45 protein-coding genes are annotated in these 41,004 nt (G+C 40.0%); 25 read left to right on the plus strand and 20 right to left on the minus strand.

Annotated elements, in window-relative coordinates:
- Nucleotides 1-277 precede the first annotated feature (277 nt).
- A complete protein-coding gene (locus DYY65_RS03855) occupies nucleotides 278-454 on the minus strand; it encodes a hypothetical protein (RefSeq protein ID WP_162476668.1) in 177 nt (58 codons plus the stop codon).
- 91 nt (nucleotides 455-545) lie between these two features.
- Between DYY65_RS03855 and DYY65_RS03860 the strand changes: the two genes are divergently transcribed.
- Nucleotides 546-1,853, plus strand: a complete 1,308-nt coding sequence (locus DYY65_RS03860; protein WP_162476669.1) for a YcaO-like family protein — start codon at nucleotides 546-548, stop codon at nucleotides 1,851-1,853.
- Nucleotides 1,846-2,526 carry a TfuA-like protein gene (locus DYY65_RS03865; RefSeq protein WP_162476670.1) on the plus strand — a complete coding sequence of 227 codons (681 nt, stop codon included), beginning with the start codon at nucleotides 1,846-1,848 and terminating at the stop codon, nucleotides 2,524-2,526. The genes DYY65_RS03860 and DYY65_RS03865 overlap by 8 nt, the downstream gene beginning before the upstream one ends.
- A 1,197-nt stretch (nucleotides 2,527-3,723) precedes the next feature.
- Here the strand turns inward: DYY65_RS03865 and rpl12p are convergent.
- Nucleotides 3,724-4,026 (minus strand): 50S ribosomal protein P1, encoded by a 303-nt coding sequence (rpl12p, locus tag DYY65_RS03870; RefSeq protein ID WP_162476671.1) that lies wholly within the window; start codon nucleotides 4,024-4,026, stop codon nucleotides 3,724-3,726.
- A 35-nt stretch (nucleotides 4,027-4,061) separates the two neighbouring features.
- Entirely contained in the window at nucleotides 4,062-4,565 is a 504-nt protein-coding gene (locus DYY65_RS03875) for a hypothetical protein (protein WP_162476672.1), read from the minus strand.
- A gap of 177 nt (nucleotides 4,566-4,742) precedes the next feature.
- Here DYY65_RS03875 and DYY65_RS03880 point away from each other — a divergent pair, with 177 nt between their 5' ends.
- From DYY65_RS03880 to DYY65_RS03890, 3 genes are all read left to right on the plus strand, one after another.
- On the plus strand, nucleotides 4,743-5,189 hold the full coding sequence (locus DYY65_RS03880; protein ID WP_201449318.1) for an Lrp/AsnC family transcriptional regulator: 447 nt from the start codon (nucleotides 4,743-4,745) through the stop codon (nucleotides 5,187-5,189).
- A 125-nt stretch (nucleotides 5,190-5,314) separates the two neighbouring features.
- Nucleotides 5,315-5,467, plus strand: a complete 153-nt coding sequence (locus DYY65_RS03885; RefSeq protein WP_201449315.1) for a SecE/sec61-gamma family protein translocase subunit — start codon at nucleotides 5,315-5,317, stop codon at nucleotides 5,465-5,467.
- 223 nt (nucleotides 5,468-5,690) lie between these two features.
- Entirely contained in the window at nucleotides 5,691-6,734 is a 1,044-nt protein-coding gene (locus tag DYY65_RS03890; protein ID WP_162476674.1) for a formate--phosphoribosylaminoimidazolecarboxamide ligase, read from the plus strand.
- 70 nt (nucleotides 6,735-6,804) lie between these two features.
- Here the strand turns inward: DYY65_RS03890 and DYY65_RS03895 are convergent, their stop codons facing one another.
- Both DYY65_RS03895 and DYY65_RS03900 read right to left on the minus strand, forming a co-directional pair.
- Nucleotides 6,805-7,269, minus strand: coding sequence for a HEAT repeat domain-containing protein (locus DYY65_RS03895; RefSeq protein ID WP_236561647.1), 465 nt, complete (start codon nucleotides 7,267-7,269; stop codon nucleotides 6,805-6,807).
- Nucleotides 7,270-8,066: 797 nt separating this feature from the next.
- Nucleotides 8,067-8,612: a GNAT family N-acetyltransferase gene (locus DYY65_RS03900; RefSeq protein WP_162476675.1), complete on the minus strand. Its 546-nt coding sequence runs from the start codon at nucleotides 8,610-8,612 to the stop codon at nucleotides 8,067-8,069.
- A 464-nt stretch (nucleotides 8,613-9,076) separates the two neighbouring features.
- Between DYY65_RS03900 and DYY65_RS03905 the strand changes: the two genes are divergently transcribed.
- Complete coding sequence (locus tag DYY65_RS03905; RefSeq protein WP_162476676.1) at nucleotides 9,077-10,498, plus strand: amino acid kinase family protein; 1,422 nt, start codon at nucleotides 9,077-9,079, stop codon at nucleotides 10,496-10,498.
- 4 nt (nucleotides 10,499-10,502) lie between these two features.
- Nucleotides 10,503-11,429: a branched-chain amino acid transaminase gene (locus DYY65_RS03910; protein WP_162476677.1), complete on the plus strand. Its 927-nt coding sequence runs from the start codon at nucleotides 10,503-10,505 to the stop codon at nucleotides 11,427-11,429.
- 87 nt (nucleotides 11,430-11,516) lie between these two features.
- Here the strand turns inward: DYY65_RS03910 and DYY65_RS03915 are convergent, their stop codons facing one another.
- Nucleotides 11,517-12,416, minus strand: a complete 900-nt coding sequence (locus DYY65_RS03915) for a 50S ribosomal protein L10 (protein ID WP_162476678.1) — start codon at nucleotides 12,414-12,416, stop codon at nucleotides 11,517-11,519.
- Between the two features lie 4 nt (nucleotides 12,417-12,420).
- Nucleotides 12,421-13,098, minus strand: a complete 678-nt coding sequence (locus DYY65_RS03920; RefSeq protein ID WP_162476679.1) for a 50S ribosomal protein L1 — start codon at nucleotides 13,096-13,098, stop codon at nucleotides 12,421-12,423.
- 55 nt (nucleotides 13,099-13,153) lie between these two features.
- Here DYY65_RS03920 and DYY65_RS03925 point away from each other — a divergent pair, with 55 nt between their 5' ends.
- The 3 genes from DYY65_RS03925 (at nucleotide 13,154) to phaC (ending at nucleotide 15,281) form a co-directional block, all read left to right on the plus strand.
- Nucleotides 13,154-13,339 carry a hypothetical protein gene (locus tag DYY65_RS03925; RefSeq protein WP_162476680.1) on the plus strand — a complete coding sequence of 62 codons (186 nt, stop codon included), beginning with the start codon at nucleotides 13,154-13,156 and terminating at the stop codon, nucleotides 13,337-13,339.
- 183 nt (nucleotides 13,340-13,522) lie between these two features.
- Nucleotides 13,523-14,182: a poly(R)-hydroxyalkanoic acid synthase subunit PhaE gene (locus DYY65_RS03930; RefSeq protein WP_162476681.1), complete on the plus strand. Its 660-nt coding sequence runs from the start codon at nucleotides 13,523-13,525 to the stop codon at nucleotides 14,180-14,182.
- Nucleotides 14,157-15,281 carry a class III poly(R)-hydroxyalkanoic acid synthase subunit PhaC gene (phaC, locus tag DYY65_RS03935; RefSeq protein WP_162476682.1) on the plus strand — a complete coding sequence of 375 codons (1,125 nt, stop codon included), beginning with the start codon at nucleotides 14,157-14,159 and terminating at the stop codon, nucleotides 15,279-15,281. Before DYY65_RS03930 ends, phaC begins: the two co-directional genes overlap by 26 nt.
- A gap of 383 nt (nucleotides 15,282-15,664) precedes the next feature.
- Here the strand turns inward: phaC and DYY65_RS03940 are convergent, their stop codons facing one another.
- From DYY65_RS03940 to DYY65_RS03970, 7 genes are all read right to left on the minus strand, one after another.
- Entirely contained in the window at nucleotides 15,665-15,964 is a 300-nt protein-coding gene (locus DYY65_RS03940) for an AbrB/MazE/SpoVT family DNA-binding domain-containing protein (RefSeq protein ID WP_162476683.1), read from the minus strand.
- Between the two features lie 26 nt (nucleotides 15,965-15,990).
- Nucleotides 15,991-16,998 (minus strand): alpha/beta fold hydrolase, encoded by a 1,008-nt coding sequence (locus tag DYY65_RS03945; RefSeq protein WP_236561648.1) that lies wholly within the window; start codon nucleotides 16,996-16,998, stop codon nucleotides 15,991-15,993.
- 43 nt (nucleotides 16,999-17,041) lie between these two features.
- Nucleotides 17,042-18,268, minus strand: coding sequence for a molecular chaperone DnaJ (gene dnaJ / locus DYY65_RS03950; protein WP_201449316.1), 1,227 nt, complete (start codon nucleotides 18,266-18,268; stop codon nucleotides 17,042-17,044).
- Nucleotides 18,237-20,102 (minus strand): molecular chaperone DnaK, encoded by a 1,866-nt coding sequence (dnaK, locus tag DYY65_RS03955; RefSeq protein WP_162476684.1) that lies wholly within the window; start codon nucleotides 20,100-20,102, stop codon nucleotides 18,237-18,239. Before dnaK ends, dnaJ begins: the two co-directional genes overlap by 32 nt.
- A gap of 2 nt (nucleotides 20,103-20,104) precedes the next feature.
- Nucleotides 20,105-20,788 (minus strand): nucleotide exchange factor GrpE, encoded by a 684-nt coding sequence (locus DYY65_RS03960; RefSeq protein WP_162476685.1) that lies wholly within the window; start codon nucleotides 20,786-20,788, stop codon nucleotides 20,105-20,107.
- 366 nt (nucleotides 20,789-21,154) lie between these two features.
- On the minus strand, nucleotides 21,155-21,370 hold the full coding sequence (locus tag DYY65_RS03965) for a hypothetical protein (RefSeq protein ID WP_162476686.1): 216 nt from the start codon (nucleotides 21,368-21,370) through the stop codon (nucleotides 21,155-21,157).
- 690 nt (nucleotides 21,371-22,060) lie between these two features.
- On the minus strand, nucleotides 22,061-22,492 hold the full coding sequence (locus DYY65_RS03970; protein ID WP_370519288.1) for a translation initiation factor IF-2 subunit beta: 432 nt from the start codon (nucleotides 22,490-22,492) through the stop codon (nucleotides 22,061-22,063).
- A gap of 157 nt (nucleotides 22,493-22,649) precedes the next feature.
- On the opposite strand from DYY65_RS03970, the gene pyrB reads away from it, so the two are divergent.
- The 5 genes from pyrB to DYY65_RS03995 all read left to right on the plus strand — a co-directional run bounded on the left by pyrB (nucleotide 22,650) and on the right by DYY65_RS03995 (nucleotide 27,962).
- Nucleotides 22,650-23,582 carry an aspartate carbamoyltransferase gene (gene pyrB, locus DYY65_RS03975; RefSeq protein WP_370519289.1) on the plus strand — a complete coding sequence of 311 codons (933 nt, stop codon included), beginning with the start codon at nucleotides 22,650-22,652 and terminating at the stop codon, nucleotides 23,580-23,582.
- A 382-nt stretch (nucleotides 23,583-23,964) separates the two neighbouring features.
- Nucleotides 23,965-24,630 (plus strand): translation initiation factor IF-6, encoded by a 666-nt coding sequence (locus DYY65_RS03980; RefSeq protein WP_162476688.1) that lies wholly within the window; start codon nucleotides 23,965-23,967, stop codon nucleotides 24,628-24,630.
- Nucleotides 24,631-25,093: 463 nt separating this feature from the next.
- A complete protein-coding gene (locus DYY65_RS03985; RefSeq protein WP_162476710.1) occupies nucleotides 25,094-25,708 on the plus strand; it encodes a twin-arginine translocation signal domain-containing protein in 615 nt (204 codons plus the stop codon).
- A gap of 6 nt (nucleotides 25,709-25,714) precedes the next feature.
- Nucleotides 25,715-27,385 (plus strand): cytochrome b, encoded by a 1,671-nt coding sequence (locus tag DYY65_RS03990; RefSeq protein WP_236561649.1) that lies wholly within the window; start codon nucleotides 25,715-25,717, stop codon nucleotides 27,383-27,385.
- Nucleotides 27,386-27,407: 22 nt separating this feature from the next.
- Nucleotides 27,408-27,962, plus strand: a complete 555-nt coding sequence (locus DYY65_RS03995; RefSeq protein WP_236561650.1) for a cupredoxin domain-containing protein — start codon at nucleotides 27,408-27,410, stop codon at nucleotides 27,960-27,962.
- Nucleotides 27,963-27,989: 27 nt separating this feature from the next.
- Here DYY65_RS03995 and DYY65_RS04000 read toward each other — a convergent pair whose 3' ends face one another.
- Nucleotides 27,990-28,355 (minus strand): hypothetical protein, encoded by a 366-nt coding sequence (locus DYY65_RS04000; RefSeq protein WP_162476690.1) that lies wholly within the window; start codon nucleotides 28,353-28,355, stop codon nucleotides 27,990-27,992.
- 86 nt (nucleotides 28,356-28,441) lie between these two features.
- The gene (locus DYY65_RS04005; protein ID WP_162476691.1) at nucleotides 28,442-28,828 is read right to left on the minus strand and encodes a hypothetical protein; all 387 of its coding nucleotides are present in this window, start codon (nucleotides 28,826-28,828) and stop codon (nucleotides 28,442-28,444) included.
- Nucleotides 28,829-29,418: 590 nt separating this feature from the next.
- Between DYY65_RS04005 and DYY65_RS04010 the strand changes: the two genes are divergently transcribed.
- From DYY65_RS04010 to DYY65_RS04030, 5 genes are all read left to right on the plus strand, one after another.
- A complete protein-coding gene (locus DYY65_RS04010) occupies nucleotides 29,419-29,766 on the plus strand; it encodes a phosphomannose isomerase type II C-terminal cupin domain (protein WP_236561651.1) in 348 nt (115 codons plus the stop codon).
- Between the two features lie 175 nt (nucleotides 29,767-29,941).
- Complete coding sequence (gene tuf, locus DYY65_RS04015) at nucleotides 29,942-31,255, plus strand: translation elongation factor EF-1 subunit alpha (RefSeq protein ID WP_162476692.1); 1,314 nt, start codon at nucleotides 29,942-29,944, stop codon at nucleotides 31,253-31,255.
- A gap of 13 nt (nucleotides 31,256-31,268) precedes the next feature.
- Nucleotides 31,269-31,580 carry a 30S ribosomal protein S10 gene (gene rpsJ / locus DYY65_RS04020; RefSeq protein ID WP_162476693.1) on the plus strand — a complete coding sequence of 104 codons (312 nt, stop codon included), beginning with the start codon at nucleotides 31,269-31,271 and terminating at the stop codon, nucleotides 31,578-31,580.
- Between the two features lie 86 nt (nucleotides 31,581-31,666).
- Nucleotides 31,667-32,041 (plus strand): hypothetical protein, encoded by a 375-nt coding sequence (locus DYY65_RS04025; protein ID WP_162476694.1) that lies wholly within the window; start codon nucleotides 31,667-31,669, stop codon nucleotides 32,039-32,041.
- Between the two features lie 63 nt (nucleotides 32,042-32,104).
- Complete coding sequence (locus tag DYY65_RS04030; RefSeq protein WP_162476695.1) at nucleotides 32,105-32,764, plus strand: O-methyltransferase; 660 nt, start codon at nucleotides 32,105-32,107, stop codon at nucleotides 32,762-32,764.
- Between the two features lie 32 nt (nucleotides 32,765-32,796).
- Here DYY65_RS04030 and DYY65_RS04035 read toward each other — a convergent pair whose 3' ends face one another.
- Nucleotides 32,797-33,783, minus strand: a complete 987-nt coding sequence (locus DYY65_RS04035) for a glycoside hydrolase family 130 protein (protein ID WP_162476696.1) — start codon at nucleotides 33,781-33,783, stop codon at nucleotides 32,797-32,799.
- 452 nt (nucleotides 33,784-34,235) lie between these two features.
- On the opposite strand from DYY65_RS04035, the gene hsp14 reads away from it, so the two are divergent.
- The 4 genes from hsp14 to DYY65_RS04055 all read left to right on the plus strand — a co-directional run bounded on the left by hsp14 (nucleotide 34,236) and on the right by DYY65_RS04055 (nucleotide 36,598).
- Nucleotides 34,236-34,622, plus strand: a complete 387-nt coding sequence (hsp14, locus tag DYY65_RS04040) for an archaeal heat shock protein Hsp14 (protein WP_162476697.1) — start codon at nucleotides 34,236-34,238, stop codon at nucleotides 34,620-34,622.
- A 496-nt stretch (nucleotides 34,623-35,118) separates the two neighbouring features.
- Nucleotides 35,119-36,033 carry an ABC transporter ATP-binding protein gene (locus DYY65_RS04045; RefSeq protein WP_162476698.1) on the plus strand — a complete coding sequence of 305 codons (915 nt, stop codon included), beginning with the start codon at nucleotides 35,119-35,121 and terminating at the stop codon, nucleotides 36,031-36,033.
- Nucleotides 36,034-36,126: 93 nt separating this feature from the next.
- Nucleotides 36,127-36,387, plus strand: a complete 261-nt coding sequence (locus DYY65_RS04050; RefSeq protein WP_162476699.1) for an AAA-associated domain-containing protein — start codon at nucleotides 36,127-36,129, stop codon at nucleotides 36,385-36,387.
- Nucleotides 36,362-36,598 (plus strand): hypothetical protein, encoded by a 237-nt coding sequence (locus tag DYY65_RS04055; RefSeq protein ID WP_162476700.1) that lies wholly within the window; start codon nucleotides 36,362-36,364, stop codon nucleotides 36,596-36,598. The genes DYY65_RS04050 and DYY65_RS04055 overlap by 26 nt, the downstream gene beginning before the upstream one ends.
- A 28-nt stretch (nucleotides 36,599-36,626) precedes the next feature.
- On the opposite strand, the gene DYY65_RS04060 is transcribed toward DYY65_RS04055, so the two are convergent.
- On the minus strand, nucleotides 36,627-38,264 hold the full coding sequence (locus DYY65_RS04060; RefSeq protein WP_162476701.1) for an ABC1 kinase family protein: 1,638 nt from the start codon (nucleotides 38,262-38,264) through the stop codon (nucleotides 36,627-36,629).
- A 5-nt stretch (nucleotides 38,265-38,269) separates the two neighbouring features.
- Nucleotides 38,270-38,692, minus strand: coding sequence for a hypothetical protein (locus DYY65_RS04065; protein WP_162476702.1), 423 nt, complete (start codon nucleotides 38,690-38,692; stop codon nucleotides 38,270-38,272).
- A gap of 146 nt (nucleotides 38,693-38,838) precedes the next feature.
- Here DYY65_RS04065 and DYY65_RS04070 point away from each other — a divergent pair, with 146 nt between their 5' ends.
- The gene (locus DYY65_RS04070) at nucleotides 38,839-39,429 is read left to right on the plus strand and encodes an NUDIX hydrolase (RefSeq protein WP_162476703.1); all 591 of its coding nucleotides are present in this window, start codon (nucleotides 38,839-38,841) and stop codon (nucleotides 39,427-39,429) included.
- A gap of 320 nt (nucleotides 39,430-39,749) precedes the next feature.
- Here the strand turns inward: DYY65_RS04070 and DYY65_RS04075 are convergent.
- Nucleotides 39,750-41,004 (minus strand): Ig-like domain-containing protein (locus DYY65_RS04075; RefSeq protein ID WP_162476704.1); only part of this gene is annotated, 1,255 nt, incomplete at its 5' end.

Genomic DNA, 41,004 nt, shown 5'->3' on the forward strand with positions numbered 1-41,004 from the left:
ACAAAGGGAACATGCTGGTATAAAGAGGCTAACACCAATGATTGGAATTTTTCTACAAACATTCAAAGATGCCATATCGGAAAGAAAACCAAGCAGAAAACTGTAACCTATGTCTGTATCTAGAATTATTACCCATCTCTGCAAGTACTACAATTAATAATGTTGAAATTAATATTTCACGACTTAAATCTATAAAATTCTCGATTTAGATATACTACTCAAATTGGAAAATATACCGCTCTTGTACTTTTCAAATGCAGGTGAATTAAGCTCTGGGCTATTGTGTGAGATCTACTATACTTTTCCTGATAATTGATTTAGCTTTGGGTGAAATATTGTATTGTTCCAGGACCTTCGAAGGCTCCTTAACCAACTGGTTTCTAAATTCTGGCTCGCTAGCTGCTCTGAGCAAAATGTCACTAATCATCTCAGCGTCCTTTTGTCTTGGGTCCAATTACTCCACGGTTGCAAAATTCTTGTATATATTCCTAATGCATCATTCGTAAGCTTGATATGAACTTGTTGACCGCTTTCGAACATGAAATATGAACCTGCAAAGTAGAAAGAAATTGGGTACGGATGGAAGTCCTAGGGCAGTAAGTGCTCAGCAAACATTAAGAGTCGCTAACTTGACTTGCAAACAAATTGGAGTAACTCGCCTTGCGGACATTACACACATGGACAAATTAAATATTCCTAACTATTCTGCTGTTTTACCCGGAACAGAAGATTACATCTGGGTCTATAGTGGCAAGGGTCAAACAAAAGTACATGCTCAAGTAAGTGCACTAATGGAAAGTATTGAAAGGTACTCTTCTCTTCCTAGCAGTTCCCAGAGGAGATTCATCCAAGGAAGTTACGATCAGCTCTCCAAAGAACACACTGTCCTTCATCCAGAAGAGGTTGTAGAACCGTTCAATTTTCAATACAAAGATTACATGTCTATGGATTTTCTTTCCGGTTTTGAGATGTTAAGCGAAGGTATCATTTTAGTACCTGCTGCATTAGCTCTTTTTAGATACTCTCCAAAGCCTCCCGCGTTAAATCCCTTTGCATTTTATCATACAAATGGCCTTGCCTCTGGCAACGTCTTAGAGGAGGCCATATGTCACTCATTGTGTGAGGTCATAGAGCGCGATGCTGTGAGTTTGGCGCAACTCCGAGCTAGCGCCTTACCTTTTCACTCTATTCAGCACATATCGAACGCACTTAGATCTCAGGGTTATCCCGTGACTTCCATACCTCCAGATCTGTTTAGGGATGATGCAAGTATATTTTCTGACATCGATATTTACGACTTAGATTTTCAGCCCCTAAAAGTAATGATTAGGAAATTTGAAGAAGCTGGAATTCCCTTGATAATAAAGAATATAACTTCAGATATTGGCATTCCAACTTTCAACGCCTCAAGTGTTGAGTGGTTATCCCATGACTACGGCTACTTGGTTGAAGGCCATGGTACTCATCCTGACTCGAGAATTGCCTTATTACGAGCTATCACTGAAGTTTCTCAAACTAGAGCCGCCAATATTCAAGGTGCCAGGGACGACTTGCGTAAGATAAAATACGGACAAGAAAATTCCGATGACAAAAGAGCATGGCAATTTACACCCTCTAAGAGAAAGAGCAGATTCTCAGACATCAGATCGTATTTAAATGAAGACATCCTAGATGACATAAAGCTTCTTTTGAATTGTCTAAAAAAAGTAGGATTAACTAAAGTTATTATTGTAGACTTGACAATCGCGGAAATAGGAATACCTGTCGTCCGAGCTATTGTACCAGGGCTTGAGACTTTTAAATTCACAAAATCAGTCATTGGTTTGAGAGCAAAGAGGTACTTAAATGAATAAGCCAATTATTTTTGTGGGTCCCAGCCTCGACGTACAAAAGGCTAGGAAGATATTTGATGCAGATTATCGCCCCCCTGCCAAGAAAGGGGATCTGATAGGGCTGCTATCCGAATCAAAAGATGCTGATTCAATGATTGTGGGTCTAATCGATGGCTTATTTCTGCAAGATTATCCCCCTACCCCCATAGAAGTTTATCAATTAGTGAGAAAAAGAAATACCCTTGTTTTAGGGGCAGCAAGCATCGGAGCTCTGAGAGCTGTAGAACTGGAAAGATTTGGTATGATTGGCATCGGGAAGATTTTTGAATTGTTTAAACTGAGAAAATTCACAGCAGATGACGAAGTTGCAGTTACATTCAACGAAGAAACTCAACATCTTCAGTCCGAAGCAATGATTGACATTAGATACAATCTTCTTATCGCGTTTAAGAAAGGGGTAATCGATGAAAATGCTCGAAGAACCACAGCCAAAGTAGCAAAAAGTATGTACTTCCCTGATCGGAACTATGCGGATATTATAAATGAAACACAAAGGCGATTCCCTCATCTTTCAGCATCCATGAATTTTTTGCAATCTTTTATAGCTAAGAACAGGAGAAGTTTAAAGGAAAAGGACGCAGTAAGGCTAATCACACACGCAAAAATGAAATACGAAAGCAAATCCACCGTTTAATAGCAAGACAAGTTGAAGAGTTTAGATAAGCACACCTTTGCCCTCATTTACTAGAGTCTAAAAGATTATCTTTCATCGTGACAAGTTGACGTACCCATTGATGCCTACTATTAACCAACAGAGTGAAGTCATTGCGATTGTCTCTTCCAAGATAATCGCGCGAGGTTGAAAACTATGAAAACACGACAAGAACACCCATCAAAATCAATCTACCTGCTGCTTAATGGAAATCTGTAGGAACTCTGACATTCACGTCACCAACAGAAGAAAAGAATTGAAGATTATTAAAAGCTTGAGTTGATAAACATATCCAGGCTCTTCAATTGCAGTTATGTATACAAACCCAGCTTCATAACAAAAGACTGTAGAGATAATGGCAAGTCTTCTCACTGGTGAAATAATCCTGAATGGCTAGAGACTTCAATGTTAAACTCGAACCATTGGATTTCCGTCAAAATTTGAACAAAGATTGCTTTTCACAATAATGTGAACGTATAGCCTCTCACCAAGAACTTGCACAATTTTCATATAAGATAGCGTTGTTCTTGTTTTATGTCTTACGATTCTTACCAATGGTATCTTATGCCACATGCCTAACCATAACTAAGAAGACAATCAAAGAAAGAAGATTATAGAACAGAAATGGATTGAAAAAGGGAGTTATCAAGCCTCACATTAGTATAGATACTAAATTCAATATCATTCAGTATTACTAAAGGTGATGCTTGTTCATGATTTAAGATATTTGTCTTATTACAAGAGAGATATCTAAAGTAATATGTTATTGACAAGGTGTCCGCTGATAAGGCTGTTTTTTCATCGTTAAAAAGAGTGATAACCTCAAAACATAAAAGTTAGAGTGGGATTGAAAGTTATGCTTTATAATAAATTCGTATTTTTGTAAACCACACTAGATAGTAATGATAGCGTACATAAGGATTGAATTAATCTATGAACTAGTTCTCGGTATCAAACTTGCAATTTGAATAGCCATCAGTCCTTATCCGATCCAGTAACAGAAAGCTGAGTCCATAGTATCAATGGTGATTGACTTAATATTTTATGTCATCTTAAGGATTTGATATTTTGAGTAGCCAACGATTCCATAAAGGTTAGTATCGCTAGTAAGACTATGAATAAAAAATTCTCTGAGCGATTTAAATTCCTAGAAATTCCAAGAATTCAATAATTAATGAGCTAGCCAAATAGGGCAGATAGCCCCTCCAATGCCTCTTCCTCTTTCTTTTCCTCTTTCTTTTCCTCTTCAACCTTAGTTTCAGTTGAAGGTGTAGCCGAGGCTGGACTCGCGATACTAGGGGCAGCCACTGGTGCGCTCTTCAGAGCTTCCTCGATATTCACCTCGCTCAGTGCAGCAACAAGGGCTTTGACCTTCACTTCATTCGGAGTGGCACCTGCAGACTTAATTATATTCGTGATATTATCCTCCGTAATGTCCTGTTTTAACTTGTGTAATAGCAAGGCGGCATATACGTACTCCATTGGAGTAATTTCTGTTTATTACCATAATATAAAACTTACAATATGTTGGTGCTACGAACGACAGTATAAAGGTGATCCTTTAGATCTTTTTCATATAGAGAATTCATTTTTTCTAGTAAAATCGTTCTAGCATCGTGTCGCTCTTGCTCCGTACCAGCCCTTAAGACATCCGCAAACATATCTGGCAAGTGTTCCCTGATCCACCCATCTAACACATAGTAGCGCTTTTCATTTATCCACGTTGCCTTGCTTATGTCTTGATCAAGTTCCCCATTAAAATATCCGGCTTCGACCCTGTCGATCAGCATGAAAATACAATTATTCGGATTAGGATTTTGAAGGACTTCTTTTGGTCTACCTAATGCGTATCCAGACTCGACCCGCTGGATTAGACCCGTAGGGCGTATGTAGGTACCCTGTACTTGAAGCTTTTTCCCATTGACAGCCTGAACCCTCCCTATTACCAATCTAGTATATTTATCGTCTTTGTCCACAACGAAAACATAGTCACCAGGCTTTATTCTGCCTCTGCCGAACATCTACCAGATCAGCTGTAGTAAATTATATAATTTTTCCGATCTTTTTTAAACATCCAATTATCATCATGACAATATATCTACAATTAAACTTAATGGGCTCTTTAGAAATTACATTTATTAATGTATGCTCGTCAGTTATAGAAAGAATAAGACTTGCAGAGATTTGATGAGTTAGATATGAGGATATTATCAGAGCTTACCAAAGACGCAAGTATTTCAGTTCCTCAGCTTAGCAAAAAACTCAGCGTCAATGCTTCTGTATTATATAGTAGAATAAAACGCCTGTCTAAGCGCAATCTTATTCAGAAATTCACCGTAATAGTTAATGAGGGGATGCTTGGCTTTAACGTGAAAGCGACGGTCGGGATCAATAGGGATCCTAAGCTCAAGGATCCAATACACTCTGAACTTTTGAAGATTCCTGAAGTACGATCTTTGTCAGAGGTCACCGGTCGCTTCGATATGATTGTTACTGTCAACGCACGTACTTTGGAGGAATTGCATAACGTAGTGATAGGTCTCATTGGGAAGGTTGAAGGGATTCAAAATACTGAGACATTCGTGGAAATGCAGACAACCGAAAAAGAGCCCGTTTATGCAGTTCAGCGATCCCTCTCTAGATAAATTGAAGTCATTACATCGAAAAAATGTGTAAAAGGCTTACAGTAGGTTCAAATATGACGTTAAACCAGATTACATGACTATTTTTGGCAATGGTGCAGCGGAAGGTTGTTGAGATGATTCAGACAATGAAATTGGCGAAGAAGACAAGCAAGGACGACTACTTCACTCACTTACGTCTGGTCTTACTTGGCATGGCCGCTGTGGGAGGTATTGCCTTTGTAATAAAACTAATAGCAGAATTTATTACATTCGGAGGAGGCACAAATACCGGACACTAATATGTGCCCATCGGCTACTTAACACTGGCTTGTCTGGTGGGTCCTACTCGTCTAGGTGCGATACCCTAGACCCGCCATATTTGGAGCTTTGTATCGTAGCATCAATATCATTAGTCAGGCATCAATGATTAAAATTGACTTCTGGAATGCCGTGATAGATGGTATTTAAAGTATATTTGTTCGTGAGAATATTTAATATGGGTTCTTTAACATCGATAGTCGAATGGCTGGAATAGGACGTGATTTATCAATAGCTACACTAGGATCCCATTGTTCTCTTCAAGTACTGAAGGGGGCTAAGGATGAAGGATTCAAAACATTACTCCTGTGTGAAAAAAAAAGAGTCGAGTTATATAAGAGATTTAAATTTATTGATGAAATTTTTGTAGTAAATAGCTTTAGCGAACTATTGGATAACTCTTGTCAAGAGAGGCTTGTGCAGTCCAATACAATAATCATTCCCCACGGTACCTTCATCGCTTATTTGAGCAGCGAGCAGATCGAGCAGCTATCTATTCCAGTGTTCGGCAACAAATGGATTTTCAGGTGGGAGGCAGACAGAGAGTTAAAACAGAAGCTAATGGAAGCAGCTGGCTTGGTCGTACCAAGGTCAATAGGCTCTAAAAACGAGATACATGGATTATCCATAGTAAAATTACACGGTGCAGCAGGAGGGAGAGGATATTTTTTGGCGTGGGACAAAAAGAGCTTCGACGATGGAGTCGAAAAATTGATCAAACATAAGGCAATAAAAAGCGAAAATGAATTATATATACAGGAGTATGCCAGCGGTGTGCCGGTTTACCTTCAGTTCTTTTTTTCCGCAATTTCCAAAGAAATTGAATTACTAGGCATAGATAGAAGATACGAATCAGATGTTGATGGAATCGGGAGGATACCTGCAAGGGAGCAGTTAGCATTACAACAAGAACCTTCGTATAATGTCGTAGGAAACATCCCCTTAGTCTTAAGGGAGTCTTTACTACCTGAGGTATTCTCGATGGGGGAAAAATTCACTAAAGCTGCCGCAAGTCTGGTGCCACCTGGAATGACAGGTCCATTTTGTATAGAAGGTGTTTACGATAGTCAAGGAAGCTTTATTACATTTGAATTTTCGGCAAGGATTGTAGCAGGAACGAATCTGTATCCTGAAGGATCTCCATATTCTTGTTTGATATTTGATGAGCCGATGAGTATGGGAAGGAGAATTGCCCGGGAGATAAAAATTGCCTGTGAGCAAAACGCATTGGACAAGGTATTAACTTAGTATGGTGTGACGTCATCCAATCTGTTCTTTAAATTCATGTTTAATCAAGGAGGATCAGATAGGATTCTACTCATCCGCCAGTCATTTTGCTAAATTTATTAGTTCGATTAGTTATCGAAACATAGTCGATATTCGCTAGAGCAATTTTAGCTGATTCACGTACTTCTTCACTTTTGTCCTCTAATGCTTCATTCAGCGCTTCCCTCCCTTCTTCAGAACCTATTACGCCTAAAGCAATAGCAGCTTCATGTCTAACGAAGAAACTTTGATCAGACTTTACTGCACTCGAAAGAGCGCTGATCGCACCGCTAAAACCAAGCTGTCCCAATGAAAAAGCTGCCTCATGTCTAACTAATGGATCGAGGTCATTTTTCAGGACCTTGGTAATATGTTCAATGGAATTTTCGCCAGCTATTTCGGCGAGAATACAAATTGCCCTTGTTCTGACCACTTTGTCATCATTAGTAAGTAAATTCAAAAAATAATTCGAATCACGAAGATTGAATTGTCTTTCCATTTCTTGTAATATATGCATCCTTCCCGATTCTCCTTGGTTGCGTTGATTATGAAACACTTCGCCCATGACCCCTGATTGTCTCAGGATCGGCTTAAATGTTTCCGATACTGCAACTTAATAGAAAGTTCTTGTTTGGCAAATCACGACCATGTACAATCCATGCTGGACTAAGTTAGAATATTAGTAATTTCTATGTAATATCAATTTGGCTGTATAGAATTACAATTCATTCGCAGGCACTGCGTAGAAGCTAACTATTCTAATAACCAGATTCCTGGATGCAAATTTAATTTAGGACTTGTTTCTTGCAATGCTTCTGCAAATGGTAGTAACTGACTATTCGATGGAAAAGAGCTTAAAATAAACTACACAGAAGCTACGGATGCCATCTACAGACTTAATTAAATGGAACGTCGAGCAGCAAATAAATGTCATCTTTAACCAATATCTAAATCAACGATGATTTCTGTGAAATTCACCACTCATCATTCGAGCCTTGCAAACAAATCTTCATATTTGACTGTAGTAGCGGCAATGATCAACCAGTACGCAAGAACGCATATAATAAATATAGTATAAAATGGCTGCTGAGGTAACATAACCGTTTATCGATAAAACGATATCAAAAAATGGATAACGTCCTTGATATACAATAAAAGGCAAGTCGACATGGCTGGTATCCCAACCAATTTGATACTTATGGAAGTAGCAGCTTAGAACAACATGACAATTATTCCCATAATCGATGACTGGTCCTTTTTAAATATGTAGCCAGTATCTATTTTCCATAATATAGCGTGCCTTGTGATATTATTTTATTTGTAATTAAGTCTATAATACAATAATATATTATGATACCTATTCTGTTTAAACACTGAATCTATCAGTTCTCCCTCTTTTCTCAAATGGTTTTTCTCAAGAACTCTTACCGAAGCCTTATTGGAATCAAAAACATTAGCATATATTTTGTGTAATCTAAGAACATTAAATGCATATTGAATGACAAGGCGGATGGATTCAGTTGCTATGCCCATATTCCAGTAGTTTTGTCCTAGCCAGTACGAAATTTGACCGCTATTGCTAATCTGATCAATTTTGTGCAAACTAATTATTCCAACCAAAGTCCAAGTGCTTACAAACTCTATAGCAAAATTTAGTTCCTTTTTTGTTTTAAAATTCCGCCTGCTTTTGTCGATGAATCTCTTTGCGTCAAGCATTTCATAAGGGTAGGGTACGTTCATTAGGTAGCGAACTACTCCTCCTGTAACAAGTCGCGTTATTACGGGAATGTCCTTGTATCCCAATTGTCTCAGCCTAACCAGGCTGCTAGCCAAAGTGGGAAATTCACTCAATCCACTCATCACACTTTTTAGTCATAGTTGGGATTTATTGTTGTGGAAACTAGTTTGACAAAAATGGACTTATTATATTTTGTCAATTGAAACTAGTGCTGGCAGGAGTTCTGCTTGATTATCGAAATATCGACTGTTGAGATAGAACCAGAGGTACTATCATACTAGCTCGCCAAGCCATATGAATAAAAGGTACAAGTCTATATACATAAGTTAGACGCTCCACCAATTTCTATTCTCTAAATTAGTAGTTGCTTAGACCTATTACCGTCTACATTCGGTTAACGTTACGTTCGTCTAATTACATCGCATAATAGAAAAGCAGGCCTGTGGCATTGATTAGTTGAAACCGTTTATTCAGGTCAAGTAGTTCGCAATCATAGACCCACATAACTTATCTTACACACTTGTCTACATTGGTCTGTCAATATTTAATATAGGGCTAAAATGCCAGCACAAAGTGAAGAATGTAGATGACACCTGTTACTGTCGCTAAATTCGGAGGTAGCGCTCTGGGGATAGATGGTGTCTTGATTGGAAAAATAGTTGATAGAATATGCCAACTTCAAGCAAATGCTAAAGTAATTGCAGTTTTCTCTGCCCCCGTTATTAAATATGAGGGAAAAGCGCATTCAATGACTGATATCGCCATAAAAGTGGGCAGAAACTACGCATCTTCCAATCCCGTGGAAATTGACATTTTAAAAGAAGTCTATGACAAAATAGCCACTCAATATCTCACCGATCCTTATTATAATGAATTCCTAGATCATCTTGATAAATTCTATCAACAAGTAATAATTGCATTAAAGCAAGCTGCAGAATATCGACGGTTCGTGGATATTATCAGATCAAGAACACTCGCTTATAGCGGCGAAATCACTATGTCATATCTCATGGACTACGTCATTAGAAGTAGAGGATTAAGGTCTGCTCATGTAAATATCGAAAAATGGCCAATCATTACTGATGATAACTTTGAGGCTGCCAACTTTATGATTGAAGAATCAAGGCAGAATTGCGGTCATTTATTGGATTTAGTGGAACGCAAGGATATCGTTTGTATGGGCGGTTTTATCGGTAAAACCGTGGATGGCCTTGAAACAACTTATGAACGAGGGGGTTCAGATAGAACCGCCGTTGATGTGGCAATTCTACTAAACGGGCCATATGAATCAAAGGTCCACTTCGAAAAGGACAGTGCTGTACTCAGTGCAGATCCAAAAATAGTAACAAGCAATTTAGAGAATATACGACATCTATCGTACAACGAGGCAAAACTGGCGGGAATGTTTGGTATGAAGATTCTCGATCCCATTGCAATTAAGGAAATACTTGACAATAACTTAGATATAGCCTTAGTCATTACCAACATGTCTAATCAGTCGCACACTACATCGATCCATTTAGACCCACCTCAAGATAAGCCTAGTAACAGTTTAGTAAAAATAGTCACTGGCAAGAAAAATTGCGCTATAGTAAGAGTTGAAAGTATAGCAGCTTCACATTTGATTGCCGCGCTTGAAAAAGGCAAACAATATTATGATTTTGTCAAATTATCCCCATTTAAACGAGAAGGCGTAGAAATTTGTCGGTTACTTTTTCTCGATGCAGACTTCGTAAAGAAACAAGAGCGACATTTTAAGGCATACTATCCGAAGACTGAGATTGTTTATGGAAGAGGGGTTGTAACCCTTATTGGTGATATGATGTGGCAAATGCCCAATATCGCATCTGCAGCCAGTAGTACGGTAGGAGAGCAAGGAATAAACATTCTAAACCTAGATGCACAAGAGGAAACCTCAAGGATCCTGATTATTGTAGATGATAAAGATACCAATGTTGCTGATGCTATCAGGGCAATTCATTCTAAGCTATGTATGATTAGTAAGTGATAAAATGACTGACGCAAAAATTTGGATGGACGGATCATTTGTGAGTTGGAATGATGCAAAAATCCATGTTTTAACTCATGGCTTGCACTATGGAACTGCAGTGTTTGAAGGTATCCGTTGTTACAAAACCCATCGAGGCCTTGCAATATTTCGCCTCAGCGATCACATACTTCGATTAAGTCTTAGCGCCAAAATATATTTTATGAACATCAAGTATTCTAAGAGACAAATTGAAAATGCGGTCATAGAGACAATTAATGTTAACGAGCCTGAAGAAAACTATGTTAGAGTTATTGCGTATTATGGGTACGGTAAGCTCGGTGTCAATCCTCTCCCAAATAAGGTTTCCGTAGCAATAGCAATATGGAAATGGGATGAATCCATCACAAATAGAGAACCAGAAAAAGGAGCACGGCTAGCTGTTTCGTCGTGGACTAGAATAGATAGCCGGTCGATGCCAACACAGGCCAAAGCTACTGCCAATTATGCAAATTCTGCTCTGGCAAGGATGGAAGCCCTGAAAATGGGATTCGATGAGGCGGTGATGTTAAACCCAGCAGGAAAGGTCATTGAGGCCAGTGCGGAGAATATATTTGTGGTGAGAGATGACGTGTTCATCACCCCTCCAGTTAGCTCAGGAGCCCTAAATGGAATTACTAGAGATAGCATATTGGCAATTTTACACCATTCTGGAAGCCCTTTCGAAATTCGAGATATATCTAGGGAAGAACTGTACATGGCTGATGAAGTATTTCTCACTGGGACTGCAGCCGGTATTAGAGAAGTAGGAGAGATAGATAATCGGATGATTGGCGATGGGTGCATTGGAAAACATACTATGCGGGTCAAAGAGAAATTTCATACGATAACCCAAGGGAGAGACGATATCTTTAGCAAAAGATGGCTTACATACGCGAATCAGGGCCAGTAGCTACTTTGATTAGTTTCAAAATTTTCTAATTCGGCATTAAACCTTTGCTGCTACAATCCTTTTTAATACGTCCCCGCAGATAGAATGCTAACTTGTAGTGTACCCTGCCTTCTTTACCAATTCAGCTAAAATTTGTCCGTCATTGCTAGCTCTAGATAAGAGGGAGATTATAGTGTCAGATGAGACATAGCCTGACTGAATGGCTAATGACAATACATTTTGATGCGTCTTCAAGACTAGGCCTCGGATAGTTTCGGGAGTAGGATAGGCAGCTTCCATTGCCAATGAGATTGCTTGTTGGAAAGAAATGGCCAACTCCTTTCCATATTCATCGAGGTTGATCTTTAGATCGTTTTCCCTTAGGAATAATCCATTAGCTATTGCTATACTGACCGAAATTCCTGCTTCGACGGGCTTGATATTGAGTTTGCTCATTAACGAAGCCAACTTTTGTGAAATGATGCCCCCCCCCCCCGAACGCACAACCGCAGTATCTTTACTTACCCATATACTACCCTGATCAATTTTTGTAGGCACGTTTGCCTCTTTGAACTCTGAAAGGACTGGACCAGGTGGGATTCCAGTATTCCCTGCAGGTATCATAATATCTTTAGTAGCAATATCCCCTCCTTTCGCAGGCATGAAAACTTTATTCTTGTCAAATAACAAGTTAAGCTTAAACGGGCTAATGTTCGTGAATAAGAGGGCACACTGCCCTTCCAGTTCTTTACTTAAATCGCTTAATCCCTTCCTGTTATTTGTTTTTTCGAATGAACGCTGAGCTACTCTGTTTTTGATCACCTTAATCTTCATCGTAGTCCTAAATTTCTTCCGAATTGTCATAAGTTGGGTGGCGCGCACCTTGGACATTTTGGAAATTGCAATTACATCAAAGCGATTAGGTAGCTCTCGCAACTCATCATACAACAACAGCTTTTTCTTGGGATAACTCGTCCTTTGCTTGTCAGCTATAGTTTGAGACGACATTTGATCATTCGGTCCTCCTTTTGTCCTTTTCTCTGACCGCTGGTGGCAGCTTTGCGGCTTTACCCATAGTAAATTTGACTAGGACATCGCGTATGTTCTTGTCGCCTTGTGGAAGCTTTTTTTCTACAGCCGCAAGGACAGCACTAGCATTAGCTGTCAATTGACTGTCATCCATTTTCTCGTCACCAATTTTTGCAGATGCGTTGAGTTGATTTTTTGCTCTTATTCTAACTGACTTGCGCATGCGGTCTGCGATAGCTTCTATAGGAGCCCCATATGGCATAGGGGTAGGCATCTTGCCTTTCGGCCCCAGAAATTGTCCAAAGGCGCGTCCAACAGTTGCCATTAGGGCTGCATCTGCAAGAAAGAAGTCATGCTCTTTTACAACCTTTCTTGCCTCCCTTTTGTTGGTCCCCAGCCTATCTAACTCTTCAGGTTGCAAAATTCGATCTACATTGGCTTTCTGTGCTCGCGTGCCAGTGTCACCAGTTCCAACTACGCAAATACTCGCTTGCCTAGTAGGGGTGTAAGGCAAAACAACCACTTCATTAAGGTTAAAGCCACGTTTAACGTCAATATCCTTTAGTAGGAGCGTTATTTCTGCAGATTGGCTAAATTTGCGTGGCACTGCTCCATCTCTCGCTTGTTTTACAATGCGGCGCAAATCGTTATCATTTAACATATTTTAGATATTAGCATGTGCATAAATAGCCACTTAAAATCGTTTAGCACGTAACATGACATATTTGATAGCAAATATTGTTTACAAAAACGGGCCCGGTGGGCTTCGATCCCACGACTTCCGGCTGTCTCCCAGTTTAGAAGGCAGGCGCTCTGTCCATGCTGAGCTACGAGCCCCAGATTTTCACCCGTCTGTAAAAGAGACACTGGTCATACTCAGATCAGGCGGCATGGTAGATTAAAAAGATGAGTGCACCTTTATAAAACGTAACTGTATGCGCGCCAGATAAAGATTTTCGCTATTTTCCCAGATCATACGTAGCATCAATATTCCGTACTCAAGATCTTCTTACGAAAAGGTATAATAATTAGATGAGAATAGAGTTTGAATATTGTCACAACAGAAATAGTGACAACTAGTAAAAATGAATCATATGGTCATGCATGGCGATGTTGATAGTAATAGGGAGGACAATACAAATGACAAAACCGGTGAAAAGCGGGGCCAAGCCAATCCCGAATTTGCCACCGAACAGTTGACACAAATGCTAAACATTTGGTCAGATATTAGTCGTTTGCCAACTGTAGGACCATTCTTTGCTTATTCACAGTGTTCCAGATCTGATCTTCAGGATATTCTTGATCTTTGGAAAACCTTTCTCGAGTTTCAGATACACGTAAAGGAATTTTGGGCACAGATTAATAATACATATACACATGCATTGGCAAAGGCTTCCGAGAAGGCACCAAAAGAGTATAGCTCAAAAAAAGACTTCGAGAACTTTAGAAAAATTGTGATAGACATTTTTGAGGAAGAGTTTACAGGCCTGTTTGATTCTAAGGATTACGCAATTTTGAATGGTACATTATTAAGGGATCAATATGACTCTGTGATGCATTTACAGAAGCTTACGGAGAAACAATTTAAGGTACTTAATCTCCCTACCCGAAGTGAATTAGATTATCTATCTAAGGATATTCATGATTTGAAAAAAACTGTTCATGACTTGAACAAAAATTTTCGTGACTTTGCCCTAAAGATAGGAGCTTTGAAACAAAATGAATCCGGAGATATATCTAAGTAGCACTTCAGAAAAGAAATTAGGGAAAGACCACGAGATAAGCGGCGAAACAGATACCAACTCAATATTAAAGGAAATTGGAGAATTAACTCGCAAGCTCGAAAAAACCAGAGTGGTGCTCCATAATGCAGGAGCTGTAGAGGTTGGAAGTACCCCTCATGAAATAGTAGATGAGACAAGTTTGTACAGACTTCTGCACTATCGGCCGATGGTGAGCAAGACTGCCAAGACACCGATTTTGTTTGTATACGCATTGATAAACAGGTCTTATATCCTCGATTTGCAACGGAACAAGAGTTGGATTCGTAGCTTGCTAAGCCAAGGCTTCGATATTTATTTGATAGATTGGAAGACACCGACTCAAGCAGACAAGTATGTTTCATTTGATGATTACATAAACAATTACATCGATGATTGCGTGGAATTTGTTAGAAGAAAGAACTCCGTAGACAAGGTAACGCTACACGGATATTGTATGGGTGCAACGATGTCTGCGATTTATTGTTCACTTCATGAGGACAAAGTTAGAAATTTGGCCACCATAGCACCGGTTATTGACTCAAATCAAGATACCACGGTACTTGGGAATTTTTCTAGACATTTCGAGGCAGATAGAATGCTCAGTTCGATAGGCAATTTACCTCCAGAACAACTTTACGCATTATTCTCCACTTTGAAACCATTTAAGCAGGGAGTAAACAAGTATTTCAATTTAGTTGAAAATATTGATAATGATGAATTTGTTCAGAACTTTCTCCGTGTAGAAAAGTGGCTGTACGATACCCCACCAATCGCCGGCGAGACGTTTAGACAGTGGATCGTTGACATTTACCAAAAGAATCTCTTGGTGGCAAACGAAATGAAGATAGGAAGCGATGTCATAGATCTTTCTAGGATTAAACTTCCTGTATTAAATATAATCGCAGAAGAGGATCATCTCGTGTCTCCGCAGTGCAGTGCACCATTGAATGATGTCGTATCCAGTCGTGACAAGAGACTAATGCGATTTCATACTGGGCATGTCGGGCTTATCGCTAGCAGTTATTCCCAGAATAATGTCCTTCCTAAAGTAGGGCAGTGGATTAAAGCTCGATCACAGTGAGCCTTCTTAGTCATTAAACTTTCTAGATTACGATGGAAGGATCTCACCTCCAATCAAACGAGTTAGCATTTAGTATTTGAGGTATGTATACAAGTTGAAAGTCCATATCTACTTGTATACATGTCCTAATTCACATCCTAATTTTGTACAGTGATCTTAGTAATCATAATCAATCGAAATCCTCAATTCTCCTATTCTGTACTGTATTATTCTCCATTAATGCACTTTCTTTTAGTACTATGAATTCAAATGATGCGCTACAATCAGTAAAATACCCGCTTCAGGATACCATGTGCTGTAGTCAGAATAGACAACAACAGACTTTCCATTCATTAAAGCGATCTAGGTAGGCAGATTATATTTGGACTGCCTATTCCAATTATTTAATGACTGTCTTTCCTTCTCCTAATAGGTATAATGATCACTTGAACTAGGTCACCGTCTTCAATATTCAATGCTTGTCTTTCAGCTTCAGGGATAGAAATCCTGCCCCCACTTTGAACGGTAGTCTTAAACATTGCATTATAATATGTCAGGCCTTGAAGCGTGGTGAGAAAATTATGAATTGCATCCTGCTGAACTGCTGTATAATTTCTTATGAGATCTTTCTGAGCTGCAACTCCTTTTTCGATAGCATCCCTAAAAATTCCCGCCGGTTCATCTCCACCGCCAGTGTTAGTCATTGTCTACTTAGGGTTATATCCAGGATTTATTTAATATGATCCTCCCGAGTACGATTGGCTAAGAATTTTAGAACGGCTTGGTTAAACTCTGTAGGCTTTTCCACGAATGGACTGTGTCCGCAATCATTGATCACTACAAGTTCTCCCCGGGGAACTAGTCTATAATCTTTCAAACATTGGATAGGTATCATGTTGTCATCTTTTCCCCAAACAAACATTGTCGGCATTAATATTTTTGAAAGTCGCTCATTAAGGGTCGGAGAGTCCCTCATTCCTAACAAAGTCGACATGAATGCGTACTTGGCATTTGGAAGTCTCATCCGATTCACGAAATCTGTGACTGTGTCCTCAGTGACAATACTAGGATTAAATGCCATATCCATGAACGCTTTAAGCGTGTTTTCTGGAGTAGGATAAAGTGCTGCCATAATATACTGATCAAGGACGTGAGTTGAAAATTGCATCAGCCCTGCTGGCGCGGCCAGAACCAGCTTGTCTACTCTTCTGCTAAATCGCATAGCAAATTCCATTGCCACCCATCCACCAAAAGATGAACCTACAATGTTCAAGCTCTCGATGCTCAAATTGTCCAAGAAACCCTGTAGGAATGATATAAAGAAATCCAAAGTATATTCTACTGTTGGTTTGTCACTGTAACCGAAACCGATTATGTCTGGGATTATTACCTTAAAATATTTGGATAGTTCCGGTACTACTGGCAACCATCTTTCGGCAGATGCTCCTATGCCGTGCAACAAAAGTAATACTTGGGAGGTATCAGATATCTTTGGAACTTTATCACATTCTAAATATCTAATTCTGAAATCATTAATATTAGTCATCTTCATCGAAATGTCATCTTCTAACAACCAATCTACATTCGAATTTGACCATACATGGCTATTTAATTTCTTTTGAAGTAAAACTGAAATTTTTGGAAGGTTTATTGTTTCATTGGAACTTAAATGTGGAGTTAATAGTAAACCTCTTGAGAATAGAGTCGTCGTTGGCTTTAAATTAGTAGGTTGCTGCAAACATCGACGTTCAAAGATTTATCCCAGCATAGTAAGTGGCTTTTCACTCGGTTCGAAGCTGCCTATCAAGTTCCTTAAGTAATGACTTTTGCGTATCGTTCAACTTAACGGGAACTTTCATATTAATTCTAATTAGTTCGTCCCCTTTGCCATAACTACCATATTGAGGTAAACCTTTACCTTTGATCTTCAAAATTGCATTTGGCTGTGTTCCCGGTGGGATTTTCAATTTTTCACTATCATCCAGGGTAGGAATACGGACTTCGGTCCCTAACGCAAGATCTGTAAAGTTAAGATTGAGTACGTAAAGAAGGTGACCATTTTCAAGCCTCTCAAAAAGCGGGTGTGGCTGAACATGAACTCTAACAAGTAGATCGCCTGGTGAGCCATTCGCAGATGGCTCGCCCTCACCTCTTACTTGTAGAGTGACTCCATCCTCCACACCAGCAGGAATCTCCAACTTTAATTTTTTATTCTTTCTAATTTTACCTGAGCCATCACAGACCCTGCACGGTTTGTCTATTATCTCCCCTTGTCCTTGACAAGTTTGACATGGTTCAAGAGAAACGAACGTTGAAAACCTATTCTGGCTATAAATGCGCCTTGTTTGTCCCTGTCCATTGCATACGTTGCACTTCCTAGGCTTGGTTCCAGGAGACGCCCCAGATCCTCCACAAGAGCTACATCGTTCTAGCTTTGGTAGCTCGATTTCATCTTTTTTACCCTTTAGTACTTCTTCTAAACTAAGCTCCACATCATAGAGTATATCACGTCCCTTTCTTCGTCCTCCGCCGAACCCAAAGCCAAATCCGAATGGATCACCAGCTTCGTTACCAAATCCTCCGGCGCCAGCACCTCTACCTCCAAAAATTTGTTCGAAGATGTCCCTGAAGCCCCCAAATCCCATGTCTTTAAACACTTCATTGAAATTGGCTTCTGAACCACGGAAAACTTCCTCAGCTCCGACGTGACCATACATGTCATATCTCTTTCTTTTCTCGTCGTCTGACAAAACAGCATAAGCCTCTGAAATCTCTTTGAATTTTTCTTCAGCGCCATGTGTCTTATTTCTATCAGGATGATATTGTAACGCTAATTTTCTGTATGCGTTTTTGATTTCATCCTTACTTGCATTTCTTGATAACCCAAGTGTCTCATAATAATCGCGCTTGGTGCTCATGATGTAAAAATCCTGATGTATTTCGTCAAGGTTAAGGTTATGGCAGTAATAGCCATCACTATTGTGGTGGTGGACCACCACCGCTAGCATTAGACGTTTGATCTGTGCTGGCCGTGGATGCTTCTTGAGTAGCGGATTCAGAAGGTTGACCGGGTGAACCTGGGGTAGCTCCTGCTGTCCGATAGACTTCCGTGCTAACCTCGCCTATCACATTTTTAAGTTCTTGGGTTTTTGCCTTCATATTGTCTATATCATTGCTGGAGATTGCATCCTTAAGCTGCTGTGCACTGTTGTTAATCTTTTCAGCCTGCTCTGGTTTTATTTTATCTTTTAGATCCTGTTTTACTAATTTGTCAGCAGCATAAACCAGATTGTCTGCCTCATTTTTAACAGCTTCTACTCTCTTCTTCTGGTCAGCCTCGGCGAATTGTTCAGACTCTTTCTTTAACTTTTCAATTTCCTCTTTAGATAGCTTGGTATTTGCAGTGATTGTTATCTTTGCCTCCTTGCTCGTAGCCATATCTTTGGCACTGACATTAAGGATACCGTTAGCATCTATGTCGAATGTGACTTCAATTTGAGGCACACCCCGCGGCGCCGGCGGTATGCCTGAAAGATTAAACATCCCTAGAGAAACACAATCAGCGGCCATGGCCCTTTCGCCTTGAACCACATGTATAGTAACCGCGGTCTGATAGTCAGCAGCAGTAGTGAACACCTTGCTCTTTTTAGTTGGGATGGTTGTATTGCGATCTATTAATGACTCTTTAAGTCCACCCAGAACTTCTACTCCTAATGTCAATGGGGTAACGTCAACCAGAAGTATGTCTGTGGATACATCGCCTGAGATGATAGCCCCTTGTATTGCTGCTCCTAGTGCAACTGCTTCCATCGGATCGACTCCCCTTTCTGGTTCTTTACCCATGACCGCTGCCACAAATTGCCTAACTATCGGCATTCTCGTTGGACCACCGATAAGTATTATCTTGTCAACATCGTTCGGACTCAATTTTGCGTCTTGAAGCGCCTGCATCATTGGTGCTTTGCACCGTTCTACTATAGGCCTCAATAATTCCTCTAACTTTGAACGAGTCAAGTTATGAACTAGATTCTTTGGTCCTGTGGCCGAATCGTATGCTAGAAACGGCAAATTGATTTCGGTGGTGATTACGTTTGATAACTCAATTTTAGCTTTCTCGGCAGCTTCTCGTATTCTCATCATGGCAGCCTTGTCGTTTCTCACATCTAACCCAGATTGTGTCCTGAACTCCTGAAGTACATACTCAACTAGGGCATTATCCATATCTGTTCCACCAAGTTGGGTATCGCCGGAGGTGCTCTTGACCTGGAACACCCCACCGCCCATCTCCATAAGCGTAACATCGAGGGTTCCGCCTCCAAAATCGAACACCAAGATCTTCAGGTCCTTCTGTACCTTATCTAGACCATATGCTAAGGAAGCCGCTGTAGGCTCGTTAATTATCCTAACTACCTGTAACCCCGCTATCTCGCCAGCATCCTTGGTAGCTTGCCTCTGATTATCGTTAAAGTATGCTGGTGCAGTAATAACGGCTCTATCAACCGTGTCGCCGAGAAATGCTTCGGCATCCCTCTTTATTTTTTGCAGTATGAAAGATGAAATTTGCTGGGGAGTATACTCCTTGCCAAATATTCTGTATTTAAAATCTGTTCCCATTTTTCGCTTCGCACCAATTACGGTGCCTTCTGGATTTGAAATCATTTGCCTCTTGGCAGGTTCTCCAACTAGAAGTTGACCATCCTTAGTGAATGCTACAACCGAAGGAAAGGCTTTTCCTCCTACAGAAGTCCCTTCTGCTGCCTGTATAATTGAAGGTTTTCCTCCTATCATTGCAGCAGCTGCAGAATTACTAGTTCCAAGATCGATTCCTATAATTTTTCCCAACTTTAATTTTCAGTCCCCTTTTCTGATTTTTCAGTATCATTAACGGTATTTTTAACTATCTTTTTAGAAATTTCGACGAGGCTCGGTCTTAGAACTTTGTTGTCTAGCATAAACCCCTTCCTGACTTCTTTCGTGACAGTGTTTTCTGGCAAATCGTCTCGATAGGCAAAACTTATCGCATCATGAACGTTTGGATCGAAAGGAGTTTCTATTGTCTCTATTTCCATAACTCCCTCAGACTTTAACAAACGGTCGAAATTCTTCAAAATGCCTTCTAATCCTTCAAGCACCACTTCGACCTTACTTTGCTTTGCTATCTCCAGCGCACGTACGTAATCATCTCGAATACCTAAGAATTTAAGCAACAGTTCGGCTTTGTTTTCTATAGTCTTCGTAACAACTTGCCTTTCCATTTGCTTGCGATAATTGTCAAAATCTGCCATCATGTACTTGAGCTTATTCAGATGATTGTCTGAATTTTCCTTAGCCTTACGCAATTCCTCCCTGACCTGAAATAGCTCTTCTTTCACTTGGAATATATCATCACTCGATGCTGAGACTTTCTCTGCTGCAACCTGTGGGCCATTCTCATCCGTGTGCATTGTCTCGATATCCTCCTCTGCTGCAACCTGTGGGCCATTCTCATCCGTGTGCATTGTCTCGATATCATCTTCTTCCAATAACAATCTAAAATTAAAATCTGCTTAAGCTAGATAATTAGATATCGACAGTAAAATACAAGACCAAATAATTTGATGAAAATCGCACATAAGCTGAAGTATGCGATATAGATTAAATTATAACGTCAAGTTTTGAACCATAAAAGACTGACACAATATAAAAAGGACCGATCTACTGCAAGTTTGAACTAAAGGAAAGTGGTCTATAGAGAATATGGTAAACCTGCCAATATCTAAGAGGATGCTTTATTGAAGACTCCAAAATGTGGATAAGTGCTATCTAGCTCTTGATGGTCCTAGGACCATCTACTACCTATATAGGATAGCCGTATATGAGCTAAAAAGTAAAGACGTGGTAGATATGCCAAAGAACTATGCGATGTCTAGATTCGGGAAAGAAGCTACACTAATGCCTAGTTCACCTTGGATTTTTCTGATTTTAGTAGCATATTCCGTCATCTTAACATTGTCACTTTGAACTTTAGCAATTCTATAACCTTTCCACGCCTTTCTAAGTGCTCCCCAACTTTGGCCCGCTGAAAAAGTGCTTTCGAGCTGAGTTGAATGAATATCTGGCTGAAGTGACATTATTGCTGTCATGCCTTGTTAGATAAGAATATCATACTTAGAACCAATAGTCAGCTTTATCCACGTTTCTTGTGAAAAGTCATGGCACTATCTTCAAATAGTCTTATTGAACTTGGCAATACATTTTATGTCTACTCAATAAAATTAATGAGAATGTCGCAGCGAGCTGCTTATATTTCTCAAGGACTCAAGGCTCCAAACTAACCCATCTGCAGCTGATACCCCACTTACATAGTCAAATTGACGTTGGGGGTTAAACCATTTAGACGATTTGATCCATCTCGCAGATTTGAGCCGTTTATCCGTAGCACAGATACTAATATCCACGGCGATAGCAACGCCAATTTTATATTACTATTACCAATCTCCCAAATGTTCTCAGTTTTCTTAGTGAACCAATTGAGAGGTCTCATATTATATGATTACAGAAGTTGTAGGATGCACTAGTATGATCAAAGTTTACTCTTCTAAACCACCTGATTCTCTAAGAATCGTTTTCTAAATGTACAAATTAACTCAAGTTGGAAAGTTCTAGGCCAAAAAAGATAGCCTACAGATCAGATTACTTTACAGCCCAATGGATAGAAGATTATTTTTATTTTTTTAGGTCGGGTGAGATTTACTGGTATCATATGGATGTTACCATATAACAGCCGCTGATTAGCAGGATTAAATGGATTGAAATATCACTCATGCATAATTTGCTTTGATCGAAGATCGTGCGCCGCATGCTTCGCATCTAAGAAAGCCTAGCTTCTTGTTCTTTTCAGTTCTTGTATCAGGGCTTCCACAAACGGGACATATTACATAGTCCTTTACATACCTATCAATAAGTGCGCCGAAGGAAGAGGGCTCTTTTCGACCCAAAAATATAACTCTTTCTCCAGCAATATATCCAGCTGAGGCAAGCTCTTTGTTCAGATATAATAGTAGTTTAGCTGGCTCTCTTCGAAGGGCTTTTGGGAATTCCATAAAATTCCTGAAAATTGTACGCTGACCCACCCATATAATCTGGGGAGTCGGGATTTCTAATCGTGAAACTGCTTTTCTGGACTCTGTTCCCAGTTTATCTTGTAATCTTTTCAGCATATTTTCATAGTCTGACTTAGCTTGAGTGTTCACAAGGAACGATAAGGTGGCGCTGGTTTATGTAGGTTATTAATTATTGGTATGATCTATCAAGAGGCATCTACACTTGAACAAATAAGTCCGTAAAGTGTAATCTTAATTATATGAATTCCGTACTTATGAAGGGGAAATGGGGCCAGAAGACATCCAAGTGGGGAACTTTTTTAATCGTGACGTAGTCTCAATAAAAGATTTCAGTAGGAAGGATCTTGAATTCATTTTTAGTTGTACCGATAGAGTAGCCTCCTTGAAGCCACATGAGAAAGCGGAATTGGGAAAGGGAAGAACTCTGGGTTACATCTTTTATGAGCCTAGCACTAGGACTAGGATGAGCTTTGAGGCCGCGATGGCTTCGCTAGGAGGAAGTTCCATCGGGATTTTTGATTCCAAAACCGCCTCAGTCGAGAAAGGTGAAAGTCTGGCGGATACTATCAGAATTATGGATCTTTATTCAGATGTCATTGTCTTAAGACATCCGTTAGATGGTTCAAGCAGATTTGCCGCAGAGCTGTCAAAACACCCACTGATTAATGCAGGAAGTGGAGGAGAAGAGCATCCGACCCAAGCCATGCTTGATCTATACACAATGCTTAAAGTGAAAAAAAGAATCGATGGTCTCAATATAGGCATAGTCGGCGACCTAAAGTATGGGAGGACCGTCTATTCGCTACTATATGGTCTATCAAATTATGACGTAACTATTCATCTAATCTCGCCTCCAACACTAAGCATACGAAAGGAATCGATATATGAGGCTATGAAAGATTTAAAAATTATTGAGCATGAAAATCTTGACGACAGGATCCTTTCAGACCTTGATATTATTTATGTAACCAGGATACAGAAGGAGAGGTTTCCCGATCCGCAGGAATACGAGAAAGTAAAAGGGACATATACTATTGACACCAGTATTCTTGGCAGAGCAAAATCTGATGTCTCAATTATGCACCCAATGCCGAGATTAGAAGAAATTTCGCACTCAATAGACAATACTGAGAATGCAATCTACTTCAAGCAAGCTGCTTATGGAAAGGAGCTGCGGGCTGCTCTATTGGCATTAATACTAAATGAGCGCCTAATATAAAATGGGTAACGAGACTGCAACCAACTTAATAGCATTGGTAGGAAATAGTTTTGATGTTCATAGGAACGAAAAAGTCTTAACCAAAATGGGTTTGCAATTGTAGCTTAAGAATGATTGTCGATATTCTACATTCTTGCTGCGAATCTATGGGTAGCTTCTTTGACAATATGCCGTATTGTCAACGTTCTAAATGAAATTCGTTATAACCGCCTTTTTGTTCGAGTTCTCAACTTTGACATGTAGGAGCTATAATGGCTGCCAAGTATTAAAAAGGGGATTTCAATTTCTGTTTAGCCATTTAAATTAAACCCGATTTTGGAGATTGAATCTTGGCCACTATCAATAGGTTCATATTCATAGCATTAGAGAGAAAGTTCGTTACTTGGGGATTTATAGGTATAGTGTATACAAAAGTCCTAATCTTGGTTTATTTGCAAGGACGAATGATTCCGTAGTAATAGTGCCTTTCGGTTTTGCTAAGACGAAGGCAGCTAAGCTAATAGAATACTTGGAGGTGAGAAATGAAATCTATACGTCTGTTGCTAACACGAGATTGATAGGCCCGATGACTGCGATGAATAATAACGGAATTTTGGTTCCTTCAATTGCGACAGAGGAAGAGGTACAGCTTCTAAAAAAGGAAACTGGACTCAATGTTGATCGTTTAAAAAGTAAATTGACTGCTATTGGAAACCTGATCTCTACCAACGATAATGGAGCGATATTGTCGCCCTTATTTAAGGGCGAGGTAGACCAGCAGGTTCGCGATGTTCTAGGCGTACCAGTTCATTCCATGACAGTTGGTGGTTTCATTCAATCTGGGTCCATGATTGTAGCCACAAACGTTGGAGCGGCGGTCCATCCAAAGGCCACGGAGATCGAAATTATGACTATATCGGAGACGCTGCAGGTTCAAGTTGAACCTCTCACAATTAACGGGGGCAGTCCATTTTTAGCATCTGGGATATTGGCAAATTCGAAATCAGTGATAGTAGGCACTTCGACTAGTGGTCCCGAGTTGATTATGCTTAGCAGGATTTTCAAATGATAGTATAGATTAAGGTCATTAAATCACAACTCGAAATATTTCCAATCACGACAGTGAGTGCTAAATCCGTGCGTCCGATGATTTATAGAATATAGTTCTGAATATTGATATACCATTAAACATGAAGACAAAAAGAATCAGTAATGACCCAGCCACAAAAATACACTAGAACATTGCACGTATTCTTGCATTTCCTTAGACGCTGATTCATCTTTCTCTGCGTTTTTAGTATATAGATAGACTTGCTCAGAGTGTAAATCCATGACTTTTTTGCTATAATTGTGGTTACCACTTGAAATTGCTCTGTCGTGGCTTCACTCTGCCTGAGGGGAGTGAACAACATTGCATTAGCTTGAAGGCTGGTTGGCATAATGTGACGCATTCCAGAAGATTTTCATATGTTCTCTATGATGGTGAAAGTCCAAAAGTTTATAGATACGTATGAGGGTTTCTTGTGTACTCGATGGCGCAGCAAGGCCCTCCTGGATCTGGAAGGAAGGTATCGCGGCGTGATTTCCTTAAACTCATGGCCGCTGCTGGTACGATTGTGACTTTTATACCATTTATCGATTGGGGCAAATATTTGCCTAATCCTACTTCTAATGTATCCGCAAAGGCTCAAGTGATATTGCCGGATGGCACACAGGCCAACTTAAAGACATTTCCTGTCAACCACTCAGAATCTGTTATTTACCCCAAGACCAACGATCAGGTATTAAATCAGGAATCCTTCAGACTTTGGCAATTTATACGATTGCCTCAGGAGCTTGGAGGAGCGAGAAGCGATGTCTCTGCATTTAGAATGTACAGTCAAGTCTGCTTACACTTGTGGTGTTTATGGAAATATTGGCCAGATCCAGGAAGAAAGCGAGGTGAATGTCCATGTCACGGCAGTATGTATGATCCCCTTACCGGAAAGGCATTTGCAGGCCCAGCATCACTACAATCGCCACCAAGCAACGTTCTTCCGATGTTAAACTTAGAAGTGGATGGAAGCGGCAACATATGGATTTTGCCGCCTAACTGGAGTCCCAATGGAAATGGGATCGTTGGTTTTGGTAGGTTTTTGAAGGAGTAAATCTAATTGGGTACAGCACTCTCACATGAAAACAGTCTGTCTTTGTTCATCAAATGGGTCTATGCTGGTATAGACAGAACTATTTTTATGGGCCTTAAGTTTACCTTTCCTGGAAGGTTCGTAAGCCCCCTCGGTTTTCTAGGGATGATTACTTTTGTGCTATTCATTATTTTAGGGATTACCGGTGCTTTACTCATGCTTTGGTATGAGCCAGAACTTGATAGGGCGTGGAATAGCGTACAAAATATTAACAATACTATTCCGTTTGGCTTTCACATTCGCAATATACACTATCATGCGTCAAACGCGATGGTTATGGTAGCCCTGTTACACATGTATTATCAGTATTTCAGCGGGAGATATAAGATCAGAAACGAGATAATATGGGTTACCGGTGTAATTATAGGGGTTCTTACTATCCTAGAAGCATTCACTGGTTATGATATCATATTCAGTGAACGATCAGAGCTTGCAATTTCTATCGCAGCTTCCCTTACAAACTCTATACCAATATTGGGGCCACAAATGAGAGACGCATTTTTTGGAGGAGGTTTCCACGACTTTGTCTTGAGATTTTATGCTTTCCACGTGTTTTTCCTTCCTATAGCGCTACTGGGTTTGATGGTTGTGCACTTTCCCAGATTTTTGGTATTCGACGTGCCTATGGTTATGGCAGTAGCTGGAGCAGTGATGATCACCGGAGGCGTATTCCCCATAGATCTGGGTACAAAATTCGTTCCTACTTCCCCTCCTGGCATCACTGTGCCTGAATGGTATCTAACTGGGCTCTATGCGTTTCTCAGAAGTCAATATGATAAATTTGTCACCGGGGTTGCATGGCCTGGTCTGCTCATAGTGACGTTGATGATAATGCCATTTATTGACAGGTACAAGAAATTTTCATGGAAAGACAGGCCGCTTGTTACTGCTGTGGGTATAACGAGTATAGCACAGATATGTGTTACCACATATTGGGGGTTCTACATTGATCCGAATATTCAAAAATCATTACTTGAAAGGTTAGTTATTGATCCAATTTTCCTTTATACAGTCATGTTGCTACTCGTTCCACTTTCCTTTGGTTTTACATACATGATCATAAAGCTAGCCAAGAATGCTGAAGTTAAAGCAAAATCGCAGCCTAGGAAGCCAGCAGGCAAGAGCTCTATCAATATTCCAGAAAACTGGATTTACATCATATTTGTAGCTCTGCTAGCGTTTCAAATCTATCTTAACATCGCTGCTTACTATGCTGTCCTGAGCGGCATGAAGAACTTCTCATTGTTCATAGTGGGCATCATAATGCTTGTATTTGCTGGCATGTATCATCTTTACAGGCACGCCAAGGCAACTCCAGCTACTCCTCGCCCTCCAATAAAACCTGTAGCACCCCCATCAGGTGCAAAACCTATACCAACCCGACCAAGTCCTCCCTCACCTAGCTTACCTCCAGGGCCCAGCAAGATATTGTCACCTCCCCCCTCGCCCAAAGGTCAAACAGTTGCTACTCAATCTCCATCACGTGCAGATACTGTTACAAGGCAAGCAAATTTGGGCGCAGCCAAGGATCCATCTCTAACAAAAGGTGCAATGCCCGAAAAATCTCTCTCAGAGGCCAGGATGCAGGATATAGATAAAACAACCGACACCGACTCCTCTAAGGAAACAAGAATGTAGGGGGTAAACCGGCTCATTTTACTTGCGAAAGGCTCAAACAAACTTTATATGTGCAAGTTCAGTAGAACCTGAGAATAGCGAGAGGTGGGTTCATTTTATGGAACGGCGAGGGATTCTAGAAAACAATACCGCTGGAATTAGCATTATAGCATTTGTAGTTGCAGTTGCAATAAGCTTGAGCTACTACCAATTTCTCTACATTCCTCAATCGAATGAAAAACCAGTACTCCCCCCTGAAGTCCTCAACCCCCCCCAAACTACCAAGGTCACGATCGTACCTGGTGCATCCAATCCATCCCAATCCATAAACTTCGTACCAAAGGCAGCTCAAGGTAACTTGGGTGTGTCCAATAGAGTAACTTGGACCAACACAGATTCAGTTCCGCACTCCGTCACCTCAAATGATGGTTACACCGACGCTATTTCTGGGTCGTTCAATTCTATTCAACATATTGGATTGATTCCTCCAAAACAGAAATTTACTTTTGTATTTACGACAGATGGGGCATACTCGTACCATTGTGAACCCCACCCTTGGATGCAAGGCAAAGTTACGATTGCGAAGCAGAAGTTTTAATGCATAATAAAGTGAGAGGACTATTCTTTACCTTGATATCCTAACAAACGCCAAATCACTAGCTACTTCCTTATGTTCTTGAATAACAGCTACCCTGAACTTAGCATTCGTATATTCCGATATCGGAGTATGCTCTGTTCTGGCAGCAAATTCCAGGGTTTTTGAATCTCCTATATCATCACGTAAAATTGAAAATCGCGCATATGAATGGTTGATTCTCGTTCCATTGATACTCGTAAAGGCAAATGTGTCATTGGAGTTTTCAATATTAGAATTTATCACTATGCTATCAAACCTTCCAGGGAAAGTCAAGTTTATTCTGCCATGGACTTCCTCACCATGTGAAACCTGGCTTTTTTCAATCACGATTGAAACCCCGTTAGCACTGGCCATCTGCTAGTTTCTACCCCACCTTTGCTTCGGCATCATTCCGGTCGTAAATGTTCAATTGTATTTAAACATCTCGTATTGGCTTTTAATCATAGAAGTTTTTCGCCCTTTACCACCCATTTGCCTGATTTTGTAGTTAACTCCAAGTGTCCTATTATACTCCCTCCGCTGTACACTTTCGCAAACTCTCGTGATATTCCCAAAAGGGAGGAAAGAAGATGTCCCTTGGCATGATAGCCCGAATCTACCACTTTGATATTTAGCTTTCTACTGGCAACTATCATCATCTTACGCGCAGCTGCCCAGTCGCCTTTCCAGGAGACGACCTCAAAGTCTCCAAAATTAGTAGTATGTAGAAAATAACCCTCTAACTCTAGTTCAAGATTCCTGTTGTTTTTTATGGCGTAGGAGTTGATCCACTCAGCCGCGAGTTGAGCCTTATTTTGCTGGAGAGCGAAGTTATTAGCAACCGTCAATGTAGTCGTTGAAAAGATAGTATGGATAGCCGGGTTATCAACTATCCCACTAAATCAAGCCCTTATAAAACGAGTATTGTGGGAAAGTCAAGTTGTTCAAAAAAATGCTCGCTACCTTTCTCTTTTGCGCTAATTTTATCATAGCTTACCAGCTACTATAGAGTATACGGAACAAGGAATGAAGAAAGGAAAGTCACATACATTCAACCAGCTGAAGCTTGAATAATTCGTAAACATTCGATTTCGATCAAATCTATCAAATGTCATTTTGTCTCCAATTTTCCCATTCAGACCCTTTTGTAAGGAGTAGATCTGAAAATGTAGGTTCTGATAACTTGAAAGCTGGCATGCAGAGCACTGCCAATTTGAATTATCAAGGGTGTACCAAGCAAGCAAGCAAATTTGGAATAACGGTGGGCTAAAGTTCGGTACCAAAGTGCAACAGATGTATTTTCATTTAATTGTGTTGGTGTCATATTCTTAGATTCGTACCTTATAGGAATATTGGATGAAGTGTATTGGTACGAATGGGATACATATGAAATAACAGCTTCATAGGAAATTTTAAATTATTTCTGTGTATTTTCATAATGATGGATACATACTCCGAGGATAGGCCTTGGGGAAGCTTTAAAAAATTTCACGAAAATCAGCAATGCACAGTCAAATTAATTTATATCAATCCTGAAGCTAGACTCAGCCTTCAATATCATCGTGAGCGGTGGGAGTTCTGGGAAATTATCAAAGGCATTGCTGAAGTACAATTAGACGGAATATCCCACATATTAAAGGAACGTGAGAATATCACTATACCAACTGGCTCTAGACACAGGGTGAAAGCATTGGGAGGATTATGCATCATTCTTGAAATTTCTTATGGCAGATTTAATGAAAACGACATAGTAAGAGTTGAAGACGATTACCAACGCTTAAAATGAGTCATGACACATAATGTGAAACAGGAGCCCTTAATTCATTACCCAGCTCCTTTAATTTTCCATGCCTAATAACTTAGCATACAGGATAAGCCTATTTTCTCATGGTATCACTATCAAGATAATAATAACAGTTTTATCGAAATACAAATAAAGCCCTTGCGAATGTTTACCCGATATGAGCGCAAGCAAGAAGCCGCACATGAATTTGGTGGTTGTGGGCCATGTTGATAACGGCAAATCGACCATCGTAGGTCACATGATGGTAGATTTAGGTGTTATCGAGCAACGCACCATAGAAGCATTTGCCAAGGAGTCAGAAGCAACTGGAAAAGGTGACACTTTCAAGTATGCTTGGGTTCTAGATAGTATTAAAGACGAAAGGGATAGAGGTATCACTATAGATCTCGCTTTTCAAAAATTTGAAACTCAAAAGTATTTTTACACTTTGATTGATGCTCCTGGTCACAGGGACTTCATAAAGAATATGATAACCGGTGCATCAGAGGCCGATGTTGCAATACTCGTTGTCTCGCTCAAGCCAGGTGAGACTGAAGCTGCTACTGAACCAGGGGGCCAGGCTAGAGAACATGCGTTTCTAGCACGAACTCTTGGAGTAGGACAGGTAGTTGTTGCACTTAATAAGGCTGATGACGTGGGTTATGCTGAATCTCGATATAAAGAAGTGAAGGAATCCGTAGAAAAAATGTTAAAACTTGTAGGATATAATACTGCCAAAATAAATTTTATTCCTGTCTCAGGATGGAAAGGTGATAACTTGATCAAAAAATCAGAAAACATGTCATGGTACAAGGGCCCCGCCTTAGTAGAAGCCTTGGATATGTTTGAAGCTCCTGCAAAGCCCATAGGAAAACCACTTAGAATTCCGGTTCAAGACGTCTACTCGATTACGGGTGTTGGCACGGTTCCCGTCGGTAGAGTTGAAACCGGAAAAATTAAGGCTAATGATAAAGTTATCGTGATGCCTTCTGGAATAACCGGCGAAGTAAAATCGATCGAAACACATCACACTCAGATGGAATACGCTGAGGCTGGCGACAACATAGGTTTTAACCTTAGGGGTGTTGACAAGAAAGGCATCAAACGTGGTGACATTATTGGCCCGGTTGACAATCCCCCCACTGTAGCAAAGGAATTTGAAGCACAGATCATAGTAATTCATCATCCCACCGCGATGGCTCCGGGTTATACACCTGTATTACATGCTCATACTGCCCAGGTTGCTGCTACTTTATCAGAGTTCCAAGCCAAAATTGATCCCAAATCCGGTGGAACAGTAGAAGAGAAGCCAAAGTTTTTGAAGACTGGTGATGCCGCGATTGTCAAGATAAAACCTGTGAGGCCACTTGGGATAGAAACTTTCAAAGACTTTCCAGAAATTGGAAGATTTGCGTTAAGGGACATGGGCACAACTATTGCTGCAGGTGTTGTCAAATCGATAACAGAAAAGTATGATCCGTCAAAAAAATAGTAAGTGAAATTATATGCCACAGGAAGCGCGAATTAAGCTCACAAGCACTAACCTTCTAACATTAGAGGGAGTGTGTACTGAAATAAAGGGTATTGGCGAAAAAAATGGAATTCGGTTGAAAGGTCCACACCCTCTTCCTACTAAGAAAATGAAAGTTGTCACAAGAAAGTCTCCTTGCGGTCAAGGAACGAACACATACGATAAATATGAGCTAAGGATCCATAGAAGAGTAATAGATCTTGGTGCTGATGATCGGTCAATACGACAACTGATGAGATTGAAGATACCTGACGACGTTTACATAGAAGTATCTTTGACCCAATAAAAAAAGATGATATGTAATGCCAGTTCAAGGCCAGGGAGAGAAAAAGAAATCCAATCAATCACTGCATATACACCACTTAACTGTTTGTGGATAATATTGGAGCTGGGCGTAGGATAAAACTAGGAGACAAGAATAGCACCATAGGTCTGGAGCAGCTTCGATCCAAAGCTCTCTTCCAAAACACCATAGATGTTTGGATAATGTGCTGCGAGGAGAATCAGTGGGATTGGTATGATATTGAAAGTTATAGAAACTTTATCCGTTATTTAAGATCTCAAGAAGTTAAATTGCAAAAGTTTTCGCTCTGCATTAAGGAATCAGGGGGCATGTATGAGAGGGGCAGAGATAAGTCGAAGTTCCTTGAGCAGCTATCACATTACAATTCTGATGACGCAGCTGCTTATACCGTTAAGCTCAGTTCTGAAATTATTTCTAAAATAAGGTCTTTTAAAAATACTTGAATTTGGACCTAAATATCGCCTGATAATGTTGGCTTTAAATGCCATGCATTAATAGAATAACCAATGGCCACCACAATAGAAAGAATATTATCCAAACTTGCCAAACAGTCTGAGCTCGAACGTTCCGGAAAGAGCCAAGCCGCTTCTGGGGAGGAAATGCTTGCAATTACTTATGACACAGGGAAGTTATTTGAAATATTGCTAATTGCTATGAAAGCAAAACGAATTTTAGAAATTGGAACTTCTGTTGGATATTCAACTCTATGGTTTGCGAATGCACTTGTTTATAATAATTCGATGGAATCAATAAATATAAAACCCATCATTACTGTGGAAATGAACCCGTCAAAGATCAAGAGAGCCTCAGAGAATTTTGCAGAGGCCGGTGTTGAAAACCTAATTGAGGTTTTAGAAGGAAACGCAAAGACAGTACTTCATGACATACTAAAGGACTTTAAACGGACTGAAGGGGTTCAAAAAACAGATGGCTTGTTTGACTTTATTTTCTTGGACGCAGACAAAGAATGCTTGACTGAATATTTTGACATGGTCCTCCCAATACTTAGAATCGGAGGTATCATCGCAACTGATAATATGCTTTATCCAGAAGAATATAGAGGTTTCATGTCAGAGTATGCTAATTATATTCGCAGTGACAATTCCGTTAAAACTGTGACCGTAGCGATAGGCAATGGCGAGGAACTTACAACTAAATTATTTTAAACTTCTGTAAAGCCGGATAACATGAATTAAATTTATCTATTATCGGCTAGGATATAATCCAACAAGGTTTCAAGTTCTATCGTTGCCAAACAACAAACCTTGTCAGCTGCACCATAATAAACAAATAATTTATTGTCGATGACACAAATTCCAGTTGGAAAAACAACATTGTTTACGTCTCCATTTTTTTCATATGGTTCTGTCGGTTCAAGAATAGGTTTTTTGGTCCTACCTAGTACTTTGGATGGATCATTTAAATCCAAAACGGCAGCGCCAGTCCTATAAACTGCCGCACTATCTTTTCCATGGTACAATAATAGCCAACCAGCTCTTGTCTTTAATGGCGGTGGACCGGCTCCAATCTTTAACTGCTCCCAATCTTGCTCCGGTTGCATAAGCAAGGTATGCCTCTCAAATTTGGTGAGAGCATTACCTTCGCCAAGCCAGATGCTGGGCTTAGCTACGCCAAATTTTGGACCAACCCAACTTGTAGGGCGATGTAAGAAAAGATAAGTAGTAGTTTTATTGTCTAGTTTTTTATTTGAATTTTGAGGGATTGCGTTTACTTTTTCGGGAAACAGTACGACATCTTTGTTATCGGATCCCTTACTGGTAATAATCCCAAGCCTTACGTAATTCCTAAAATCACTAGTGGTTGCCAAAGCAGTAGAAGCTTCCGGATTTTCTCTAACGTAACCAGAGAGTGTCACGTAACTCAAATAAATTTGATGGTCTATCTCTACAAGTCTGGGGTCCTCTATACCGTATTTCTCATAAGATTCTTCTGGTACCATTACAGGCTCATCATACCTGTCAAAAGTAATTCCGTCAGTACCTGATGCATAACCTATTCTTGAAATGTAATTCTCGTATTCTCCTATTGCTCGATACAGCATATGGATACGGGTGTCGGTGTACAGTATAGCGCAGTTAAAGACCGCTTGTGACTCCCACCAGCTCGATTTTTTTGGAGTCAATATAGGGTTATTTTTATTGCGTTCAAGATGGATTGTCTTCATAAAATCTTCATCTCTATCAATCCCGTCTAGTGATCGACCTTAAATTCAGAAGAGTGCTCGACAGAATTTTGTAAAGAGTAGACTACTCCTCCATTGACACTATATAGATTCTTGCAGTAATTCAAGATTCAACTACCTTTTTAGATTCCAAACGCTTTACTTATGACATATTGAGCTAAAAGACAAACCTTATAAGAATAACTAAAGATATCAATTGATGAGTTGTACAGGTACATACTGAGTAACTTTTTATAATTTGCATGCTGTGGGAGGGAGATCTAAAGAACCTCGAGTCCTTTAAACGACTACTGCTAAAAGTCTTCTTAATCGATGGAAGGTTTGTTTAGGCACATCCCATGTTCAAGTTTATCCAATAATACTATCATTTCTGAGGCCCCTATTGCGATAGCGAAAGAACAAAGGATTTATATCAATAATATATAGTGTAGGATATGGGTTTTGCACAGTATGTGGCAAAAGAGTTTGCAAAGGAAATTGGAAATAGATCTAGGGAATTTTATGAATTTATACTACCACCTATTGATATGTTTGAAGAAGGAAATGAATTAGTAATCATTATTGACCTGCCAGGATTTTCGAAGAAGGATATTAAATTAAGTATAATCGAAAATGTCTTGTCTATTAATGCTAGAAGAGAATCTGAGGAAATCATTGGGACAATTTACTATAGACAGAGGCCTAACCATATAGATAAAAAAGTGCCATTGCCTTTTTCTGTGGCAGATGACGAAAGGGTTATTGGAACAGCTACATACGCGGATGGTGTAGTCACCCTTAAAATTCCAATCCCCAGGTCAAGCAATATACCGATAACTTAACACGACAACTACACTAGACCTTTTTCCATCATTTGCATATTTAACGTAGCTCCTATCACAATTTCGAATTCAACCTACAAACCACCAGTCATTTTCGCTACGAATAGCACATGAACCATTTATAGTGATATTGGAAATAGTGCCTGAATGATATTATTTTTGAATTATACTGCAAACTTTATCCAGCCAAGTAGTTGATGATCTTTTGATTTATAGAAATTTTAGTTAGAAGAGACTTTTTCTGATATGAATTACTGGTTTCGCAAAAATTTTTCCTAGTATGAAAGTTTATAACAATGTGTTTATGAATTTGATCTTGTAAACGGCACGTTTGCTGGCAGCCTATACTAATAAGGTAAAATCGGGTTATAGTGCACATGTATGGTACATCTATCTCTCAAAAAAGATACATATGTCACTAATTGCAACTATTCTATCTTCTTTGTGAGAAGAGTTGTCTATATATTCTAGATGTTTGAACTAATATGATATTTACATGAAACTAGGCAAGGATGCAAACCCTAATGGTAGTGGCTATGAAGGCCACAAAGGGAATGAACATCAACCTAGTTTGATAGACGAAAATGTAGTCCCTACTTCTCCATTTTTAGTTAATGATTATAATAGTGGCTCACGCGTTAATAGGAACCAGGCTACACCTTTACTAGAGCTCAGGGATATTACCAAAGAGTACGTAGACGACCGTGGGAAAAAAATCGTTGTCTTGAATAATATTTCCCTGTCGATAAATAGTCACGAATACATTTCCGTAGTTGGACCATCTGGTGGCGGCAAATCTACTTTGTTAAGGATTATGATGGGGTTGGAGAAATGCACCTCTGGAGAAGTTATGATAAAAGGCGAGCAACTCAAAGATAAAGTGGACCCCCACATGGCGATGGTGTTCCAATCATTTGGACTGTTCCCTTGGTTGACAGTAGTTGAGAACGTAGAGTTTGGACTAGAATCTATTCACATTTCAAAAGAGGAAAGAAGGAAGAAATCTGTAAATATAATCCAGGAAGTAGGCTTAGAAGGCTTCGAGAATGCATATCCTAGGGAACTGTCTGGAGGGATGAAACAGAGGGTCGGGATTGCCAGGGCATTAGTGCTGGATCCGGAGGTCCTCTTAATGGATGAACCTTTTTCTGCACTTGATCCCTTGACAGCTGAAGCTCTAAGAGAAGAGATTCTTAAAGTCTGGAGCAACCGCCTAACCACACCTGACGTAGTCATGATGGTAACCCACAACGTGGAGGAGGCAGTATATCTTTCGGATAGGGTAGTGATTTTGAGTCAACGGCCTGCGCGGGTAGTTAAGGATTTGTATATCGATATCCCTAGACCTCGCGAAAAGCGCGATGCATCGATTTATGAATATACGGATCAGATAACAACGCTAATCGCATGATAGTAAAATAACTCTGATATCCAAATTTTAGATTGCGGCCAGGTCTAAAAATTTAAATCATAGGCTAGTTTATAGATTAGTATATAGAATAACTTGGATATACCAAAGGTTCATTATAGCGTTCTCGTTGGCTTCTTAGAAATCTTGAATGATCTAGGTGGAAAGTCGGACATAGCTGGTATTGCATCTAGACAAGGATTAGAGTTAGATGATCTACTACCAATTCTCGACTCGGGTGAAATGCTTGGCCTAATTCAAGTCACTGCAGGAGATGTGTCAATAACTGAAAAAGGACATCTATTTATTGCAGCTAGCCCTGTTGCGCGACGTGGTAATAAACCTGGAAGCCTTTAGAAAATTAGTCGAACTAGTAAAGCAAAGCGAAAAAGGTCGAATAACCAAGGATGACGTAATCCAATTTGTCTCAAATCATGATATAACCACGCCAAATGCTAACGGAGGCGATTCCGATGAGTTTAATTGGATTGTCGAATGGGGTAGACAAGCTCTCGTTTTTAACTACGACGCAAACGAAGAAAGCATAAGCATTAGAAGTTTCAGGTAGTGTCGAATATCTTATTCGTTAAGTAAGGTTAAAACCATTTTCGAATGGCCGCTACTAAAGATATTCCAAATATCCCAGCAGACAAAATGAATCCCATGTACAACAAATTGGGGTTATGGTCACTAAAATAAACCGTGCCCAGGAACAAGGCTGATGCAAATAAACTTGCTCCAAGAAAGTTGTTACTAATTTTGTGTCCATCATGATTAGTCATTCTTGTGTCCAGATAAGATTTCATCAAGGGAGCAAGCTCAACTGATTGCTCTATACCCTTTGCAAATCTATTAATAGAATATTTTATTTCCTCCAAATACGCTTCTTTTATAAGCCCTTCTTGCTCCAGTAATTGTGAGAGTACTCTAACAAAACGTAAATCTACATTATGATGTTGATAAATTCCTTCAACTATGGAGGTCATACGCATATATAATGCAAGATTCTTTGGTAATCTAAACGGAAATTTGCTTAGTGTTTTATTGGCAAGATCCATCAAAGCCCGTACTTCCATTCTATCCACTTTCGTACCATGTAATGATCTAATACTAAGTTCTAATGCTCTTTCCACTACAAAACGGTTAACATCGGGCTCCAATGAACCCAGCTCTATCAAGACATTTACTGCCCTAGTAGGGTCTTTTTCCAATAAGCTCAGATATAACCTTATTAATTTTAAACGAGTCTCGTTTTCTAATCTACCTACCATTCCAAAATCATAAAGAATTATCTGGCCTGTCTTTGATACAGATATATTTCCGGGATGTGGGTCGGCATGAAAGAGGTTATGATGCAAAAGCATTTTAAAAAACACGTGATGCACTCTAACCACTAGCTTTTGCCTATCAATTCCTGCCTGGTCTAGAGATTCTATATCAGTGATCTTGATGCCTGGGACATATTCTAGAGTAATTACATGTCGAGTTGTTCTTTCTAAAACTACGTTTGGGATGATTACCATCTTGTCGCCTTTGAGGTTCTGCTTGATTGCTGCCAAATTAGCAGCTTCTATCCTGTAATCCATTTCCTCATGAATAGTTTCAATAAATTGTGAAAACATAGCCTCTGCAGAAAATCGTAAATTTGGATCTATAAAGCGTGTGGCAATTGGTAAAATGGCTCTTAGAATAGCAATATCCTTTTCTACTATATCTTCAATATCTGGACGACTGACCTTAACAACAACTTTTTTGGCCTTATAAGTTGCCAAATAAACTTGACCTAGACTCGCACCATTTAGCGGACTAATATCAAATTCGTCAAAGATATTCTTGATTTCCCCTAGCTCTGCTTCAATTATAGGCCTAGTCCTTGAAAATGGAGCTGGGGGAACTTCATCCTGCAATGTAGACAACACCTCCAGATATGGTTGGGGCAGTATGTCAGCACGAGTTGATAGCCACTGCCCAAGTTTAATATATGATGGGCCAAGATCGATAAAAATCCTCAAGCCTCTCTGCGCATTTTTACGGTATTTTTTTTCATTGATATTTTTCCCCTCTCGCTTGACCCATTCACGTCGATCTTTTCTCAGACGAATTACAAACGGCAAAAGCTTTAGAATAACCCTTGCAACTTGAATTTTTGACGGTTTTCTTCTAAAGTATTTTTTTTTCGTTTTTTCGGGTGTATTTACTTTATCCCGTCGTTGGATTTGCGATGGATTCTCCAAAACGCTTACTTACTTACCCTTGTCAATTGCTTGATAATGCTGGTAATCGCATAAGAAAAAATGGCTCCGGCGACACCTGCCTGAAAGGCTTTGCTCAGGTCATTTATCATTCTATGACTATCATTTCTACCGTGATGACCCCTACAAGCAGTCTGCTGTGCAACTTTCAGTCCTATTATTGAAGCGATAAAATATTCAGGAGCATCCATCAGGAGATGTCCCAGTGGATCTTTTGCCGGGTCGACCTTATCCGTGTGGACCGTATAGTAATTTTCAAACTGCCGTATGTGGAGATTGCCATGGCGAAACTGTTTCTTGGCACCTTTTTTGGTACCGAAGAATGATTCCTTATAGTCTATTATTGGCCTGACGGATTTGGGTACAATAATACAGCCTTCTCCGTCAAGAAAATCCACATAAACCAACAAACCAAAATGGAATATAAAATTAACTTTTCTTCATACTTCATCATTATGCATCAAACCTCGTTTCTTGGCTCAATTAACGTCTATGCTCTGAAAAACATCCTAGTATTCACAAAATTATTTTTAGACATTATCGGTGTTAAATAGATGTGTCTAGTACCACTGCAAGACGAAAATTTACGAAGCAGATATATTCTGGAAATGTATCGCTGAGGATTGACAAATTCTTACTCGGTGGCAAAGTAATCAAACAGGAAATCGTTGAACATTCACCATCAGTAGGAATAATTCCGCTAATAGGAGATTCTGAGATTCTATTCGTAAGCCAGTTCAGAAACGCAGCAGGCAAAAGATTGCTAGAAATCCCAGCCGGCAGCATTGAGAAACGGGAGACCCCTAGGCGAGCAGCTCTAAGGGAGATGAGTGAGGAAATAGGCTATATCGGAAAACTCACACCGCTTCTGAAGATGTATTTGGCTCCAGGTTATAATACTGAATATATTCGCATATATATTGCGAAAGATCTTAAGAAAACACATCAAATTAATAGAGATGACGACGAAAATATAAGAATACGCAGAGTTAGCGTTAACTCTGCCGTTGAAAAATGCATCAACGGCGAAATTCAGGATAGCAAAACTATTGCGGCGGTTCTTGCTTTTAACAAGCTTATCGGGATGTCTTCGAAAAGCTTGGCTCATCCCATGCAAGCTAAAGATTACATAAAGAACATTAAATGATGACGAGTACAAATAATGTTGATGAATGTTGAATCGACTGAATTGAGATGACTATCCAATTATTTCTAGTAAAGGACCTCAATTCTGGATCTCGCAAATTGGTGAATTAAAAAAAGGTACCTTTTACTGCTTTCTCTAGTTAAAGCTGGACATATAGGGTCAGCTGACTGCGATTTAATAGTTACATTTTCGGCCTCTTTTTCCTGTCGTGGGCAGGCGACCTTAATATTATGAGGACCGGGTAGATCGTTTTGGTTGAAGGTTCTCCATTTCTGATAGGCACGGCTATCGACCACAAAACGACAGGTTTGAGCAAAAAACTAGGCAGGGGGGGTTATTTCCCTTACACTTGCATCTTTAATATCCATGCTATCGATGTTGTCCCATCTAAAGAGTGCAATCGGCCCTCCCCACGAAGCAATTTGGAATTCGCCTCCCCCGCAGGCTCCATCTATGCTTCCCCTAGTAGGACCCCATTGCCCATGGTCAACGGTTTCCAAGACCTTGCGCCAGTGATTTCCAGGCACAACGTTGCTAGAGTGGTCATCTACCCATTGCTCAACTTTCACGGAGCCGTTCGGGAAGTCATATACCACTGCTTTGATCCCTATCCAATTCCCGTTCTTGAATTCAGTTGTATTCACTTGGTTTAATTTCTGAGGGTCAGCACTTTCCACAGAATATCCTGGTGTATGCTTTAGGTCTTTTTCAAACTTAACTCGGCCGGTGAGATAAGTATTGGAATGATATGCAGTAGCTTCACAGCTGCTATCGAATCCTCCTACACTACCTCCACTGGTATTTCTTGCCCCATGAGCACCAAACTCAATGTGAGATGCACCATTAGAACTTGAACTCGTTGCATGAACCACTCGCAAATAGGCTGTTAACTCCACATTCTTCCAGTCATTAGGCCTGAGCATGTAGCCCTGAGCTGCCATTTGCTTTTGATTGAGAGTCTTTATCTGGTTTTCTTGGAACAGGGTTGAAGTCAGGACTCCATAGCGGACTTCGGAACTCTGGACTCTCCAACTCCCATCTGGATTTTTCTGCGTGAAAGTAGTATGTGGTCCTTCGTTAGGTGTACCGGTTCTAGGGTCACCGTTCGGATTGTTAGCATCAAAGAACCATTGCTCACCACTTGGCTTTGATGGATACAGCTCTTTCACGCCGAATTTATCGAATCCGGGAGAGGTTGTATTTCCACCTCCTGTCGAATTGCCCGCACCCACTATTATCGTTACCGTCGCCGGATCGCTGCTAACTCCTTGTCCATCTATAGATTTGTAGGTGAAGCTGTCCGTACCAGTAAAGCCTTGATTCGCGGTATAAAATTTGTCGCTTGAGACCGTTCCATTAGTAACGACACCATTTTGTGGCTTAGTTACCACCGAGAACTTTAGGATATCATTTTGAATTGGAGAGGTGCCGGATAGGGGTATTTGTACGGGCGAGCTTCTGGTAGCATGAACGATTATGTTATTGGCAGTGGGTTTCTGAGTCGGTGGTGGTTGTTGTACTGGATTGACTGTTATAGATACAGTAGCGATGGTACTGTTTACTCCGTGACTATCT

The organism is Nitrososphaera sp. AFS, from assembly GCF_009898475.1.
Lineage (GTDB): Archaea > Thermoproteota > Nitrososphaeria > Nitrososphaerales > Nitrososphaeraceae > Nitrosopolaris.

Excerpts from the sequence above, each read along its gene's own strand:
- DYY65_RS03905 (WP_162476676.1), top strand. The coding sequence starts at position 9,077 with ATGACACCTGTTACTGTCGCTAAATTCGGAGGTAGCGCTCTGGGGATA.
- DYY65_RS03985 (WP_162476710.1), top strand. The coding sequence starts at position 25,094 with ATGGCGCAGCAAGGCCCTCCTGGATCTGGAAGGAAGGTATCGCGGCGT.
- DYY65_RS03865 (WP_162476670.1), top strand. The coding sequence starts at position 1,846 with ATGAATAAGCCAATTATTTTTGTGGGTCCCAGCCTCGACGTACAAAAG.
- hsp14 (WP_162476697.1), top strand. The coding sequence starts at position 34,236 with ATGGGTTTTGCACAGTATGTGGCAAAAGAGTTTGCAAAGGAAATTGGA.
- DYY65_RS03910 (WP_162476677.1), top strand. The coding sequence starts at position 10,503 with ATGACTGACGCAAAAATTTGGATGGACGGATCATTTGTGAGTTGGAAT.
- DYY65_RS03915 (WP_162476678.1), bottom strand. The coding sequence starts at position 12,416 with ATGTCGTCTCAAACTATAGCTGACAAGCAAAGGACGAGTTATCCCAAG.
- DYY65_RS03875 (WP_162476672.1), bottom strand. The coding sequence starts at position 4,565 with ATGTTCGGCAGAGGCAGAATAAAGCCTGGTGACTATGTTTTCGTTGTG.
- DYY65_RS03890 (WP_162476674.1), top strand. The coding sequence starts at position 5,691 with ATGGCTGGAATAGGACGTGATTTATCAATAGCTACACTAGGATCCCAT.
- rpl12p (WP_162476671.1), bottom strand. The coding sequence starts at position 4,026 with ATGGAGTACGTATATGCCGCCTTGCTATTACACAAGTTAAAACAGGAC.
- DYY65_RS03895 (WP_236561647.1), bottom strand. The coding sequence starts at position 7,269 with ATGCATATATTACAAGAAATGGAAAGACAATTCAATCTTCGTGATTCG.
- phaC (WP_162476682.1), top strand. The coding sequence starts at position 14,157 with ATGAATCCGGAGATATATCTAAGTAGCACTTCAGAAAAGAAATTAGGG.
- DYY65_RS03930 (WP_162476681.1), top strand. The coding sequence starts at position 13,523 with ATGAATCATATGGTCATGCATGGCGATGTTGATAGTAATAGGGAGGAC.
- rpsJ (WP_162476693.1), top strand. The coding sequence starts at position 31,269 with ATGCCACAGGAAGCGCGAATTAAGCTCACAAGCACTAACCTTCTAACA.
- DYY65_RS03860 (WP_162476669.1), top strand. The coding sequence starts at position 546 with ATGAACCTGCAAAGTAGAAAGAAATTGGGTACGGATGGAAGTCCTAGG.
- dnaJ (WP_201449316.1), bottom strand. The coding sequence starts at position 18,268 with ATGCTAGCGGTGGTGGTCCACCACCACAATAGTGATGGCTATTACTGC.
- DYY65_RS04000 (WP_162476690.1), bottom strand. The coding sequence starts at position 28,355 with ATGGCCAGTGCTAACGGGGTTTCAATCGTGATTGAAAAAAGCCAGGTT.
- DYY65_RS03885 (WP_201449315.1), top strand. The coding sequence starts at position 5,315 with ATGAAATTGGCGAAGAAGACAAGCAAGGACGACTACTTCACTCACTTA.
- DYY65_RS04045 (WP_162476698.1), top strand. The coding sequence starts at position 35,119 with ATGAAACTAGGCAAGGATGCAAACCCTAATGGTAGTGGCTATGAAGGC.
- DYY65_RS04030 (WP_162476695.1), top strand. The coding sequence starts at position 32,105 with ATGGCCACCACAATAGAAAGAATATTATCCAAACTTGCCAAACAGTCT.
- DYY65_RS03965 (WP_162476686.1), bottom strand. The coding sequence starts at position 21,370 with ATGTCACTTCAGCCAGATATTCATTCAACTCAGCTCGAAAGCACTTTT.
- DYY65_RS03880 (WP_201449318.1), top strand. The coding sequence starts at position 4,743 with ATGAGGATATTATCAGAGCTTACCAAAGACGCAAGTATTTCAGTTCCT.
- DYY65_RS03925 (WP_162476680.1), top strand. The coding sequence starts at position 13,154 with ATGACATATTTGATAGCAAATATTGTTTACAAAAACGGGCCCGGTGGG.
- DYY65_RS04035 (WP_162476696.1), bottom strand. The coding sequence starts at position 33,783 with ATGAAGACAATCCATCTTGAACGCAATAAAAATAACCCTATATTGACT.
- DYY65_RS03900 (WP_162476675.1), bottom strand. The coding sequence starts at position 8,612 with ATGAGTGGATTGAGTGAATTTCCCACTTTGGCTAGCAGCCTGGTTAGG.
- tuf (WP_162476692.1), top strand. The coding sequence starts at position 29,942 with ATGAGCGCAAGCAAGAAGCCGCACATGAATTTGGTGGTTGTGGGCCAT.
- DYY65_RS03940 (WP_162476683.1), bottom strand. The coding sequence starts at position 15,964 with ATGACTAACACTGGCGGTGGAGATGAACCGGCGGGAATTTTTAGGGAT.
- DYY65_RS03920 (WP_162476679.1), bottom strand. The coding sequence starts at position 13,098 with ATGTTAAATGATAACGATTTGCGCCGCATTGTAAAACAAGCGAGAGAT.
- DYY65_RS04010 (WP_236561651.1), top strand. The coding sequence starts at position 29,419 with ATGATGGATACATACTCCGAGGATAGGCCTTGGGGAAGCTTTAAAAAA.